The organism is Methylobacterium sp. yr668, assembly GCF_900116245.1.
Taxonomy (GTDB): Bacteria; Pseudomonadota; Alphaproteobacteria; order Rhizobiales; family Beijerinckiaceae; genus Methylobacterium.
On the sequence record NZ_FOZY01000025.1, the window covers coordinates 1 to 55,600 of the forward strand.

Annotated in this window: 54 protein-coding genes, 1 tRNA gene, 1 pseudogene and 1 riboswitch (1 of these 57 cut by a window edge); of the genes and pseudogenes, 33 read left to right on the plus strand and 23 right to left on the minus strand. The window is 72.3% G+C overall.

Annotated elements, in window-relative coordinates; genetic code table 11:
* Window positions 1-558: PAS domain-containing protein (locus BM419_RS23810; RefSeq protein ID WP_139257099.1), on the minus strand; the 558-nt coding region annotated here is incomplete at its 3' end.
* 260 nt (window positions 559-818) lie between these two features.
* On the opposite strand from BM419_RS23810, the gene BM419_RS23815 reads away from it, so the two are divergent.
* Complete coding sequence (locus BM419_RS23815) at window positions 819-1,238, plus strand: RNA polymerase subunit sigma-70 (RefSeq protein ID WP_244540840.1); 420 nt, start codon at window positions 819-821, stop codon at window positions 1,236-1,238.
* Between the two features lie 383 nt (window positions 1,239-1,621).
* Complete coding sequence (locus BM419_RS23820) at window positions 1,622-2,005, plus strand: hypothetical protein (protein WP_020096299.1); 384 nt, start codon at window positions 1,622-1,624, stop codon at window positions 2,003-2,005.
* Window positions 2,006-2,058: 53 nt separating this feature from the next.
* Here BM419_RS23820 and BM419_RS23825 read toward each other — a convergent pair whose 3' ends face one another.
* Together BM419_RS23825 and BM419_RS23830 are read right to left on the minus strand one after the other, a co-directional pair.
* A complete protein-coding gene (locus tag BM419_RS23825; protein WP_091927853.1) occupies window positions 2,059-3,387 on the minus strand; it encodes an alpha-amylase family glycosyl hydrolase in 1,329 nt (442 codons plus the stop codon).
* A 270-nt stretch (window positions 3,388-3,657) separates the two neighbouring features.
* Window positions 3,658-3,733: transfer RNA gene (locus BM419_RS23830), tRNA-Ala, on the minus strand.
* A 123-nt stretch (window positions 3,734-3,856) separates the two neighbouring features.
* On the opposite strand from BM419_RS23830, the gene BM419_RS23835 reads away from it, so the two are divergent.
* Complete coding sequence (locus tag BM419_RS23835) at window positions 3,857-4,159, plus strand: YggT family protein (protein ID WP_020091350.1); 303 nt, start codon at window positions 3,857-3,859, stop codon at window positions 4,157-4,159.
* Between the two features lie 12 nt (window positions 4,160-4,171).
* Window positions 4,172-5,215: a MaoC family dehydratase gene (locus tag BM419_RS23840; protein ID WP_091927854.1), complete on the plus strand. Its 1,044-nt coding sequence runs from the start codon at window positions 4,172-4,174 to the stop codon at window positions 5,213-5,215.
* 50 nt (window positions 5,216-5,265) lie between these two features.
* On the opposite strand, the gene BM419_RS23845 is transcribed toward BM419_RS23840, so the two are convergent.
* The 3 genes from BM419_RS23845 to BM419_RS23855 form a co-directional block, all read right to left on the minus strand.
* Window positions 5,266-5,898, minus strand: coding sequence for an outer membrane protein (locus BM419_RS23845; RefSeq protein ID WP_091927855.1), 633 nt, complete (start codon window positions 5,896-5,898; stop codon window positions 5,266-5,268).
* 93 nt (window positions 5,899-5,991) lie between these two features.
* Complete coding sequence (locus tag BM419_RS23850; RefSeq protein WP_012321386.1) at window positions 5,992-6,540, minus strand: formaldehyde-activating enzyme; 549 nt, start codon at window positions 6,538-6,540, stop codon at window positions 5,992-5,994.
* Between the two features lie 168 nt (window positions 6,541-6,708).
* Window positions 6,709-7,272 (minus strand): L,D-transpeptidase, encoded by a 564-nt coding sequence (locus tag BM419_RS23855; protein ID WP_020091347.1) that lies wholly within the window; start codon window positions 7,270-7,272, stop codon window positions 6,709-6,711.
* A gap of 270 nt (window positions 7,273-7,542) precedes the next feature.
* Between BM419_RS23855 and BM419_RS23860 the strand changes: the two genes are divergently transcribed.
* The 9 genes from BM419_RS23860 to crcB all read left to right on the plus strand — a co-directional run bounded on the left by BM419_RS23860 (window position 7,543) and on the right by crcB (window position 19,437).
* Entirely contained in the window at window positions 7,543-7,971 is a 429-nt protein-coding gene (locus tag BM419_RS23860; protein ID WP_056524471.1) for a hypothetical protein, read from the plus strand.
* A 156-nt stretch (window positions 7,972-8,127) separates the two neighbouring features.
* Window positions 8,128-9,408, plus strand: coding sequence for an efflux RND transporter periplasmic adaptor subunit (locus tag BM419_RS23865; protein WP_026604651.1), 1,281 nt, complete (start codon window positions 8,128-8,130; stop codon window positions 9,406-9,408).
* 18 nt (window positions 9,409-9,426) lie between these two features.
* A complete protein-coding gene (locus BM419_RS23870) occupies window positions 9,427-12,585 on the plus strand; it encodes a multidrug efflux RND transporter permease subunit (RefSeq protein ID WP_091927856.1) in 3,159 nt (1,052 codons plus the stop codon).
* A gap of 351 nt (window positions 12,586-12,936) precedes the next feature.
* Window positions 12,937-14,553 (plus strand): ABC transporter substrate-binding protein, encoded by a 1,617-nt coding sequence (locus BM419_RS23875; RefSeq protein WP_042672016.1) that lies wholly within the window; start codon window positions 12,937-12,939, stop codon window positions 14,551-14,553.
* A 10-nt stretch (window positions 14,554-14,563) separates the two neighbouring features.
* The gene (locus BM419_RS23880) at window positions 14,564-15,544 is read left to right on the plus strand and encodes an ABC transporter permease (protein WP_020091342.1); all 981 of its coding nucleotides are present in this window, start codon (window positions 14,564-14,566) and stop codon (window positions 15,542-15,544) included.
* A gap of 175 nt (window positions 15,545-15,719) precedes the next feature.
* Window positions 15,720-16,691, plus strand: a complete 972-nt coding sequence (locus tag BM419_RS23885; RefSeq protein ID WP_091927857.1) for an ABC transporter permease — start codon at window positions 15,720-15,722, stop codon at window positions 16,689-16,691.
* Between the two features lie 139 nt (window positions 16,692-16,830).
* Window positions 16,831-17,811, plus strand: a complete 981-nt coding sequence (locus BM419_RS23890; RefSeq protein WP_056524459.1) for an ABC transporter ATP-binding protein — start codon at window positions 16,831-16,833, stop codon at window positions 17,809-17,811.
* The gene (locus tag BM419_RS23895) at window positions 17,808-18,788 is read left to right on the plus strand and encodes an ABC transporter ATP-binding protein (protein ID WP_056524456.1); all 981 of its coding nucleotides are present in this window, start codon (window positions 17,808-17,810) and stop codon (window positions 18,786-18,788) included. The genes BM419_RS23890 and BM419_RS23895 overlap by 4 nt, the downstream gene beginning before the upstream one ends.
* Window positions 18,789-18,864: 76 nt before the next feature.
* Window positions 18,865-18,926: riboswitch (Fluoride riboswitch) on the plus strand.
* 79 nt (window positions 18,927-19,005) lie between these two features.
* Window positions 19,006-19,437, plus strand: coding sequence for a fluoride efflux transporter CrcB (crcB, locus tag BM419_RS23900; protein ID WP_091927858.1), 432 nt, complete (start codon window positions 19,006-19,008; stop codon window positions 19,435-19,437).
* A gap of 37 nt (window positions 19,438-19,474) precedes the next feature.
* On the opposite strand, the gene BM419_RS23905 is transcribed toward crcB, so the two are convergent.
* A complete protein-coding gene (locus BM419_RS23905; protein ID WP_020091337.1) occupies window positions 19,475-19,918 on the minus strand; it encodes an MEKHLA domain-containing protein in 444 nt (147 codons plus the stop codon).
* A gap of 6 nt (window positions 19,919-19,924) precedes the next feature.
* Window positions 19,925-21,085, minus strand: coding sequence for an SMP-30/gluconolactonase/LRE family protein (locus BM419_RS23910; protein ID WP_091927859.1), 1,161 nt, complete (start codon window positions 21,083-21,085; stop codon window positions 19,925-19,927).
* 308 nt (window positions 21,086-21,393) lie between these two features.
* Between BM419_RS23910 and BM419_RS23915 the strand changes: the two genes are divergently transcribed.
* Entirely contained in the window at window positions 21,394-22,122 is a 729-nt protein-coding gene (locus BM419_RS23915; RefSeq protein ID WP_091927860.1) for a ParA family protein, read from the plus strand.
* Between the two features lie 19 nt (window positions 22,123-22,141).
* Here BM419_RS23915 and BM419_RS23920 read toward each other — a convergent pair whose 3' ends face one another.
* A complete protein-coding gene (locus BM419_RS23920) occupies window positions 22,142-23,527 on the minus strand; it encodes a M20/M25/M40 family metallo-hydrolase (RefSeq protein ID WP_042672005.1) in 1,386 nt (461 codons plus the stop codon).
* Window positions 23,528-23,800: 273 nt separating this feature from the next.
* Between BM419_RS23920 and BM419_RS23925 the strand changes: the two genes are divergently transcribed.
* The 5 genes from BM419_RS23925 to BM419_RS32560 all read left to right on the plus strand — a co-directional run bounded on the left by BM419_RS23925 (window position 23,801) and on the right by BM419_RS32560 (window position 28,460).
* Window positions 23,801-24,325, plus strand: coding sequence for a (2Fe-2S)-binding protein (locus tag BM419_RS23925; protein WP_026604649.1), 525 nt, complete (start codon window positions 23,801-23,803; stop codon window positions 24,323-24,325).
* Window positions 24,322-25,329, plus strand: coding sequence for an FAD binding domain-containing protein (locus tag BM419_RS23930; RefSeq protein ID WP_091927861.1), 1,008 nt, complete (start codon window positions 24,322-24,324; stop codon window positions 25,327-25,329). The genes BM419_RS23925 and BM419_RS23930 overlap by 4 nt, the downstream gene beginning before the upstream one ends.
* An 8-nt stretch (window positions 25,330-25,337) precedes the next feature.
* The gene (locus tag BM419_RS23935) at window positions 25,338-27,590 is read left to right on the plus strand and encodes a xanthine dehydrogenase family protein molybdopterin-binding subunit (protein WP_091927862.1); all 2,253 of its coding nucleotides are present in this window, start codon (window positions 25,338-25,340) and stop codon (window positions 27,588-27,590) included.
* A 204-nt stretch (window positions 27,591-27,794) separates the two neighbouring features.
* Window positions 27,795-28,229 carry an EamA family transporter gene (locus BM419_RS23940; RefSeq protein WP_091927863.1) on the plus strand — a complete coding sequence of 145 codons (435 nt, stop codon included), beginning with the start codon at window positions 27,795-27,797 and terminating at the stop codon, window positions 28,227-28,229.
* Window positions 28,230-28,304: 75 nt separating this feature from the next.
* Entirely contained in the window at window positions 28,305-28,460 is a 156-nt protein-coding gene (locus BM419_RS32560; protein WP_175556359.1) for a hypothetical protein, read from the plus strand.
* Window positions 28,461-28,485: 25 nt separating this feature from the next.
* Here BM419_RS32560 and BM419_RS23945 read toward each other — a convergent pair whose 3' ends face one another.
* From BM419_RS23945 to BM419_RS23955, 3 genes are all read right to left on the minus strand, one after another.
* The gene (locus tag BM419_RS23945; protein ID WP_091676440.1) at window positions 28,486-29,166 is read right to left on the minus strand and encodes a glutathione S-transferase family protein; all 681 of its coding nucleotides are present in this window, start codon (window positions 29,164-29,166) and stop codon (window positions 28,486-28,488) included.
* 73 nt (window positions 29,167-29,239) lie between these two features.
* On the minus strand, window positions 29,240-30,724 hold the full coding sequence (locus BM419_RS23950; protein ID WP_091927864.1) for a M48 family metalloprotease: 1,485 nt from the start codon (window positions 30,722-30,724) through the stop codon (window positions 29,240-29,242).
* A gap of 5 nt (window positions 30,725-30,729) precedes the next feature.
* Window positions 30,730-31,422 carry a thermonuclease family protein gene (locus BM419_RS23955; RefSeq protein ID WP_244540841.1) on the minus strand — a complete coding sequence of 231 codons (693 nt, stop codon included), beginning with the start codon at window positions 31,420-31,422 and terminating at the stop codon, window positions 30,730-30,732.
* 766 nt (window positions 31,423-32,188) lie between these two features.
* Between BM419_RS23955 and BM419_RS23960 the strand changes: the two genes are divergently transcribed.
* From BM419_RS23960 to BM419_RS23975, 4 genes are all read left to right on the plus strand, one after another.
* Window positions 32,189-32,596: a helix-turn-helix domain-containing protein gene (locus BM419_RS23960; RefSeq protein WP_012321411.1), complete on the plus strand. Its 408-nt coding sequence runs from the start codon at window positions 32,189-32,191 to the stop codon at window positions 32,594-32,596.
* A 177-nt stretch (window positions 32,597-32,773) separates the two neighbouring features.
* The gene (metK, locus tag BM419_RS23965) at window positions 32,774-33,952 is read left to right on the plus strand and encodes a methionine adenosyltransferase (protein ID WP_020091324.1); all 1,179 of its coding nucleotides are present in this window, start codon (window positions 32,774-32,776) and stop codon (window positions 33,950-33,952) included.
* Between the two features lie 314 nt (window positions 33,953-34,266).
* Window positions 34,267-35,004, plus strand: a complete 738-nt coding sequence (locus tag BM419_RS23970) for a tRNA (guanine(46)-N(7))-methyltransferase TrmB (protein ID WP_020091323.1) — start codon at window positions 34,267-34,269, stop codon at window positions 35,002-35,004.
* A gap of 172 nt (window positions 35,005-35,176) precedes the next feature.
* Window positions 35,177-36,892, plus strand: coding sequence for a sensor histidine kinase (locus tag BM419_RS23975; RefSeq protein ID WP_091927866.1), 1,716 nt, complete (start codon window positions 35,177-35,179; stop codon window positions 36,890-36,892).
* Window positions 36,893-36,917: 25 nt separating this feature from the next.
* On the opposite strand, the gene BM419_RS23980 is transcribed toward BM419_RS23975, so the two are convergent.
* Window positions 36,918-37,772: a hypothetical protein gene (locus BM419_RS23980; RefSeq protein ID WP_091927867.1), complete on the minus strand. Its 855-nt coding sequence runs from the start codon at window positions 37,770-37,772 to the stop codon at window positions 36,918-36,920.
* Between the two features lie 299 nt (window positions 37,773-38,071).
* On the opposite strand from BM419_RS23980, the gene BM419_RS23985 reads away from it, so the two are divergent.
* The 4 genes from BM419_RS23985 to BM419_RS24000 all read left to right on the plus strand — a co-directional run bounded on the left by BM419_RS23985 (window position 38,072) and on the right by BM419_RS24000 (window position 41,762).
* Window positions 38,072-38,671, plus strand: coding sequence for a superoxide dismutase (locus BM419_RS23985; RefSeq protein WP_020091320.1), 600 nt, complete (start codon window positions 38,072-38,074; stop codon window positions 38,669-38,671).
* Between the two features lie 200 nt (window positions 38,672-38,871).
* A complete protein-coding gene (murJ, locus tag BM419_RS23990; RefSeq protein ID WP_091927868.1) occupies window positions 38,872-40,398 on the plus strand; it encodes a murein biosynthesis integral membrane protein MurJ in 1,527 nt (508 codons plus the stop codon).
* A gap of 71 nt (window positions 40,399-40,469) precedes the next feature.
* Complete coding sequence (locus tag BM419_RS23995; RefSeq protein ID WP_020091318.1) at window positions 40,470-41,147, plus strand: haloacid dehalogenase type II; 678 nt, start codon at window positions 40,470-40,472, stop codon at window positions 41,145-41,147.
* Window positions 41,148-41,414: 267 nt separating this feature from the next.
* Window positions 41,415-41,762, plus strand: coding sequence for a hypothetical protein (locus BM419_RS24000; protein ID WP_091676443.1), 348 nt, complete (start codon window positions 41,415-41,417; stop codon window positions 41,760-41,762).
* A gap of 54 nt (window positions 41,763-41,816) precedes the next feature.
* On the opposite strand, the gene BM419_RS24005 is transcribed toward BM419_RS24000, so the two are convergent.
* From BM419_RS24005 to BM419_RS24015, 3 genes are all read right to left on the minus strand, one after another.
* Window positions 41,817-43,574: a carbamoyltransferase family protein gene (locus tag BM419_RS24005; RefSeq protein WP_091927869.1), complete on the minus strand. Its 1,758-nt coding sequence runs from the start codon at window positions 43,572-43,574 to the stop codon at window positions 41,817-41,819.
* A gap of 177 nt (window positions 43,575-43,751) precedes the next feature.
* The gene (gene nhaA, locus BM419_RS24010; RefSeq protein ID WP_091927870.1) at window positions 43,752-44,954 is read right to left on the minus strand and encodes a Na+/H+ antiporter NhaA; all 1,203 of its coding nucleotides are present in this window, start codon (window positions 44,952-44,954) and stop codon (window positions 43,752-43,754) included.
* 54 nt (window positions 44,955-45,008) lie between these two features.
* Complete coding sequence (locus BM419_RS24015) at window positions 45,009-45,650, minus strand: thiol:disulfide interchange protein TlpA (protein WP_091927871.1); 642 nt, start codon at window positions 45,648-45,650, stop codon at window positions 45,009-45,011.
* A gap of 42 nt (window positions 45,651-45,692) precedes the next feature.
* On the opposite strand from BM419_RS24015, the gene argH reads away from it, so the two are divergent.
* The 3 genes from argH to BM419_RS24030 all read left to right on the plus strand — a co-directional run bounded on the left by argH (window position 45,693) and on the right by BM419_RS24030 (window position 48,444).
* The gene (gene argH / locus BM419_RS24020; RefSeq protein ID WP_091927872.1) at window positions 45,693-47,072 is read left to right on the plus strand and encodes an argininosuccinate lyase; all 1,380 of its coding nucleotides are present in this window, start codon (window positions 45,693-45,695) and stop codon (window positions 47,070-47,072) included.
* A 253-nt stretch (window positions 47,073-47,325) separates the two neighbouring features.
* Window positions 47,326-47,607 carry a hypothetical protein gene (locus BM419_RS24025; protein WP_042673334.1) on the plus strand — a complete coding sequence of 94 codons (282 nt, stop codon included), beginning with the start codon at window positions 47,326-47,328 and terminating at the stop codon, window positions 47,605-47,607.
* Window positions 47,608-47,715: 108 nt separating this feature from the next.
* On the plus strand, window positions 47,716-48,444 hold the full coding sequence (locus BM419_RS24030) for a hypothetical protein (RefSeq protein WP_020091311.1): 729 nt from the start codon (window positions 47,716-47,718) through the stop codon (window positions 48,442-48,444).
* An 8-nt stretch (window positions 48,445-48,452) separates the two neighbouring features.
* Here BM419_RS24030 and BM419_RS24035 read toward each other — a convergent pair whose 3' ends face one another.
* Window positions 48,453-48,740 carry a hypothetical protein gene (locus BM419_RS24035; RefSeq protein WP_091675555.1) on the minus strand — a complete coding sequence of 96 codons (288 nt, stop codon included), beginning with the start codon at window positions 48,738-48,740 and terminating at the stop codon, window positions 48,453-48,455.
* A gap of 407 nt (window positions 48,741-49,147) precedes the next feature.
* Window positions 49,148-49,825 (minus strand): HAD family hydrolase, encoded by a 678-nt coding sequence (locus tag BM419_RS24040; RefSeq protein WP_020091309.1) that lies wholly within the window; start codon window positions 49,823-49,825, stop codon window positions 49,148-49,150.
* 187 nt (window positions 49,826-50,012) lie between these two features.
* Between BM419_RS24040 and BM419_RS24045 the strand changes: the two genes are divergently transcribed.
* Window positions 50,013-50,333 (plus strand): hypothetical protein, encoded by a 321-nt coding sequence (locus BM419_RS24045; RefSeq protein WP_020091308.1) that lies wholly within the window; start codon window positions 50,013-50,015, stop codon window positions 50,331-50,333.
* Between the two features lie 41 nt (window positions 50,334-50,374).
* Here BM419_RS24045 and BM419_RS24050 read toward each other — a convergent pair.
* The 3 genes and pseudogenes from BM419_RS24050 to BM419_RS24055 all read right to left on the minus strand — a co-directional run.
* Window positions 50,375-50,857, minus strand: a pseudogene (locus BM419_RS24050) (PAS domain-containing protein); the annotation flags it as partial.
* Window positions 50,858-51,166: 309 nt separating this feature from the next.
* A complete protein-coding gene (locus BM419_RS32565; protein WP_175556360.1) occupies window positions 51,167-51,334 on the minus strand; it encodes a hypothetical protein in 168 nt (55 codons plus the stop codon).
* Between the two features lie 9 nt (window positions 51,335-51,343).
* A complete protein-coding gene (locus BM419_RS24055; protein WP_091927873.1) occupies window positions 51,344-52,870 on the minus strand; it encodes an FAD-dependent monooxygenase in 1,527 nt (508 codons plus the stop codon).
* Window positions 52,871-52,925: 55 nt separating this feature from the next.
* Between BM419_RS24055 and BM419_RS24060 the strand changes: the two genes are divergently transcribed.
* On the plus strand, window positions 52,926-53,579 hold the full coding sequence (locus BM419_RS24060; protein ID WP_091927874.1) for a TetR/AcrR family transcriptional regulator: 654 nt from the start codon (window positions 52,926-52,928) through the stop codon (window positions 53,577-53,579).
* 26 nt (window positions 53,580-53,605) lie between these two features.
* Here the strand turns inward: BM419_RS24060 and mepA are convergent, their stop codons facing one another.
* Window positions 53,606-54,526: a penicillin-insensitive murein endopeptidase gene (gene mepA, locus BM419_RS24065; RefSeq protein WP_091927875.1), complete on the minus strand. Its 921-nt coding sequence runs from the start codon at window positions 54,524-54,526 to the stop codon at window positions 53,606-53,608.
* Between the two features lie 120 nt (window positions 54,527-54,646).
* Between mepA and BM419_RS24070 the strand changes: the two genes are divergently transcribed.
* Complete coding sequence (locus BM419_RS24070; RefSeq protein ID WP_244540842.1) at window positions 54,647-55,069, plus strand: PRC-barrel domain-containing protein; 423 nt, start codon at window positions 54,647-54,649, stop codon at window positions 55,067-55,069.
* Between the two features lie 25 nt (window positions 55,070-55,094).
* Here the strand turns inward: BM419_RS24070 and BM419_RS24075 are convergent, their stop codons facing one another.
* Window positions 55,095-55,600: the 3' portion of a ParB-like protein gene (locus tag BM419_RS24075; RefSeq protein ID WP_020091301.1), read on the minus strand. The gene runs 121 nt beyond the window's last position; the window shows 506 of its 627 coding nt (coding positions 122-627); the start codon falls outside the window, past its right edge; its stop codon occupies window positions 55,095-55,097.

Consider the following 55,600-nt stretch of genomic DNA (forward strand, 5'->3'; position numbering starts at 1 on the left):
GACGTCGACCTCGTAGACGCTGCGGCCGATGACGGCGTCGCGGGTGTGGCCGGTCATCTCCAGGAAGCCGAGATTGACCCTGACGTGGCGCAGGTCGGACAGCCGCGTGATCACGGCCGGGGCCGGGTTGGCGTTGAAGGTGCGCTCGAACCGCTCCTCGGCCTCGAACTGGTCGGAGACGTCCTTCAGGATCAGCGCGAGGCAGCTCGGGTTGCCGTCGCGGTCCGTGGCCACGAGGCTGCGCAGCGAGTGCACGAAGTCCATGTCGGGCTTGTCGGCCCGCCGCACCTCGACCACCACGTCGTGGAAGCGCTCGCCAGCGATCACGCGCTCGATCGGGTACTGGTTGGGCGTGATGTGGTTGCGGTAGCGGAGGCAGAAGCGGTCGCGATAGGCGTCGACGGTGGAGCCGAGCTCGTCGAGGCTCTCGGCACCGTGCATCGCCAGGGCGGCCGCGTTGGCGTAGGCGATGGTCTGGTCGGGCTCGACCAGGATCACGCCCTCGCTCAGGCCGGCGATGATCTGCCGGAGTTCATGCCTGTCGACGCCCGCCGTCACAGCTTCCGTACCCCTTCACGCGGTCACTGCCCTGTCGGCAGCGGGGCACAAACGGGTTGCGCACAAGCCGGTTCCCTCATCTAAGTTATTTTCCTGGTATACGCGCACCATTGACGCGGGCGTTTTGAGCCAAAGATAAATGCTCGTAACGCCGAGACGCCGTTCCCGCGCGCTCTCGGCCCCCCTTCCCAGAAGACGTGGCCATGCCGACCGTGCAGGATATTGACCCACTAGTGCGGGGGCCCGCGGAACACGGGGACGTGATCTCCGCACCGGGTGCGACATCATGTGCGGGTCGGCGCGAGAATTTTCCAGAAGTTGCAGAACTTGAGGAAACTTCGCGTCTAAGACGCCTGCTCGACCGCCTGTCAGAGGCCGCGGACGCCGCGGAGGCCGAGGGGCAGGTCCCGGTCGGCTTCGGGGCGGCGCTGGTCGACGCCGTGCCGGACCTGCGCCGCCGCGCGCTGACGCTGACCCGCGACGCCATCGCGGGCGATGTCCAGGGGGACGACCTCGTCCGGCTCACCCTCCTGAAGGCCTGGGAGCGCCGGGCGGCGTTCCGGCCCGGAACCGGGATGCCCGCATGGCTCGACACGTTCCTGCGCAGCCGCCCCGCGGGCGGCCGCGCCGGGCCGACCGGCCTGTCGCGGAACGGCGTGTCTGCCGGGATGGCCCGCTGAGACATGTCGGCGCGTGGCATCCCGCGGAGCCGGTGAGAAACACGGCGTACTGGTAAAAATATCTCATTCCCACGAATGTGTTAGGCCCCATATCGCGGTCGTGGAACGCGCCGTGCGCCGTCGGGCGCCGCCGGGTTCCGCGCCCCTTTTCCGAGGTTGTGCCGGGCGGATGGCCCTCTTGTCCGGCACGGCCGCGAGGCCGGGCGCTCGCGCCGCTCCGGGCGCGCGTCCGGCCCGTTGCCCTTTCACCCCGTGCTCCGGCTCCCGACGCTCCGTCGGGCGACCGCACCGACTGACGGTCCGCGCGCGCGCCGTGCCGCGCGACGGATCCGCCCGGCACGGAGGAATCCCATCCGAGATTCGAGACCATCACTGAGGAGACGATGACCCGACTTCGCGCCGCACGGCTCGCGCCCGCCCTGATCCTGACCGCCTGCACGACCGTCTGCGCCGCGACGGGAGCCTCCGCGGCCAACCGGTTCGACGGGTCATGGTCGGTCATCGCCACCGCGGAGAGCGGGAGCTGCACGGGGCCCTACAGCTATCCCATCGTCATCCGGGACGGGACCGTGGACGACGTCGGCGGCAACGGCGTCGACGCCTCCGGCCGGGCCGGGCCGGACGGCCGGATCACCGGCACGATCCGCAAGGGGCTGGCCAGCGTCTCGGTCACGGGCCGCCTGCGCGGGTCCGCCGGGACCGGCCGCTGGACGCTGTCCGGGCTCGGTGCGTGCGCGGGGCGTTGGACGGCCCGCCGCACCGGCTAGGGAGAGCGGGCGGTCGGCCCCTTTCCGGCCCCTTTCCGGCCGAGGCGCGGCGGTCACACGGTCAGGACGGCCCAGCCGTGGGCCGGAATGGTCACGCGGGCGCCGGTGCTGCCGGCCTCGGCGAGATCGCCGGTGCCGGCCTCGATCGCCCGGGCTTCCGGCACCGGCAGCGTCGCGTCCGCGTCGGCGAGGTTCAGGGCCGTCAGCACCCGCGCGCTCCCGTCGCCCAGCGCGAGCACGATCTGCGCGTTGGCGAGGTGCAGCGCCCGCGCCCGCGCGCGGTGGAGCCCGGCGTGGCGCCGCCGGAGGGCGATCAGGTCCCGGTGCAGCCGGTAGATCGGCCAGCCGTAGGGAGCGAGATCCGCGGGCGTCGGCGGGAAGGCTGGCCGGATGGCGTCGTCGCCGCCGACCCGCTCCTCCTTCACGCCGCGGAAGGCCTGCTCGTCGCCGGCGTAGATCGAGGGCGTCCCGCCGCAGGTCAGCAGGATCGCCATCGCGTGCGGCAGGTGCCGCTCGTCGGTGAGCCGGCTCGCGATGCGCGTCACGTCGTGGTTGCCCACGAAGGTCAGGGGCGCGAACCTGTCGAGAAGGCCGTTGTGCCGGTCCAGGGCGTGGGCCAGCTCGAACAGGTTGCGATCGTTGAGGGCGCTCCAGATCGCCTTCCAGAGCTCGTACTGGGTCACCGAATCCATGCCGGTGTCCTGCACGATGCGGGCGTAGTCGCCGTGGATCACCTCGCCGACGATGTAGGCCTCCGGATGCGCGAGGCGGACCTGCCGCAGCACGCGCGCCCAGAAGCGCGGCGGCACCGCGTAGGCCGCGTCCAGCCGCCAGCCGTCGGCGCCCCGGGCGAGCCAGTGGCCCATGACGGCGGCGACATGGTCGGCGATTCGCGGGTCGTCGTGGTTGAGCGTGACGAGCTGCCGGTGCCCCTCGAAGCAGGCGTAGTCCGGCTCGATGCCCGGGCCGGAGCCCCGCGGCCAGGACAGCCGGAACCAGCCGGCCCGCTCGGATTCGGGCCCGTGCCGCAGGACGTCCTGGAAGGCCGGGTGCGCCCGCCCGACATGGTTGAACACGCCGTCGAGCAGGACGCGGAGGCCGCGGGCCCGGGCCGCCGCGACCAGGGCGTCGAAATCGGCCTCGTCGCCGAGGCGCGGGTCGATGCGGAAATGGTCGACCGTGTCGTAGCCGTGCGTGGAGGCCGCGAAGATCGGCCCGAGCGCCAGCCCGGACGCGCCGAGCTCGACCGCGTAGTCGAGCCAGCCGTGCAGGTGGGCGAGGCGGTGCGTGACCGGTGCGGCCGGATCGGCTTCGTCGGGGGCTCCGACGAAGCCGAGGGGAAAGACCTGCCACCAGACTGCCTGTTCGATCCAGGACGCCACGCGACCTCCTCCGTCTCCGATCGGGACCGAACCCTGCCGCGCCGCGATGGTTGCAGGCTCGCCGCCGGCCCGGACGCGGCCTCGGCTCGCGGCGGGGGATCTCCGGGCAGCCCGGACCGAGACCTGGAGCCAGGCGCGGTCACGGGTCGGGATGTGGGATCGGGCAGGTGGCGCGGGGCGGGAAGAGATCTCCGCGGACCGGCGCTAAGTCCCGGCCGCGCCAGCGCTATCGCTGCGGAACCGGGACGCTGTCTTGTCACCAGGAAAGCCTGGTGGAGCTGAGGGGATTCGAACCCCTGACCTCCGCAGTGCGATTGCGGCGCTCTCCCATCTGAGCTACAGCCCCGTCGAGGCGCCGGCCTTGTAGGCGCGGGCGGCTCAGCCTGTCAATTCCCTGTTTCAACGTCGCCCGCCGCGCGCCGCTCCGGCGCTGGGGTGCGGGCGGCCCGAAGGATACGCGCGGACCCGCATGAACGCCCTGATCTGGCTCTTCGACACGGTCGTCCAGCTTTTCATCTACGTCCTCATCGCAAGCGCGGTTCTCAGCTGGCTCGTCGCGTTCAACGTGGTGAACGTGCGCAACCCGATCGTCGCGCAGATCGGCGAGGTGCTCTACCGGCTGACCGAGCCGGTGCTGCGGCCGATCCGCAACCTGCTGCCCAATCTCGGGGGTGTCGACATCTCGCCGATCATCCTCATCTTGCTGCTGCTGTTCATCAGCCGTCTGCTGCATGAATACGCCGTGCCCGCAGCTTACGTTTACACGCAGTAGGGTCGAACGCCCGTGAAGACGAATCCCGGCCGCTTCTTCGAGGATTTCCGCCTCGGCGAGACCATCCGCCACGCCACCCCGCGCACCGTGACGGTGGGCGACGTGGCGCTGTACACGGGCCTCTACGGGCCGCGCTTCGCCGTGCAGTCGTCGGACGCCTTCGCCCGGGCCATCGGCTACCCGAAGAGCCCACTCGACGACCTGCTCGCCTTCCACATGGTGTTCGGCAAGACCGTCCCGGACGTCTCCCTCAACGCGCTGGCCAATCTCGGCTACGCCGAGGGCGGGTTCCGGCGGCCGGTCTACCCGGGCGAGACGCTCTCCACCGTGTCGGCGGTGATCGGCCTCAAGGAGAGCTCGAACCGGCAGACCGGCGTGGTCTACGTCCGCTCGGTGGGCTCCGACGAGCGCGGCGAGACCGTGCTGAGCTATTGCCGCTGGGTGCTCGTGCGCAAGCGCGACCCCGAGGCGGCGATCGCCGAGGAGCACGTGCCGAGCCTCGCCAAGGTGGTCGACCCGCAGGACCTCGCGGGCGCGCTGCCGAAGCTCTCGGCCGCCGCCTACGACACCGACCTCGCCGGCAGCCCGCACCGCTTCGCGGATTACGCGGTGGGTGAGAAGATCGACCACGTCGACGGCATGACCGTCGAGGAGGCCGAGCACCAGATCGCCACGCGCCTGTTCCAGAACACCGCCAAGGTGCATTTCGACGGGCTGGCCGCCAAGGACACCCGCTTCGGCCGGCGCCTGATCTACGGCGGCCACGTGATCTCGCTGGCGCGGGCGCTGAGCTTCAACGGGCTCGGCAACGCCTTCGCCCTCGCGGGCATCAACGCCGGCCGCCACGTGGCGCCGCTCTTCGCCGGCGACACGGTCTATGCCTGGAGCGAGGTGCTGGCGACCGCCGATGTCGGCCGCGACGATGTCGGGCTCCTGCGCCTGCGCACGGTCGCCACCAAGAACCAGCCCTGCGGCGCCTTCCCGGACCGCGCCGGCGACGGCTACGACCCGGCGGTGATCCTCGACCTCGACTACTGGGCGTTCGTGCCGAAATAGGCGGCCGCGCCCCGGACGGCACCGCTCGGCGAGGCCGGCGGGGGCGCGCCTCAGCGGATCCCGCCGCCGACCACGCCCGCCTCGACCGCGAGCGACAGGCGGTCCGTGACCGCCCACTCGACGCCCACGCCGGCCACCGGCCGGACCGCGATGTCCTGGCGCGCGAACGGCAGCGACCCCGGGGTCGGCCCGACGCGCAGCGTCTGGTGCAGGGCCAGGGCGCCGGTCTTGGCGTAGACCAGCACGTCCGGCGCGACGAGGGTGCCGACCTTCACCTCCAGGGATCCGGCGAAGTCGTTGGAATAGGCGAGCCGCCCGTAGCCCGGCGTGAGGTTGCCGCCGAGGCCGGCGAGATAGTCGAACCCGCCGCTGATGCCGTAGAGAATCGGGCCCTCCTGCCACATCCGGCCGCCCTCGAACCCGAGGGTCGGTCCCGAATAGCTGCCGAGATGACGGGACGTGCTGACCGCGTAGCCGGTCGACAGGCGGGCGTAGGAGCCGGTCCAGCGGCCGTACGCGTCCTCGGGCATCTGCGGCCACGCGAAGGAGGGCAGCGGCGCGAAGCCGATGGACGGCCAGAACAGCGCCTGGGCGGCGGCGGGACCGGCCGGGAGCCAGCAGGCCCCGAGCACGAGGCCGGCCGCGAGGCGGCGGAACGGACGGGAATCGGCGCGTCTGCTCATGCCGCCATCCTACCCGAAGGCACCGGATCGCGACAGGCTTGGCCGTGGTCGCCCGCGGGATCGTGCGCGCCCCGCCCGCCGCTGACCGGGCGCTCAGATTTTTCCGTCGAGGCCCATCTGGTAGTACTTGTGGGTGATCTTGTCCTGGTTCTCGAGGAGCCAGTCGATCGAGGGCTCGTTGGTCATGGCCTTGCGGATGGCCTCGGTCATGCCCCGGCGCTGGATGTCGAACAGCGCCTTGTGGTCGACGTGCTGGGCCTCGATGACGCCCGGGCTGAGCCAGACCGAGCAGATGATGCCGAGGTCGTTGGCCTTGTGTTTGGGGATGTAGCCGGCGCGCACGGCGTCCAGCACGCCGTTGGCGATGGCGAACTGGACGGTGCCCATCAGGATCGAGGTGTACTTGCTCTCGGTGACGCTGACCTTGGACACGCACAGGGTGACCGGGCGGACCATGATGTCGGTGTTGAGCAGGGCGAAGACGCGGCTGTGGCCGACGACCTGATCGCCGGTCAGCGTGGCCAGGGCGGTGCCGACCGGCCCGTCGAGCTCGCCGATGATGACCTCGGGCTCGGAGGCGGTGTTGGGCGGCCCGCCCGCGACCAGGGCCTCGCCGGCCCGCAGGATGATGCGCTCGTTCATGCTGTACCTCGTGGCGGTCGGGCGATCCGGCTCTGCCCGACGGCGCGGCTCCTAACACCGGCCCGCCGCGCCTGTCGACGCGGGCGGGCGCACGCCACCGGCTGCGGCTCCGCGGCGCGGGAGGAGGGGGCGGCCGGAGGGAGGCGGCCGTCGCGGCCGCCCGCCCGGTCAGTCGCGCACGATGACCTTGGTGCCGACGCGGACCCGGTCGTAGAGGTCGGTCACGTCCTTGTTGGTCATGCGGATGCAGCCGGACGAGACCGCCGCGCCCATCGTCTCGGGCTCGTTCGAGCCGTGGATGCGGTAGAGCGACGAGCCGAGATAGAGGGCGCGGGCGCCCAGCGGGTTGTCCTGGCCGCCGGCCATGTACCGCGGCAGGTCGGGGCGGCGGGCCAGCATCTGCTGCGGCGGGCGCCAGTCCGGCCATTCCTTCTTCATGGTGACGGTCTTGGTGCCGGACCACGAGAAGCCCTGCCGCCCGACGCCCACGCCGTAGCGGACCGCCGCGCCGCCGCCGAGCACGTAGTAGAGTCGGCGCTGGCGGGTCGAGACCACGATGGTGCCGGGCTTCTCCTTGCCGGTCCACGCCACCGTCTCGCGCGGGATCGCCTGGCTGCGGAAGATGTTGAGGAAGTCCGCGATCGGACCTCTGTCCAGCGGGTTGGCGGCCGCCGCCGGGGCGCTCCCGAGCAGCAGGCCCGCGAGCCCGAGTAGCGCGATCCGTCTCGCCATGGTCTTCCGTCCTCCGTTCGTCGCGGCGCGGGGACTCGCGGGTCTTCGCGTGTCTTCGCGGATCTCGGCGGGTCTTCGCAGATCTCGGCCGGGCCCGCGCGGAACCCCTGCGCGCATGGGACGAGCCGGCCCGGACTTCACGGCAAGGTTGAGGCCGGCCCGCCGGTATGGCCACTTCCGGGCGCAGCTGTGTGCTGCGCGCAACACTGGGCGGGTGGCGCGACGCCGTGGGTGATTGCGCGCGGCGACAGCCGTGCTTATCTCAGACTCGTGATCCGATCCGCCGCTCTCCTGACCCGCCGCGCCGCGGGCCTGCCGGACCGCCTCGCCCGAGGCCTCGCCGCGCTGGCGCTGCTCGTGCTCGCGACGGCCGCGCTGGTGGCCGCACCCGCGCGGGCCGAGGCCGCGCGCCCGGAGGGCCCGGCCTGCGCCATCGCGAGCCCGCGCCTGACGATCCTGTCCGGCACGCCGGACGCGCAGCCCGAGGCCAAGCGGTCCGAGGCCAAGCGTTCGGTCTTCGGCCGCACCGATCTCTGCGCCGCCGACAGCGAGATCCTCACCGAACTGGGGCTGCCGCGCCCGCCGGTCGACGCGCCGCGCCCCCGTCACACTGTCACCGCATCGTTCGACTACAGGTCCGACAGCGTACCGGCCTCCGCGCCGGACGGTTCGCCGCACCGGCCTCCACGCCGGGCCTGACGCGCGCGCCGGTCTCGCGGCCGGCATGATGGCGCGCCCGTCCTGATCTTCGCCCGACCGGCCTCGTGACCGGTCCCGGGATCTGACTCGACGATGCGCGGGCCCACGCTCCGCGCCAGCCTCAGCAGACGCATGCTTTCAGGAGCGTCGGTAATCGTGACCCGCACTTTGTCCGCCAGAATCCCGTCGTCGTTCCGCGCCTCGGCCCGCGCGACCGCCCTCCTGCCCGCGGCCCTGCTCCTGCTGGGTGTCGCCGCCTGCAACCCGAAGCAGGTCGCCGCGCCGGCCCCGCCGGTGCCGGAGGTCGGGTTCGTCAAGGTGGAGCCCCAGGCGATCCCCTACCTGCGCGACCTGCCGGGCCGCGTCGCGCCGATGCGCATCGCCGAGGTCCGCTCCCGGGTCTCCGGGCTCGTGGTCAAGCGGCTCTTCGAGCAGGGCAGCCAGGTCAAGGAGGGCGACATCCTCTACAAGATCGACCCGGCGCCCTACGAGGTTGAGCTCGCCAGCGCCGAGGCGGCCCTCGCCCGCCAGGAGGCTGCCCTGGTGCTCGCCCGCCAGCAGGCCGACCGGCTCGAGCAGCTGCTCTCCCGCGCCACCGCGAGCCAGGCGCAGTACGACGCCGCCTTCGCGGCCAAGAAGCAGGCGGAGGCCGAGGTGGCCGGCGCCAAGGCGACCCGCGACCGCGCGCAGCTCAACCTCGGCTGGACCGACGTGCGCGCGCCGATCACCGGCCGCATCGGCCGGGCGCTGCTCACCGAGGGCACGCTGATCGAGCCGGGCTCCACGGGCGCGCTCGCCACGATCCAGCAGCTCGACCCGATCTACGTCGACATCACCCAGTCGGTCGGCGAGCTGAACCGCCTGCGCCGGGACCTCGCGAGCGGCGAGCTGGCGCGGCTGGAGGACAACACCGCCAACGTCCACCTGATCATGGATGACGGCTCCCTCTACCCGCTGGCGGGCCGGCTGCTGTTCTCGGACGTCACCGCCGACCCGAGCACCGGCCAGGTGACGCTGCGGGTGCAGTTCCCGAACCCGCACGACGAGCTGTTCCCCGGCATGTACGTGCGGGCGCGGATCAAGCAGGGCATCGATTCCGACGCGATCGCGGTGCCGCAGCAGGCGATCCAGCGCACCGACGACGGCCGCGCCGAGGTCTGGATCGTGCGCGCCGACGAGACCGTGATGCGCCAGCCCGTCGAGGTCGGGCCGGTGGTCGGGCAGAACTGGCTGATCCGCTCGGGCCTCAAGGCCGGCGAGCGCGTCATCATCGACGGCTTCCAGAAGATCACCGTCGGCGCCAAGGTGAAGCCCCTCGACCAGACCCCGGTCCACGGCGAGACCGGACCGAAGCACGACACCGACGAGGCGCCCGACGTGCCGGGCGACAAGGCGGAGGTCACCCCGCGGGCCGCCGCCGTCCAGCAGCGCCACTGAGTCCGGGAGAGCCCGATCATGGCACGCTTCTTCATCGACCGCCCGGTCTTCGCCTGGGTGGTGGCGCTGTTCATCTGCCTCGGCGGCGCGCTCGCCATCCCGAACCTGCCGGTGGCGCAGTACCCGGTGATCGCCCCGCCCTCCATCGCCCTGTCCACGGCCTATCCGGGCGCCTCCGTGGAGAGCCTCTACATCGGCACCACCCGGCTCATCGAGGATGAGCTGAACGGCGCCGCCAACATCATGAGCTTCGAGTCGACCACCGACTCGTTCGGCTCGGTCAACATCACCGCCACCTTCCAGCCCGGCACCGACCCGTCGCTCGCCTCGGTCGAGGTGCAGAACCGGCTGAAGCGCGTGGAGGCGCGCCTCCCGGCCGAGGTGCGCCAGCAGGGCATCCTCGTGGAGGAGGCCTCGGCCGCGACCCTCAACATCATCACCCTGGTCTCCAAGGACGGGTCGATGGACGAGGTCGGCCTCGGCGACTTCCTGATCCGCAACGTCATCAACGAGATCCGCCGCATCCCCGGCGTCGGCCGCGCGACGCTTTACTCGACGGAGCGGTCGCTGCGCGTCTGGGTCGATCCCGACAAGCTGCGCGGCCTCTCGCTCAGCGCCTCGGACGTCACCGACGCGATCCGCAACCAGAACGTCCAGGTCGCCTCCGGCTCGGTCGGCGCGCAGCCGAGCCCGACCCGGCAGGCGCTCACCGTGCCGATCATCGTGAAGGGCCAGCTCGGCACGATCGAGGAGTTCGGCGCCATCGTGCTGCGGGCCAATCCCGACGGCTCGAACGTGCGCCTGCGCGACGTCGCCCGGATCGAGCTCGGCGGCGACGCCTACCAGTTCTCCACGCGCCTCAACGGCGGCCCCGCCGCCGGCATCTCGGTGACGCTCGCCCCGGACGGCAACGCGCTCGAGACCGCCAAGGCGATCCGCGCCAAGATGGTGGAGCTGTCCCAGTTCTTCCCGCCGGACCTGAAGTGGGACATCCCCTACGACATCACCCCGGCGGTGGAGGCCTCCATCGAGAAGGTGCTGCACACGCTGGTCGAGGCGGTGGTGCTGGTCTTCCTCGTGATGTTCCTGTTCCTGCAGAACATCCGCTACACCCTGATCCCCACCATCGTGGTGCCGATCGCCCTCATGGGCACGGTCACGGTGATGTGGATCTCGGGCTTCTCGGTGAACGTGCTCACCATGTTCGGCATGGTGCTGGCCATCGGCATCCTGGTCGACGACGCCATCGTGGTGGTGGAGAACGTCGAGCGGATCATGAACGAGGAGGGGCTGCCCCCCAAGGAGGCCACCAAGAAGGCCATGGGGCAGATCACCGGCGCGATCATCGGCATCACCCTGGTGCTGATCGCCGTGTTCATCCCGATGGCGTTCTTCCCCGGCTCGGTGGGCATCATCTACCGGCAGTTCTCGATCGCGATGGTGACCTCCATCGCCTTCTCGGCGCTGCTCGCCCTGTCGCTGACGCCGGCGCTCTGCGCGACCTTCCTGAAGCCGATCGAGAAGGGGCACGGCCACGCCAAGGGCGGCGTGTTCGGGATGTTCAACCGCTTCGTCGATCGTGAGACCGCCCGCTACGGCCGCGGCACCGCGGCGTTCATCCGGAAGTCCGGCCGGGTGATGCTGGTCTACGTCGCGCTGGTGGCGGGCACGGCCTACGCCTTCGTCAACCTGCCGGAGGGCTTCCTGCCGGTCGAGGACCAGGGCTTCTTCACGGTCGACATCCAGACGCCCCCGGGTGCCTCCTACAACCGCACCCAGGAGGCGGTGCGCAGGGTCGAGGAGCACCTGCTGGCGCAGCCCGGCGTCGCCACCGTGACGATGCTCAACGGCTTCTCGTTCTCGGGGCAGGCCCCGAGCACCAGCCAGGCCTTCGTCACCCTCAAGCCGTGGAGCCAGCGCGACGCCAAGAACTCGGCCGCCGCGCTCGTGGCCGGCACCAACGCGGCCCTCGCCACGTACCGCGACGCCACGGTGGACGCGCAGGAGCCGCCGCCGGTCGACAACCTCGGCAACGCGGCGGGCTTCTCGTTCCGCCTGCAGGACCGGGCCAACCGCGGCTACGCGGCCCTGCTGTCGGCCCAGGAACAGCTCCTGAAGCTGGCCTCGCAGAGCCCGGTTCTCCAGAAGGTGAAGATCGAGGGCCTGCCGCCGACCCCGCAGGCGGAGCTGGTGATCGACCGCGAGAAGGCGGCCGCGCTCGGCGTGAAGTTCGAGGACATCAACAACACGATCCAGCTCAACCTCGGCTCGGTCTACCCGAACGACTTCCCCAACCGGGGCAAGATGCAGCGGGTCTACGTGCAGGCCGAGCAGCTCCAGCGCATGAACGCGTCGGACATCCTCAACTACGCGGTGAAGAACGCCACCAACACGATGGTGCCGATGTCGTCCTTCGCGGAGCTGAAATGGAGCATGGGGCCGAGCCAGATCGTCGGCTTCAACGGCTACCAGTCGGCGCGCTTCACCGGCGAGCCGAACCCCGGCTACACGTCGGGCGACGCCATCGCCGAGATGGAGCGGCTGATGCTGCAGCTGCCGAAGGGCTTCGGCTACGCCTGGACGGGTCAGTCCTACCAGGAGAAGCAGGCGGGCAGCCAGGCGAGCCTGCTGCTCGCCCTGTCGGTGCTGATCGTGTTCCTGTGCCTCGCCGCGCTCTACGAGAGCTGGGCGATCCCGGTCTCGGTGATGCTGGTCATCCCGCTCGGCGTCATCGGCGCGGTGGCGGCCGTGTACCTGCGCGGCATGCCCAACGACGTGTACTTCAAGATCGGGCTGATCACGATCATCGGCCTCTCGGCCAAGAACGCGATCCTGATCGTGGAGTTCGCCAAGGACCTCTGGAAGCCCGGCACCTCGGTGGTGCGGGCCGCGGTCGAGGCGGCGACGCTCCGGTTCCGGCCGATCGTGATGACCTCGCTCGCCTTCATCTTCGGCGTGGTGCCGCTGGCCATCGCCACCGGCGCCGCCTCGAAGAGCCAGCAGGCGATCGGCACCGGCGTGATGGGCGGCATGATCACCGCGACCGTGCTGGCGGTGTTCTTCGTGCCGGTCTTCTTCGTCGTCGTCATGCGCCTGTTCCGGCGCAAGGCGGTGGCGGAGGGCGAGGCGGCGGAGGCCGAGGCGCGGCACGAGCCCGCGCGGGTGGCGGCCGAGTAGGCCGGCGCCGGCCGCGCGTTGCGGCGTCCGGTCGACGTCTTCGCTGGATGCCGCCCGCTCCGTCATCACGAGCGGAGCGACGTGACCCAGGGCAGCGCGCCGTCGCGCGGCGCCGCCCTGGATGGCTTCGGTGCGCTCGCCAAGACGGGGCGCGTCGAAGCCGCGATTCTGTAACGGGGATGAAGCGGGGAAAACGCGCTTCGGAACGCGCTTCGGAAGACACGAGATGTCGCGCCCCCGCGACAGGCTCGGCCCTCGTCTTGTATACAGATGGTCCGATGCTTGCTGACGCCGCGGTGGACACCGCCGGGGCAGCCGGCCGGTGGCGCATTCACGGTCTCGGAGATCCGCTTGTCCCGCTCAGCCCTGAAGACCCTCGCCCGCGGCGTGGCCGCGAGCACGGTCGCGACGTTCGCGTTCGCCGCGCTGCCCGCGCAGGCCGCCAACGTCTTCCGCTTCGCCTTCCAGGGTGACCTGAAATCCCTCGACCCGTACTCCCTCAAGGAGAGCTTCACGGAAGGGATGCAGCAGGCGGCCTACGAGTCCCTCGTCACCCTCGACAAGAACCTGAAATTCGCCCCCGGCCTCGCGGAATCCTGGGAGACGCCCGAGCCGACCCGCTGGCGCTTCCACCTGCGCAAGAACGTGAAGTTCCACGACGGCACGCCCTTCACCGCCGACGACGTGATCTTCTCCGCCCAGCGCGTCCGCGCCCCGGGCTCGAACTTCACCACCAACGTGCCCGCCGACGCCGAGTTCGTGAAGGTCGACGACTTCACCGTCGACATGGTGCTGAAGAAGCCGAACCCGATCGCCATCGCCCAGTTCCCGACCTGGGTGATCATGTCGAAGGCGTGGTCCGAGAAGAACGGCGTCGTGCAGCCGACGCCGCCCAGCGCCACCAGCCCGAGCTACGCCACGCTGCACGAGAACGGGACCGGCCCGTTCGTGATCACCGAGCACCAGCCCGGCGTGAAGACCGTCTTCAAGAAATTCGACGGCTACTGGGGCAAGGTCGAGTCGAACCTCGACGAGGCGGTGCTGACCACCATCGCCAACCCGGCGACCCGCGTCGCCGCGCTCCTCTCCGGCGAGGTCGACTGGATCGACCCGGTGCCGCTGCAGGACCAGCAGCGCGTCAACGCCAGCGGCACCGCCACCGTGATGGCGGGACCTGAGCTGCGCACGATCTTCCTCGGCATGGACCAGGACCGGGACGAGCTGAAGGATTCGAGCGTCAAGGGCAAGAACCCGTTCAAGGACATCAAGGTGCGCGAGGCCTTCTACCTCGCCATCGACGAGGACACGATCGCCAAGCGCGTGATGCGCGGGCAGGCGGTGCCCTCCGCGCTGATGATTGCCCCGGCCCTCTACGACCGCGGCGCCGAGTTCAAGCGCCCGGCCACCGACCTCAAGAAGGCCAAGGAGCTGATGGCCCAGGCCGGCTACCCGGACGGGTTCTCGCTGACCATGGACTGCCCGAACGACCGCTACGTCAACGACGAGGCGATCTGCCAGGCGGTGGTCTCGATGCTTGCCCGCATCAACGTCAAGGTGAACCTGAACGCCCAGCCGAAGGCCAAGTACTTCGCCAAGGTGCTGGCGCCGGCCTACGACACCTCGTTCTACCTGCTGGGCTGGACCCCGTCCTCGCTGGACAGCCACAACATCCTCTACGAGATCGTCGGCTGCCGGAAGCCCGGCGACAAGTCGGGCCGGGGCAGCTGGAACCTCGCCGGCTACTGCGACCCGAAGATCGACGCGATCGCCGACAAGGTCGAATCCGAGACCGACAAGACCAAGCGCGACGCCCTGATCAAGGAGGGCTTCGACGTCCTCAACGCCGACTGGGGCTACATCCCGCTGCACCAGCAGGCGCTGGCCTGGGGCGTCTCCAAGAAGGTCCACCTGACGCAGCGCGCCGACAACCTGCTGCTGCTCTACTGGGTGTCGAAGGACCCGCAGTAGGGGCCGGGGCGTGCTCGCCTTCCTGCTGCGCCGGGTGATCCAGGCGGCCGCGGTCCTCGCGGTCGTCGGGCTCATCGCCTTCGCGATGTTCCGGTTCGCGGGCGACCCCGTGAACCAGATCGTCGGGCCCGACACCACCGTGGCCGAGCGGGCCCAGATCCGGACGGATCTCGGCCTCGACGACCCGGTCCTGGTCCAGTTCGTCCGCTACGCCGGCAACGTGGTGCGGGGCCAGTTCGGCATCTCGTACCAGTTCCGGCAGCCGGTCTCGCAGCTGCTCGCTGAGCGCATGCCGGCGACGCTGGAGCTCGCCTTCTGCGCCACGATCTTCGCCCTGGTGGTGGGAATCCTGATGGGCGTGTACTGCGCGCTGCGCCGCGAGTCCTGGCTCGCCGGGCTGTTCCAGGCGGTCTCGCTGATCGGGATCAGCCTGCCGACCTTCCTGATCGGCATCCTGCTGATCTACCTGTTCTCGGTGACGCTGGGCTGGCTGCCCTCCTACGGGCGCGGCGACACGGTGCGGCTCGGCTGGTGGACCACCGGCTTCCTGACCGCCTCCGGGCTCAAGGCGCTGATCCTGCCCTCGGTGACGCTCGGCCTGTTCCAGATGACGCTGATCATGCGGCTGGTCCGCGCCGAGATGCTGGAGGTGCTGCGCACCGACTACGTCCGCTTCGCCCGGGCGCGGGGGCTCACCACCCGGGCCGTCCACCTGCGCCACGCGCTCAAGAACACCCTGGTGCCGGTGATCACCATCGCGGGGCTGCAGCTCGGCTCGGTCATCGCCTTCTCGATCATCACCGAGACGGTGTTCCAGTGGCCCGGCATGGGCCTGCTGTTCGTCCAGGCCGTGCAGAACGTCGATATCCCGATCATGTCCGCGTACCTACTGCTCGTCGCCCTGATCTTCGTGACCATCAACCTCGTGGTCGACATCCTCTACACGGTGGTGGACCCGCGCCTGCGGCTGCCCGCCGGGCGGACGGCGTGAGGTCGGACATGACGGACTCCTCCGCCTGGCCGCCCCTTCATCGCGAGCGCGGCGAAGCGACCCAGGGCAGCGCGCGTCCGGTCGGCGTGGCGCTGCTGCATTGCTTCGCTCCGCTCGCAAAGACGGTGGCTGCCTCCCTGAGCTTCCCGATTGGACATGGCGTGAGGGGCGGCCGATGAGCGGATACGACCTCGACGCGGGCGACGCCCCGCCTGTCCCGCTGCCGGAGGCGAAGCCCTCGCGGCTCGCGCGCTGGCGCGACTCCGACCTGCTGGCGAACTTCCTGCGATCGAAGGTGGCGGTGGCGGCGCTGATCGCCACGCTGCTGATGGTCGGTCTCGCCTTCGCGTCGCCGTGGATCGCCCCGCAGAACCCCTACGATCCGGCCCAGCTCGACCTGATCAACTCCAACCTGCCGCCGATCTGGCAGGCGGACGGTCAGGCGCCGTTCTATCTCGGCACCGATGACCAGGGCCGGGACGTGCTCTCGGCGGTGCTGTACGGCCTGCGCCTGTCGCTGATCGTCGGCGTGCTCGGGGTGGTGACCTCCGGGATCCTCGGCATCGCGCTCGGCCTGATCGCCGGCTACGCGGGGGGCTTCCTCGACACGCTGATCATGCGGGTCGCCGACGTGCAGCTCACCTTCCCGGCGATCCTGATCGCCCTGGTGGTGGACGGCGTTGCCAAGGCGAGCTTCGGCAGCGCCCTCGACGTCGGGCCCTTGATCGGGCTGATCGTGGTCTCGATCGGCCTGTCCTTCTGGGTGCAGTACGCCCGGACCGTGCGCTCCTCCGTGATGGTCGAGAAGGGCAAGGATTACGTCCAGGCGGCGCGGCTGATCGGCCTGTCGCCCCCGGTGATCATGGTCCGCCACGTCCTGCCGAACGTCACCGGCCCGGTCTTCGTGATCGCGACCATCAACCTCGCGCTCGCGATCATCACCGAGGCGACGCTGTCGTTCCTCGGCACCGGCCTGCCCGAGACCATGCCGTCGCTCGGCACGCTGATCCGCACCGGCAACCGGTTCCTGTTCTCCGGCGAGTGGTGGATCGTCGCCTTCCCGGGGCTGGCGCTCGCCGGGCTCGTCATCGCCATCAACCTCCTGGGGGATTGGCTGCGCGACGCGCTCAATCCGAAGCTGCAATGATCGGGCATCGTCATCGCGAGCGCAGCGAAGCGACCCAGGGCAGCGCGACATTGGTGACCATAGCGCCGCTGGATTGCTTCGCTCCGCTCGCAAGGACGGGAGTGGCCGTCCGACGGCCCGACGCCGGAACGGCCAAGGCATGACCGACACCATCCTCTCCGTGCGCGACCTGACGGTCGCCTTCGACACCCGCCGCGGGCCGCTCACCGCCATCGACCGGGTCTCGTTCGATATCGGCCGCGGCGAGATCCTGGGCGTGGTCGGCGAGTCCGGGGCCGGCAAGTCGGTGACCGGCTCGGCGGTGATCGGGCTGATCGACCGCCCCGGCCGGATCGCCGGCGGCGAGATCCGCCTGCGGGGCGAGCGCATCGACAACCTCTCCCCCGAGGCGATGCGGCGGGTGCGCGGCAAGCGCATCGGCATGATCTTCCAGGATCCGCTGACCTCGCTCGACCCGCTGTTCCGGGTCGGCGACCAGATCGTCGAGACCCTGCGCACCCACACCGACCTGTCGGCCAAGGCGGCCCGGACCCGCGCCATCGATCTGCTGGCCGAGGTCGGCATCCCGGCGCCGGAGCGGCGCATCGACGGCTACCCGCACGAGTTCTCCGGCGGCATGCGCCAGCGGGTGGTGATCGCGCTGGCGCTCGCGGCCGAGCCGGAGCTGATCATCGCGGACGAGCCGACCACGGCGCTCGACGTCTCGGTCCAGGCCCAGATCATCACGCTGCTGAAGCGCCTGTGCCGCGAGCACGGCACCGCGGTGATGCTGGTCACCCACGACATGGGCGTCATCGCCGAGGCCGCCGACCGGGTGGCGGTGATGTATGCCGGGCGGGTGGCCGAGATCGGCCCGGTCGCCTCGGTGATCGCCAAGCCCCACCACCCCTACGCGGTCGGCCTGATGGGGGCGATCCCGACCCTCTCGCAGGAGGCCGACCGGCTCAGCCAGATCCCGGGCTCGATGCCGCGGCTCACCGCCATCCCGAAGGGCTGCGCCTTCAACCCGCGCTGCCCGAAGGTCTTCGCCCGCTGCCGGGTCGAGCGGCCCGAGCCGATCCCGGTCGACGCGAGCCGGGTGGCCTGTCACCTGTACGATGCAGCGGAGCGCGCAGCGTGAGCGCCTACGTCGAAGTCACCGACCTGCGCCGCCAGTTCGACGTCTCGAAGCCCTGGCTCAACCGGGTGATCGAGCGCGAGCCGCGGAAATTCCTCACGGCGGTCGACCGCGTCGGCTTCGAGATCCGGAAGGGCGAGACCTTCGCGATCGTCGGAGAATCCGGCTCCGGCAAGTCGACCGTGGCCCGGATGGTGGTCGGCCTGCTGCCGCCCACGGCCGGCGAGGTGCGGATCACCGGCGTCTCGATGACCGACCCGCGCCAGGCCGCGGCGCGGCGGCGCCTGCGCGCCCGGATCCAGATGATCTTCCAGGACCCCTACGCGTCCATGAACCCGCGCTGGCGGGTGGGGAAGATCATCGCCGAGCCGATCCGGGCCTTCGACCTGATCCAGGGGGAGGGGGCGATCCGCGCCCGGGTCGGCGAGCTTCTCGGCCTCGTCGGCCTCCACGCGGATGATTCCAAAAAATACCCGCACGAATTCTCAGGCGGGCAGCGCCAGCGGGTGGCGATCGCCCGGGCGCTGGCGAGCCAGGCCGAGTTCCTGGTGGGCGACGAGCCGACCTCGGCGCTCGACGTCTCGGTGCAGGCGCAGATCCTCAACCTGATGCGCGACCTGCAGGACCGGCTGGGGCTGACCTACCTGTTCATCTCCCACAACCTCGCCGTGGTCCGCCACATGGCGACCCGCGTGGGCGTGATGTATCTCGGCCGCCTCGTGGAGGTCGCGTCCGCCAGGGACCTGTTCGCGACGCCGCGCCACCCCTACACGCGGATGCTCCTCGACGCCGTGCCCGACCTCGCCCATGTCGGCCGCGCCCGGGTGCCGGTCTCCGGCGAGATCCCGAACCCGATCGACCCGCCGCCCGGCTGCACCTTCAACCCGCGCTGCCCGCTCGCCAACGACCGCTGCCGGACCGAGGTGCCGGCGCTCCTCGACGGCGTCGCCTGCCACGCCGTGCAGGAGGGGCGGGCCTGACAAGCGGGCCTGACAATCGGACCCGGGGGCTGCCCCAGGCGGCCGTTGCACTCGGCCCGCGCAGGCGCTATGGGCCGTCCCCGATGGGGATGGAGTTCCCCGAAACCGCCCGTCAGGGCTGATGACTCCTACCGCGAAACCGGCGGTGGGAGTGCGTCTTGCAAGCACCCGCCGCGACGGCGGGTTTCTCATGCCCGCCCGACGTACTGGAGCGCGCATGTCCTTCACCACCTGCATCCTGGTCATGATCGGCGGTGCCCTCGGCACCCTGGCCCGCTACGTCGTCTCGGTGCTGGCGCTGCCCATCAGCCGCGACCTGCCCTGGGGCACGATCCTCATCAACGTGACGGGCTCTTTCATCATCGGCCTGTTCGGCACGCTGACCCTGGCGCATGGGCGCTTCCCGGTCTCCGAGAACGTCCGCCTGTTCGTGATGATCGGGCTGTGCGGCGGCTACACGACCTTCTCGTCGTTCAGCCTCCAGACCCTCGACCTCATGCGGAACGGCGCGGTGGTCCGGGCCATGGTCAACGTGTTCGCCTCGGTGGTGCTCTGCGTCCTCGCGGTCGCGCTGGGCCACCTCGTGGCGGCCCATTGGAACGGCGGCGCCGTGCAGATCGCCCAGGTCAGCATCGAGGAGGACGGCTGACCGGGCGGCGGCCGCGCGCATCGGCGCGGCCCGGCCCTCACGCGTCGCGCCACTGGGCGAAGGTCGCGGCCTGCCCCACCGTCGCGCCGTCGCGGTCGAGCTGCCAGACCACCGCCTCGTCGATCCAGAAGCGCCGGCCGTCCTTGGCGATCCGCAGGCCGCGATAGCCGCGGCTGAAGCCGTCCCGGGTGACCGCGTCGAGGAGCCGCTGCCGCTCGGCCCGCTCGGGAGCCTCGGCCGAGAGCCGCGAGGGCAGGCCGACGAGCTCGTCCCACGCGTAGCCGAAGCAGGCCTGCGCGGTCCGGTTGGCGTAGACGAAGCGCGGATCCGCGCCCCCGTCATGGGCGAGCACCGCGAACGGGGCCGCCGCGTAGAGCCAGTCCGCGTCCGCATCCGCCGGCACCAGAGGCTCGCCGAGGCGCCGCGCGTAGCTGCCGGTGAGCAGGGCGAAGAAGTCCGGGTCGTGCGAGAGGTCCGTCATGATCCGCTACAGGACTGGGTCGGCGTCGATGCGCATGCGCAGGATCGCGTAGGGCGGCTGCTGCAGGTCTCGGCCGCGGTTGAATTCCGGCCGCCGGTTGACCTGGGCCGCCGAGATATAGAGCCACCGGTCCGGGGTGATCCAGAACGTGTCGGCCCAGACCAGCCGGTCGTCGGCGGCCAGCACCTCGACGGTGCCGTCCGGCAGGCGCCGGCCGACCGCGTTGTGCTCCTGCAGGCTGAGATAGACCCGGTCCTGGGAATCGGTGGTCAGCCCCCCGGTCATGCCCTTCTCGCCGAGATCCTCGACGGCGGCGGCCACGGCCGCGTCCGCGACGCCCGGATCGCGCAGGGCCGCGGTCTCGACCGCGTAGAGCCGCCGGCTCATCAGCGGCGCGTAGTAGAGGCGGCGGCCATCCGGACTGATCGCGATGCCGTTGGCGCCGCCCTTCGGGCTCTTCTCGGGCGCGTCGCCCTTCCGCTCCATCACGGGGCGGCGCTCCACGAACTTGACCAGGCCCTCCTCGGACCGCGTGCTGACGTGGTCCGCGAGGCGCCGCACCACCCGCCCGCTGTCGAGGTCGACCGCCAGGATCGCGCCCGCGCCGGACTGGCCCTGGTCGGTGACGTAGGCCAGAGCCCGCCCGTCGCGCACGTCGACCCGCAGGTCGTTCAGGGAGGAATCCGGGCCGATGCCCGCGTCGAGGGGGATCGTCCGGCGGACGCTGTTCCGGCCGATATCGATCGCCAGGATCTTCGCGCCGCCCGGCACCGGACGCCCCTTGCCCGCGGGCAGGCCGGCATCGAGGATCCAGAGGGTGTCGTCGCGGTCGAAGACGCCGTTGGGGACGTGGAATAGCGACGCCTGCGGCGCCCCCGGATCCGGGCGGTTGGTCGCCGCGTCCGGGTAGGGCTTCACCGACCCGTCGGGCAGCACCTCGCCGAGGGTGATCGGCTCCGCGCCGGTGAAGCGCGGCATCATCACGAAGATCCGGCCGCCCCGGGCGATGGCGAGCCCCGTGGGGGTCGAGGGCGCGTCCGCGGCGATGGCGAGCTCCAGCGTCCCCACGGGCCGGCTCGTCGGGGGCGACGGCGTCGCGGCGCGCGCCGCGGGGGTGGCGAGGGCCAGGAGACCGGTTCCGAGCAGGCGGCGGCGGTCGAGGCGCATGGGAATCCTGTCGCGGAGCTTGTCGGGGCGAGGGTCTTGGCGCGCCGCTCAACCTGTGGGGATGCCGGCCCAACGCGCGGGCCCGGCGCACGATCCCGCGATGCGGTAGCGCGGCGGCCTCGCGGCGGAATTCCGGGACCGGTCCGCGGTCCCGGTGATCGGGAGCCGCCTCGGGGCGGTCCACAGGTGCCGGGGCGCGACGCTGACTCCGGCCCACGCCGTCACGCTAAGCACGGTCGTGCCGGGCGTTCGATTCGGCGCCGCACGGGCCGCGGCCCGGCTGGCAGATGTGGAGAGGTGGGACACGCATGGATCCCGAAGGATCCGAACCGGCGCCGGAGACCGCGCCCCGGCCCGCCGCCGGGCCGCTGCGGGTCCTCGCCCTGGCGGTGCAGAAGGGCGGGACGGGCAAGACCACCCTGGCGGCCTCCCTGGCGGTCGCCGCCACGGAAGCGGGCGAGCAGGTGACCGCCCTCGATCTCGACCCGCAGAGCTCGCTGGCCGGCTGGGGGGCCCTGCGCAAGGCCGACGGCAGGAGCGACCGCGCGCGCGACGCCGTCGCGGTCGACCGGGTCCAGCCCTGGGAGATGGGCCAGCTCTCGGAGATCCTCGGCATCCTCGCCGAGCAGGGCACCACCCTCGCCGTCCTCGACACCGCCGGCAGCGCGTCCGGCCTCGCCCCGGCCCTGAAGGACGCCGATTTCGTCCTGATGCCGGTCCGCCCCTCCCGGCTCGACATCGTGGCCGCCCGGCCGACGCTCCAGGCGCTGGTCGGCCTCGGCCTGCGGGAGCGGCTGGCCCTGGTGCTGAACCAGTGCCCGCCGCCGCCCTCGCCGCGCACCAGCGCCTACGCGGCGCAACTGCGCGCCCTGGGCGTGCTGGCCGAGCCCGGGATCATCCACCGAGTCGACCACCAGGACGCCCTGGCGACCGGGCTCGGCGTCACGGAATTCGCCCCCGGCAGCCAGGCCGCCGAGGAGGTCCGGGCGCTCTGGGCCTGGGTCGACGGGAAGATGCGGGCGGCGCCCGCCCGCTGAGATCGGCCTTCCGCCGGGATCAGCCCTGGCCGAGGGCCGCGAGGATCCGCGCCCAGGAGCGCGTGCCCTTGTGGAAGCTCGTCAGGTCGTACTTCTCGTTCGGCGAGTGGATCCGGTCGTCGTCGAGGCCGAAGCCGATCAGCAGGGTGTCGCGCCCCAGGATCCGCTTGAAGTCGCCGACGATCGGGATCGAGCCGCCCGCGCCCACGGTCACCGCCGGCACGCCCCACTCGTCCTGCAGCGCCGCCTTGGCGGCGCCGAGCTGCGGCATGTCGAAGGGCAGGCTGATCGCCCGCGAGCCCTTGTAGGTGATGACCTCGACCTGGCAGTCGGCCGGCACCCGCGCGCGCACGAAGGCCTCGAAGCTCTCGGCGAGCCGCTTCGGGTCCTGGTCGTCCACGAGGCGGAACGAGACCTTGGCGGAGGCGGTGGAGGCGATCACCGTCTTGGTGCCCTCGCCCGTATAGCCGCCGATGATGCCGTTGGCGTCGCAGGAGGGGCGGGACTGCACCAGCTCGATCGGCATCCGCCCGCGCTCGCCCGCGGGCTCCTTGAGGCCGATCGGCCCGAGCAGTGTCTCCGGCGTCAGGCCGAGGCCGCGCCACTGCTCCAGCACCTCCGGCGGGCGCTCGTGAACGCCCTCGTAGAAGCCCGGGATCGTCACCCGCCCGTCCGCGTCGTGCAGGTCGGCGATGATCTTCGACAGAACGTGGATCGGGTTGCGCGCCGCGCCGCCGAAGAAGCCGGAATGCAGGTCGCGGTCGGCGCAGGTGACCTTCACCTCGAAATAGGCGAGCCCGCGCAGCGACGACGTGATGGCCGGGGTCTTCCGGTCCCACATGCCGGTGTCGCAGACCAACACCACGTCGCAGCCGAGTCTCTCGCGGTTGGCCGCGACCCATTCGGGCAGGCCTTGTGATCCACTCTCCTCGGCGCCCTCGATCAGGATCGTGACGCCGCAAGGCAACTCGCCGTGCATGGCGATATAGGCCCGGCATGCCTCCACGAAGGTCATCACCTGACCCTTGTCGTCGGAGGCGCCGCGCCCGACGATCGTCTTGCCGCCCTGGCCGTCGTCAGCGATGTGCGGCTCGAAGGGCGGCGTCTTCCACAGGTCGAGGGGATCGACCGGCTGCACGTCGTAATGGCCGTAGAACAGGACGTGCGGCGCTCCCGGCTTCGGCCGGTGGGCCAGGACCACCGGGTGGAGCGAGGTCTCCTCCACCGAGGTCTCGAAGCCCAGCGCGGTCAGGTCCTGGGCGAGCCAGGCGGCGGCCTCGCGGCAATGCCCGGCATAGGCGGGATCGGTGGAGATCGACGGGATCCGCAGGAAGGCGAACAGCCGCTCCAGGGCGTTCTCCAGGTCCGTGTCGATGTCGTTGAGGATCGCGTCGAGTGCGGCCATCGGTGGCTCCGGGGTGCGGCGTGGACTCTGCGGGAAGGAGGGTTAGCCGAGGCGGGGTGGGGCCGGCAATGTCGGACGGTGCGGCGGCCGATATGCGCGCCGCAGGCGCGCCACCCTCGCTCACGGGTTGAGACGGCGCGCTCCGGAACAGGCGCAGATTGGAATGGTTATCGACCGGAAGCCCAGGCCGCGGCCCGCGCGTCGCTGCCGGTCGCTGCCCCGGACCGATCCGCTCCCGCCCGGCCCCGGCCGGCCCAGACCGTGGACGACATCATGCGCCTCGAGACCCAGCCGCCGGTGTCGGCGGACACGCCGATCGGCATCACGCTGACGATCAACGGGCAGCGGCGCGAACTGCAGGTCGCGCCGTGGACCACGCTCCTCGACCTCCTGCGCGAGCGGCTCGACCTCACCGGCACCAAGAAGGGCTGCGACCACGGCCAGTGCGGAGCCTGCACGGTGCTGGTGAACGGCACCCGGGTGAATTCCTGCCTGACGCTGGCGGTGATGAAGGACGGGGCCGAGATCACCACGGTCGAGGGGCTGGCCGCCCTCGGCGACCGGGCGGGCAGCAACGCCCTCCACCCGATCCAGGAGGCGTTCATCGAGCACGACGCCTTCCAGTGCGGCTACTGCACGCCGGGCCAGCTCTGCTCGTCAGTCGGCCTGATGAACGAGGGCCACGCCCACACCCGGGACGAGATCCGCGAGGCGATGAGCGGCAATATCTGCCGCTGCGGCGCCTACACCAACATCGTCGACGCCATCGAGGACGTCATGCAGGGAGGCGCCCGATGAACCGCTTCGACTACGTCCGCGCCGGCACGGTGGCGGAGGCGGTGCAGGCCTTCGGGGCCGGGGCCCGCTTCATCGCCGGCGGCACCAACCTGATCGACCTGATGAAGTACGAGGTCGAGAAGCCGGGCCGGCTGATCGACATCACCCGCCTGCCCCTCGACCGGATCGAGGACAGCGGGGACGGCCTGCGGATCGGGGCGCTCGTGACCAACGCCAAGGCGGCCTACGACGATCGGGTCGCGGCTCGGTACCCGCTCCTGCGCAACGCCATCCTGGCCGGCGCCTCGGCGCAGCTGCGCAACGCCGCCTCCACGGGCGGCAACCTGCTCCAGCGGACCCGCTGCTACTATTTCTACGACGTGGCCACGCCCTGCAACAAGCGTGCGCCCGGCTCCGGCTGCCCGGCGATCGGCGGGATGAACCGCATCCACGCGATCTTCGGGACGAGCGCGCACTGCATCGCCACCCACCCCTCCGACATGTGCATCGCGCTGGCCGCCCTGGAGGCCACCGTGCGGGTGAGCGGGCCGCAGGGCGACCGGTCGATCCCGTTCTCCGAGTTCCACCGCCTGCCGGGGGATTCGCCCGAGCGGGACACGAACCTCGCCCCCGGCGAGATCATCGTGTCGGTCGACCTGCCGGAGAGCCGCTTCCCGCAGCACTACACCTACCTGAAGCTGCGCGACCGCCTGTCCTACGCCTTCGCGCTGGTCTCGGTGGCGGCGGCCCTGGAACTCGACGGCGACCGGGTGAAGACCGCGCGGCTGGCGCTCGGCGGCGTCGCCCACAAGCCCTGGCGCAACCGCGAGGCCGAGGCCCTGCTGGAGGGCCGGCCCGCGACCCGCGAGAGCTTCCAGGCGGCGGCCGACCTGATCGTCGCGGAGGCCAAGCCCCAGTCGGAGAACGGCTTCAAGATCGATCTCGCCCGGCGCGCCATCGTGCGCGGCCTCGAGCAGGCCGCCGCCGGCACGCCCCAGTCGCTCAGCGACAAGCGCATCCAGTAGGGCCCGCCATGACCCAGACCTTCAGCTCCACCGGCCGCGACACCTTCGTCGGCAGCCCGCGCAGCCGCATCGACGGGCCCGCCAAGGTCACCGGGCTCGCCAAGTACGCGGGCGAGTTCGCCGCGCCCGACCTCGCCTACGGCGTTGTCGTGTCGAGCTCGATCGCCAAGGGCCGGATCACCGCCATCGACTCCGCCGAGGCCGAGGCGGTACCGGGCGTCCTCAAGGTCCTCACCCACGAGAACCGGCCGCGAACCGCGTGGCGGGACAAGAACTTCCAGGACCAGGTGGCGCCCCCCGGCTCGCCGTTCCGCGCCCTCTACGACGACCTGATCGTGTTCAGCGGCCAGCCGGTCGCCCTGGTGGTGGCGGAGGATTTCGAGACCGCGCGCTACGCCGCGTCCCTCGTCCGCGTGAGCTACGCGATGGAGGAGCCCGGGACCGACCTGGAGGCCCTGCGCGGCACCGCCTACGACCCGCCCTACAAGCGCACGGGCATCAAGCCGCCGCCGGAGCCCTGGGGCGACGCCGACAAGGCGTTCGGCAGCGCGCCGGTCCGCGTGCAGGGCGCCTACAGCCTCGCCGACGAGCACCACAACCCGATGGAGCCGCACGCCTCCACGGTGGTGGTCGAGCAGGACGGCACCTACACGGTCTACGACAAGATCCAGGGCGTCTCGAACAGCCACCAGTATCTCACCAACGTCTTCGGCCTGAAGCCCGATCAGGTCCGGGTGCTCAACCCCTATCTCGGCGGCGGCTTCGGCTCGGGCCTGCGCCCGCAGTACCAGCTGTTCCTGGCGATGCTGGCCGCCCAGGAGCTGAAGCGCTCCGTGCGCGTGACCCTGACCCGCGACCAGCTGTGGAGCTTCACCTACCGGTCGGAGGCGCTGCAGACGATCGCGCTCGGCGCCGAGGCCGACGGGAGGCTGACGGCCCTGCGCCACGACGCCGTCCAGGGCACCTCGCAGTACGAGGATTACCAGGAGGTCGTCGTCAACTGGTCGGGCGTCCTCTACCGGTGCGACAACGTCGCCCTCGGCTACCGCCTGGTGAAGCTCGACACGCCGACGCCCGGCGACATGCGCGCCCCCGGCGCGGTGACCGGCGTCTTCGCCATCGAGACCGCGATGGACGAACTCGCCTACGCGACCGGGCTCGACCCGATCGAGCTGCGGCTGAAGAACTACGCCGAGTCCGACGCCACCGCCGAGGGCAAGCCTTTCGGCTCGAAGGAGCTGAAGAGCTGCTTCCGGCAGGGCGCCGAGCGGTTCGGCTGGGCGAAGCGCAGCCCTGAGCCCCGCTCCATGCGCGAGGGCCGGGAGCTGGTCGGCTGGGGCGTGGCCACCGGCATCTGGGAATCGATGATGATGCAGTCGAGCGCCATCGCGACCCTGACGCCGGACGGCCGCCTGACGGTCGGCAACTCCACCGGCGATATCGGCACCGGCACCTACACGATCCTGACGCAGATCGCGGCCGACACGCTGGGCCTGCCGATGGACGCGGTCACCACCAAGCTCGGCGACACCCGCCTGCCGGAGGCCCCGGTCGCCGGCGGCTCGTGGACGGCCGCCTCCTCGGGCACCGCCGTGATGAAGGCCTGCCGCAACGTCGGCGCGCAGGTGTTCAAGCTCGCCCGCGCCATGGAGAACTCGCCGCTGGCCAACGTCGACTTCGACCGCGCCGTGTTCGCGGACGGCCGCATCGCGGTCGCGGGCGATCCGGGCCGCAGCGTGTCGCTCGTCGAGGTGCTGCAGGCGGCGGGCGTCGACAAGGTCGAGGCGATCGAGGAGGCCGGGCCCGACAAGGACTTCAATCAGAAATACGAGGCCTACACCCACTCGGCGATCTTCGCCGAGGTGAAGGTCGACGAGGAGCTGGGTCAGGTCCGGGTCACCCGCATCGTCTCGGCGATCGCGGCCGGCAAGGTGCTGAACCCGAAGACGGCGCGCAGCCAGATCCTCGGCGGCGTGGTGATGGGGATCGGCTCGGCGCTCGAGGAGGAGTCGATGCTCGACCACCGCATCGGCCGGTTCATGAACCACAACCTCGGCGAGTACCATGTGCCGGTCCACGCCGACATCTACGACATCGACGTGATCTTCGTGGAGGAGGAGGACAAGGCGAACCCGCTGGGCGTGAAGGGGCTCGGCGAGATCGGCATCGTCGGCACCGCGGCCGCCATCGCCAACGCGGTCTTCCACGCCACCGGCAGGCGGGTGCGCGACCTGCCGATCACCGTCGACAAGCTCCTGTGAACAGCGGATGTTTCACGGGAAACATTGACGGTTCGGCAAGGAGTCGTGCGGGTCACGCTGGGCCGCGCCGTCAGCGCGAGCGCAGCGAAGCGACCCAGGGCGGCGCGACATCGTCGAGCGTGGCGCTGTCTGAATTGCTTCGCTGCGCTCGCAAGGACGAGGATGCGTCCGAGCCCTGCGAATAGGGACGGCGTGGGAATTTCTGTGAGCCCCCTGCTGGAATCCTGGCGCTTCTGGGCGCTCGCCGCCGGCTTCGCGGCGCTGACCGCGATCCTCGCCAAGGTCGGGGTCGCGGGCGTGCCGTCGGACGTCGCGACCTTCGTGCGCACCGCGGTGATCCTGGTCTTCGCCGGCGCGATCGTGGTCGCCTCCGGGCAGGCCGGCGGCCTCGCGCAGATCTCCGGTCGGAGCCTCGTCTTCCTCGTCCTGTCGGGGCTCGCCACCGGGGCGTCGTGGCTCTGCTACTTCCGCGCGCTGTCGCTGGGCGACGCTGCCCGGGTCGCGCCGATCGACAAGCTCAGCGTCGTGCTGGTGGCGATCCTCGGCGCCACCCTGCTCGGCGAGACCCTCAGCCTCGCCGCCTGGGCCGGCGTCGCGCTGATCGCGGCGGGCGCGGCCCTCGTCGCCTCCGGACTGTGAGATCGTGCGCGCTGGCGCACCGATCCCTTAACGCGATGCGCGCATCCTGCGGTTGCCTCGCGAAAGGGGACCGTCATGGAATGGGTTTATCGCGGCTTCGAGACCTCGATGCTCGGTCTCGCTCTCTGTCTCGGACTCGGCGCCTGCCTCACGCTCGGCATCGCGCGCGTGCCGGCCGGAACGCTCTCCGTCACCCTGCCGATGCTCACGGTGACCGCCCCCGCGCCCTGAGGCGCGGGACCGGTCCGGCGGGGCGTCAGGCGGCGCCCTTCACGGCGCGGAACATGAAGCCCCGCGCCTCGGCGTCCATCTCCGCCTTGAAGGCGTGGCGGCCCTTCAGCGCCTCGGCGGCCTGGGCGGCCGGCCGCGCGTTGAGCGCGTCGAGGTGGCGCTTGACGTTGGGCAGGTCCCCGAAGGCACCTTCGCCGAGGACGAAGGGCACCATCCGGGCCCAGCCCCAGACCGCCATGTCGACGATCGTGTAGGTGTCGCCCAGCACGTAGGTGCGGTCGGCGAGGCGCTGGTCGAGGATGCCCCAGTGCCGGCGCGCCTCGAAGGCGTAGCGCTCGGTGGCGTAGGCGCCCCCGTCCTGCGCGAAGTGGCGGAAATGCACGCACTGGCCGGAGAACGGCCCGATGCCGGTCGCCACGAACATCAGCCAGGACAGCATCTCGCCGCGGACCGGCTCGCCCTCCGGCAGGAACCGGCCGGTCTTGCCCGCCAGGTACATCAGGATCGCGTTCGAATCGAACACGGTGACGTCGCCGTCGACGATCGCCGGCACCTTCCCGTTCGGATTGACGGCCGTGTAGGCCGGATCGAACTGCTCGCCCCTGCGGGTGTCGACCGGCACCGGCTCGTAGGGCAGCCCCATCTCCTCGAGGCAGAGGGCGACCTTCATGGGGTTGGGGCTGAGATTGTAGAAGAATCGAATCACGGCGCTCTCCCTGAACGACCCGGGCAGGATGTCCGGGCCCCGCGCCCGCACAAGGCGCGGCCGCGCAGGGCGGCTATTCCGCGACGATCTTGTAGCCGCGTCCCGGCACCAGCGCGGCGCCCCGCTCCAGCCCGTTGAGGACGAGGAACCGGTCGAGCGCCCGGTCGGGCACCGCCATGCGGCGGGCAAGGTCCTCGGCGCTGGTCGAGGTCGCCTGGACCACCTGCAGCCGCAGAGGGCGCAGGACCGCCTCGTCGGGCGACACGGCGACCAGGGTCGCGGTCCAGCGGCGGAAGGCCGGGTCGGGATCGGTGGCGCCCTTGGCGGCCATGATCATCCGGTAGGTCGAGTCGCCGATCCGGATGGCCGCGAGGCGGAAGGTCCACTCCTTCCCCCGCGACAGCGCGAAGGCCGCGGGGTGGCCCGCGACGTCCCGGGTCTCGAAGCCGGCCGGGTCGAGGGCGTCGTTCCAGCTCGCCTTGAGCACCGCCTCGAGGGGCTGGCCGTCCTTGGCCTCGATCTGGTCGAACAGCAGGCGCCGGGCGCCGTCCGGGGTGGTCCCGAGCACCGCCGAGCGGGTGTTCTCCAGGGTGAAGCCCTCCGGCACCTCGAAGGCGATGCCGAGGCCGGGATGGATGAAGCGGTGCCCGCGCACCGCGCCGTCGCGCGGGTTGTCGCCGTAGGCGAGTCCGTCCACCGCCGCGAGGTAGGCGGCGCGGTCGTCGGTGCCGATGCCCGGCGCGCCGATGCGGCGGGCCGCGCGGGTGACCTGGGTGATGCGCTCGGCCGTGCCCGGATGGGTCGCCAGCATGTCGGGCGCGGCGGCGCTGCCGGCCTTCAGCCCCGTGGAGCGGTTGAGCGCGGCGAGGAAGCGCCCGGCCGCGAACGGGTCGTAGCCGGCCTTGGCCAGGGTGCGCACGCCGGTGGCGTCCGCCTCCAGCTCCTGCTCGCGGGAGAACCGGGCGAGGGCGAAGCGCGACTGGCTCTGCAGCTGCGCGCCGGTATCGGGGTCGTTCAGCACGTCGGCCACGACGCGGCTGACGAGCGCCGAGCGCAGCTCGAGCTCGCTGCGGGCCGTGGCGTGGTTGAGGGTCACGTGGGCCATCTCGTGCGCCAGCACGGCGGCCACCTCGGAGGTGTCGCTCGCCAGGGCCACGAGGCCGCGGGTGACGTAGAGCCGCCCGTTCGGCAGCGCGAAGGCGTTGACCACCGGCGAGTCGAGGAGCGTCACCGTGTAGGCCTGGTCGGGCCGGTCGCTGGCCTTCACGAGGCGGTCAGTCACCTCGGTCAGCATCCGCGTGACGTTGGGGGCCCGGGCCTCGCCCCCGAAGGAGGCCACGAGCTTGAGGTGGTCGGCATCGGCGGCGCGCTCGCGGCCGGTGGTGCGCGGCGCCTCCGCGGGCACCCGCACCACGGCCGGCCGCACGGTCGCCTCGGTCTGATCGGCCACGCAGGCGCCGAGCAGCAGGGCGAGGCCGCCCAACGCCGCCGCGCCGAGGGTGCGCCGCCCCGCCGCGCGGGTCCGCCCCGCGCCGATGTGCCCCGTGATCCCGCCCATCGCGATCAGCGCCGCAATCCCCGTTCCCCCTCCGGATCGGCCTCCGGCCGGTCCGTCTCCTCGAGCGTCTCGAGCCCGTCGAGGGCGACCTCCAGGGTCGGGCCGCGCCGGACCTCCAGGAGGCCGCGCACACGCACGCGCCGGCCCTCGAGCGAGGCCGCACTCAAACCACGGGCGTGCATCATTCGCCAAGTGCGTTTCGATACCGTCACCGTGAGGCCGTCCGTGCCGCAGGCCGCGAAATCGAGATAGGTGCGCGCGCCGCGCTCGCCGACATGGCGGATTCGGCCCTCCGCCACGACGAAATGTCCGACCTTCTCCCGGAGCGCCGGGCCGTCCCCCGCCGCAGGGCGCTCCGCGCTCCAGAGGCCGAGCCCGCGCGCGCGGGCGGCCGCCTCCACGAGGCGCAGGCCGGGCCGGCACAGCGAATCGGCCTCGTTCGCGTCCGCGTATGCCAGCCCGGCCCCGATGAGGCCGCCCGCCAGATCCGCGCCCGCCAGATCCGCACTCTCCGCGATGTCGCCCTCCGCGACCAGGAGGTCGGCCCGCGCGCGGTCCCACCGGTCGGGCTGCCCGCGGGGAACCACCGTGACCCGGGCGCCCCGCCGGGTCTCGAGCCAAGCCCGCGCGGCGGACGCGGCCTCCGGCGTGTCCGGCCAGCGCAGCGAGTCCAGCACCGCCCGGAGGCCCGAGACCATACGGATCTCCCCGCGGGGCCCGATTTCCGCCACCACCTCGTCGCGCGCCGGCCCGGTCGCGCACGCCGACGACCCGGCGCGCGACGCGGCGCGTGCCGGACAGGGCGGCGCCGCGGCGAGCGCCGCCGCCAACAAGGTCGCCATCGAGGTCGCCAGCGGGCGTCCCCGCACGACCGCCGCGCCCCCGCGCATCGGTTCCCCCCGCGATCGCGGGCTCCGGCACCGCGCCGCCCCACCGGTCGCGGTTGGCCTCGGCCGGCGAGAATGCTATGGAGCGCCGGTCGTCTCCGTAGCTCAGCTGGACAGAGCACAGGTTTCCTAGAAGGTTCAATTGGGCGTCGCGCCGGGAAACCGCGCGACGGATCCGCTCAAAGTCGGGGAAAGCTTCCGGCATCGACGCGCCGCCGTCCGATGCTCTGCCGATCCCGAGCCAAGCCCGCGCGGCGCCCCGGCGTTCTGCGGGAAGGTGTAGAGACTAGACGGGCGGCACCTACCGGTTGGATGCAGTCCAGCCCACGGTGAAGGGATAGTCCAGGCCACGAACGCGGACCTTCGGGGCGCGGCGGCGAAAGCCGAAGTGGTATGAAACCTGGGGTCGCAGGTTCGAGCCCTGCCGGGGACACCAAGTTGTCTATTCTTGCAGATCTCCCGGCCGCAGAGCCGTGAGCAAATCGTCCACCACGTCGAACGCCTGCCGGTGACAAGTACCGAGGGGCGCGCTAAGCTTTGCCGCCAGGATTCATGGCAGGGGGTGGACGAGCACTTCATGGCGGGCCAGAAGACCGATCAGCGCGACGTCTATGTCGGGCAACGCATCGCCGAGCAGCGCCGCAAGGCATCGCTCACACAGCGCCGCGTCGCGCAGAGCTTCGGTATGTCTGCAGCTCAGCTCCAGAAGTACGAGAAGGGAACCAACCGGATCAGCGCCGTCCATCTCGACATCTTCTCGCGCATGACCGGCGTGCCGATGGATTACTTCTTCAAAGGGATGCCCCGGAACGATGACTTCATCGCGCCGGGCTTCAGCGAGCGCGAGCAGTCGACTCTGTCGGAAGCCGGGCTGAAGGGGCTGGCGGAAGTCGTCGGCCGCCACATCACCGAGAACTTCTCCGAGGAGGCGCGCCGCGACGTGGCCGACGCCATCCGGGCCCTCGAGAGCAAGCTCGGCGGCTGAGGGCAGGGGCGGGCCCCGGGGCGTCGCGCGATCGTTTTTCCGGTCGCTTCGTCCGGTATAGCGGATCCGTTCGTTCCTCCATCTTGACCGGCCCCCGGCCGGGTGCGAGAACCCCGGCCCCATGAAGGGTCAAACGCCGCGATCGCGACGGCGTACCTCTGCAGCCGAGGCCGTCCGATGCCGCGTTCCAACTACCTGTTCACCAGCGAGTCCGTGTCCGAGGGACACCCCGACAAGGTCTGCGACAGGATCTCGGACACCGTGGTCGACGCCTACCTCGCGGCGATGCCGGAGGCGCGGCTCGGCGTCGAGACACTCGCCACGACCAACCGCATCGTCATCGCCGGCGAGGTGCGCGGACCCGATTCGGTGACCTTCAAGGACCTCGAGGCTCTGACCCGCGAGGCCGTGAAGGACATCGGCTACGAGCAGTCCGGCTTCCACTGGAAGAACAACGACGTCGCGATCCACCTGCACGCCCAGTCGGCCGACATCGCCCAGGGCGTGGACGCGGCCGGCAACAAGGACGAGGGCGCGGGCGACCAGGGCATCATGTTCGGCTACGCCGCCGACGAGACGCCCGAGCTGATGCCGGCGCCGATCTTCTACGCCCACAAGATCCTCAAGGACCTCGCCGACGCCCGCAAGGCGAAGCAGGGCGACGCCGCCAAGCTCGGCCCCGACGCCAAGAGCCAGGTCACGGTCCGCTACGAGAACGGCCGCCCGGTCGAGGTGACCCAGATCGTGCTGTCGACCCAGCACCTCGACGAGTCCCTCGATTCCGCGGACGTCCGCGCCATCGTCGAGCCCTACATCCTGAAGGCGCTGCCGCAGGGCTGGGTCAACGAGGGCACGGTCTGGCACGTGAACCCGACCGGCAAGTTCGTGATCGGCGGCCCGGACGGCGACGCCGGCCTCACCGGCCGCAAGATCATCGTCGACACCTACGGCGGCGCGGCCCCGCACGGCGGCGGCGCGTTCTCCGGCAAGGACCCGACGAAGGTCGACCGCTCGGCGGCCTACGCGGCGCGCTACCTCGCCAAGAACGTGGTGGCCGCGGGCCTCGCCAGCCGCGCCACGATCCAGCTCGCCTACGCCATCGGCGTGTCGAAGCCGCTCTCGATCTACGTGGACCTGCACGGCACCGGCACGGTCGACGAGGCCAAGCTCGAGGCCGTGCTGATGGACGCCATGGACCTGTCGCCCCGCGGCATCCGCACGGCGCTCAGCCTGAACAAGCCGATCTACGCGCGCACCTCGGCCTACGGCCATTTCGGCCGCGCCCCCGAGGCCGACGGCGGCTTCTCGTGGGAGCGCACCGACCTCGCCGGCAAGCTGAAGTCGGCGCTGGCCTGAGGGCGGCTTCCGCTCGGCCCCGGGCCGACGCGCGGGCCGGAGATCGGCGGCGCGCCGGGGTGACGTGAACGCGGTGCGGGCGGTGCTTTGAGCGCCGCCCGGTCCCGGATGCTCCGCGGTCCCGCGGCCCGCGAGCCCGATCGGGCGCTGGCGGCGCGGTGCGTTCGGCGCCGGGCGACCGCGCGGGTGCCGCGCCACCCGATCGTGCCGCGTCGCGGCGTGCCGGGCGTGCTGTCCCGGACGGCATCCCACCGACGCGCCCCGTCTCCGGTCGTGACCCGGGACGCGTCCCATCTCCGAGGTAGACTGAGCCGGTGGACACCGACGCCCCTGGACGCTCCGACCACCCGGTCGAGGAGCCGGAGCGCGCCTTCTTCGGGCGCCGCAAGGGCAAGCGCCTGCGCGGGCAGCAGGAGCGCCGGCTCGCCGAGCTGCTGCCGAGCCTGCGGGTCGACCTGCCGCCGGGCGACGCGATCCTCGATCCGCGCGCGCTGTTCCCCGCCATGCCGGCGCCGCCGGAGGCGCTGTGGCTGGAGATCGGCTTCGGCGGCGGCGAGCACCTCGCCGCCCAGGCGGCCGCGCATCCGGCCGTCGGCATCATCGGCGCCGAGCCCTTCGTCAACGGCGTGGTCAAGCTGCTGGCGGCGATCGAGGCGCGTGCGCTGCGCAACGTCCGCATCCGCGACGAGGACGTGACCGCCCTGCTGGCGCGCCTGCCGGATGCCTGCCTCGACCGGGTCTACCTGCTCTATCCCGATCCCTGGCCCAAGCGGCGGCAGCGCAAGCGCCGGTTCGTCTCCGACGCGTCGCTCGCCGAGATCGGCCGGGTCCTGAAGGACGGCGGCCTGTTCCGCTTCGCCAGCGACATCGACGACTATGCCGGCTGGACGCTCGTCCGGGCCGCGCGGTGCCCGGTCCTCGCCTGGACGGCGCGGGACGCGCGGGACTGGACGCGGCCGTTCCCGGGCTGGCCCGGCACGCGCTACGAGGCCAAGGCGCTGGCAGCGGGCCGCCGGCCCACCTATCTGGAATTCGCCCGCCGCCCCCGCTGAGAGCCCCCGCGGTCGGGTCGCGCGGGTGCCCGGTCGCCGCAGGCGGAGCGGAACGCCTTGCCACAGTCACGCTCGGGCGCCATCCTCAGGGCCCGCCGCGATCCGGGATCGTGGCGGGAGGGGGCTCATCTCCGGCGGGAGCGCGCCACGGCGCGTTCGAGGATTCTTCCGAGTGAATGAGAGGGTGGGTCAGGACCCGGCGGCGGAGGACCCGTTGCGCGCCGGCTTCGACGAGGCCGCGATCGGCCTCGCCGTGCTGTCGGCGGACGAGGCGAGGATCGTCGCCGCCAACCGGGCCCTGCACGATCTCGCCGGCTGGCCGCCCGGCACCCTGCCCGGGCGCGCGGCCGCCGAACTCCTGGGCGAGGGGCCGGAGGGGCTCCGGGACGGTCTCCAGGTCTGGCGCCGGGCGGACGGCACGCCCCTCGACGTGCGGGTCCGGCGCGCGGGCCGGACCCTGGCGGTCGAGACGGTCGACGTGGACGCGGCGGCCCATTCCGAGGCGAACCGCGAGGCCCTCGCGGCCGCCGGGCTCGGGGAATGGCGCTGGGACCGCGCGACCGGCCTCCTCACCCTGTCGCGCCGCGCCGCCCGCATCCTCGGGCGCCCGCCGGGCCGCTCCGTCTCGTGGGAGGAGCTGAAGACCGGCCTGTCGCCGGCGGAGCTCGCGCGCCTGAGCGCGCTGATCGCCGAGGCGGACGGGACCGACGAGCCCTACCAGTTCGACACGGCCACGACGGTGGCCGGGCGGACCGTGATCCTGCGGGTGCGGGGGCAGGCCGTGCCGGGCCCCGACGGCGCGCCGATCGGCATGGTCGGCGTCCTCCAGGACATCACAACGCGGGTCGAGGCCCGGGACGAGATCCTGTCCCGCGACCAGCGCCTGCGGGTCGCCACCACGGTCGCCCGGCTCGGCATCTTCGAGTGGCACATGCTCGAGGACCAGGCGATCTGGGAGAACGAGCACATGTACGAGATCTTCGGGCACGCGCCCGAGGACGGGACGATCGGCAAGACCGAGTTTCTCAACGACATCCTCCACCCGGACGACCGCCCCGCGGTCCGCCGGGCGATCTCCCAGGCGCTGCGGGAGGACGGGGACCTGCACATCAGCGGCCGGATCCGGCGCAAGTCCGACGGCGTGTGGCGCACGATCGACATGGCCGGCCGGTTCGAGCGCGACGCCCCCGGCCGCCTGCCGCGCCGCCTGATCGGCGTCGTCGCGGACGTGACCGACCGCCGGGTCGCGGAGGAGCGCCAGAGCCTGCTGATCCGCGAGCTGCACCACCGGGTCAAGAACACGCTGGCGACCGTCCAGGCCATCGTGGGCTCCACCGCGCGGACGGCGTCCAGCATCGAGAGCTTCTACGAGGCCTTCGTCGGGCGGATCAAATCCCTGGCGCACACGCACTCGGTGCTCACCGAGGACACGTGGCAGACGGCGTCGATCGCCAATCTCCTGCGCAACGAGCTGAAGCCCTACGCGGAGGTGGCGCCGGACGGCGCCGCCGAGGGGCGCATCAGCCTCGACGGGCCGGCGATCGACCTGCCCTCCGAGATCGCGGTGCCGATCGGCATGGCGATCCACGAGCTCACCACCAACGCGGCGAAGTACGGGGCCCTGTCGAACCGCACCGGCCGGGTGGCGGTGGAATGGTCCCTGGAGCCCGGCGGCCCGGCCGGGATCCTGCGGTTCTCCTGGCGCGAGACCGGCGGGCCGCCGGTCGCGCCGCCGAGCCGCCAGGGCTTCGGCTCGCGCCTGCTGCAGCGGGTCCTGATCACCCAGGTCCAGGCCGAGGTGACCACCGACTACGCCCCCGGGGGCTTCTCCCTGACCATGCGGGCCCCGATCCCGCCGCGCAACGACAGCCTCAACCCGCTGGTGTGACGCCGCGGCCGTCCCCGGGGCGGGTTCACGCCGCGCCGCGGGTTCCGGACTCGCCGCCGCCGTCCACGAAGGCCTTCAGCTCGTCGAGGGACGCGAAGGTGAAGCGGCCCTGCGGCGTCTCCGCCTCGATCGAGCCGTCCTCGAACATCACGTAGGTGTTGCCGCCGGAGGCGTAGCGCCCCACCACGGTGCGCGGGGTGGCCGGCGGGTCCGGCTCGGGCTCGGCGGGCGTGTCGAGGCTCGGGCGCAGGGCCGGTGGCTCCTCCGCGGCTGCCTTCTCGGGCTCTTCCCGCAGCGGCGGCTCGGGGGCGGCGAACAGGTCGTCCTCGGGCGCGATCGCGCGCTCGGTCGGCGCGTCCGGCTCGGGGCGGCGGTCCGCCTCCGGGACGAGGACGGGCGGGACCGCGTGCGCCGGCTCGGCCGGAACCGGCTTCGGCGCTTCGACCGCGCCGGGTTCCGAGAAGGGGGCGCGGGCCTCGTCGGCCCGGAGCTCCAGGCTCGGCTCGATCCGGGGCCGCTCGGGATCGAAGGACGGCTCGACCACCGACGGCACGATGAAGGCGGGCGCCGCCGGCAGGACCGGCGGCAGCCGGGTCCGGCCCTCGTCGACGGGGGCCGGTGCCGATGCCAGTGCCGGCGCCGCGGCGGGGGCCGGCCGCGCGCCGGCCGCCGGGGCGCGCCCGAGCGCGCGCTCCACCCGCCGGAACCCGAGCGCCACGACGCCGAGGCCGAGCAGCACCGCGCCCGACGAGGCCGCGACCGATCCCGCGATCACCATCGCGAGCCCGCTCTCCAGACGCACGTACGGGAAGCCCTGGATCACGGCGGCGCAGCCCCCGATGATCATGGCGGCGGCGAGCGCGAACAGCGCAGCGATCATGGTACTCTCTGACACGGGCCGGCTGACGGCCGGCGCTCAAGGCGTGCCGCACAGTAAGGCCTAGCCGTCATATTGCAAAACTCGGGACCGAGATGCCGGGGAAACCGGAATAGTCCGGATCTGCGCCGGCTATCTCCGGGTCGGCCGAGCCGCCGCGTGCCGGCGATCTGCGGAACTTCCCGCGCCGCCGTGGCGGAACGGCGTTGCCGTCCCGCGGCCACCGACTTACCTAGCGGGCTCTCGACTCGGGAGCCCCCGCCGGGGACGAGGCCGCCCCCTGCTAAGCGGAGATAGACGCGATGACCTTCACCCTGCCGGAACTGCCCTACGCCTACGACGCGCTGGGGCCGTACATGTCGAAGGAGACCCTCGAGTTCCACCACGACAAGCACCACAAGGCCTACGTCGACACGGGCAACAAGCTGCTTGAGGGCACGGATCTCCAGGGCAAGAGCGTCGAGGAGATCGTCAAGGCCGCCTACAACACGAATCAGCCGCTCTTCAACAACGCCGGCCAGCACTACAACCACATCCACTTCTGGCAGTGGATGAAGCCGAACGGCGGCGGCGCGATCCCGGGCGCGCTGGCCAAGAAGATCGACGAGGATCTCGGCGGCGCCGAGAAGTTCAAGGCGGACTTCATCCAGGCGGGCGTCGGCCAGTTCGGCTCGGGCTGGGCGTGGCTCGCCGTCAAGGACGGCAAGCTCGCGATCATGAAGACCCCGAACGGCGAGAACCCGCTGGTCCACGGCGCCAAGCCGATCCTCGGCGTCGACGTGTGGGAGCACTCCTACTACATCGACTACCGCAACCGCCGTCCCGACTACCTGAAGGCGTTCATCGAGAACCTCGTGAACTGGGAGCACGTGGAGAAGATGTACGCCGAGGCGACCCGCTGAGGCGTATCGCCGGTGCCGCGGATCCTGTGTCCGCGGCACCCTTGAGGTGGCGCACGAAACCGGCTCTTGATGCGCGCGACGCCGGCTGACCCGGTGCAGATGGGGCCGGCCATTTCCTCTCGATCGACACGCGCGACGCTTCGACCGTGCTCCCGCCCGCCCCCGTTGCGGGGGGAGGTGGTGGGCGAGCGCCCCAACCCATGATCCGCTCGATCCTGTCGGTCGGCGGCTGGACCCTGGTCTCCCGCGTCACCGGCTTCGCCCGCGACGTGGTCATGGCCGCCGTGATGGGCGCCGGGCCGCTGGCGGACGCCTTCGTGGTCGCCTTCCGGCTCCCGAACCATTTCCGCGCGATCTTCGGCGAGGGCGCGTTCAACACCGCCTTCGTGCCGGCCTATGCCGGGCTCGCGGAGGCCGGCGAGCCCGGGGCGGCGCACCGCTTCGCCGACCGCGTCTTCACCCTGATGCTGATCGTGCAGCTCGTGCTGCTCAACCTCGCCCTGCCGGCCATGCCCTGGGTGGTCCACGCCCTGGCGCCGGGCTTCGCCGAGGACGGCGAGCGCTTCCAGCTCGCCGTGGCGCTGACCCGCATCACCTTCCCGTACCTGCTGTTCATGACGCTGGTGACGCTGCTGTCGGGCATCCTGAACGCCCACCGGCACTTCGCCGTGGCGGCGGGCGCCCCGGTCCTGCTCAACCTCGCCATGCTGGCGGCCCTGGGGTTGAGCTTCCTGTTCCCGAACGCGGCCTACGCCGCCGCCTGGGGCGTCGCGGTCTCGGGCGTGCTCCAGTTCGGGCTGCTGTGGTGGGGCTGCCGCCGCGTCCGCGTGATGCCGGACCTCGCGGTGCCGCGCCTCGATCCCGCGCTCAAGCGCTTCTTCGTCGTGCTCGGGCCGGCGGTGATCGGCTCGGCCGGCTTCCAGATCGCGGCCTTCGCCGACACGATCATCGCGAGCTGGCTGCCCACCGGGGCGGTCTCGGCGCTCTACTACGCCGACCGGCTCTACCAGCTGCCCTTCGGCGTCATCGCCATCGCGGCCGGCACCGTGCTGCTGCCCGAGATGAGCCGCCGGATCGCGGCCGGCGACGTCGCCGGCGCCCACGCGGCCCAGAACCGGGCCGCGGGCTTCTCCCTGGCCCTCTCGGCGCCGTTCACCGTGGCGTTCCTGACCATCCCGGGCCTGATCATGGCGGCCCTGTTCCAGCGCGGCGCCTTCAGCGCCGAGGACGCGGCGCGGGCGGCCTCGGTGCTGGCGGCCTACGGCCTCGCGCTGCCGGCCGTCGTGCTGGTGCGCAGCGCCGTGGCGAGCTTCTACGCGCGCCAGGACACGAAGACGCCGCTCTGGGCCTCCCTGACCGCGATCGGCGTCAACGTCGCCCTGAAGCTGTGGCTCACCGGCCCCTACGGCGTCACCGGCCTCGCGCTCGCCACCGCGGTCGCCCAGTGGGTGAACCTGCTGCTGCTGCTCGTCCTGGCCAAGCGCCGGGACTGGACGGCGCCGGGGCGCACGCTCGGGCTCACCGTCGCGGGGGTGGCGATGGCCTGCCTCGGGCTCGCGGCGGTCGCCGTCTACGGCCAGGGGCTCGTCCAGGCGCTGGTGCCGGCCCTGCCGCACGGGCGCGACCTCGTCGTCCTGGCGGTGCTGGGGCTCGTCGGGGCCCTGGTCTACGGCGGCCTGCTGGCGGGCCTGCTGCACCTGTTCGGCCTGCGCCTGCGCCGGGCCTGAGTGACCCGGCCGGGCTCGCCGCCGCGCGGGTCCGGCCCCAGATCGGGCGAGAGCACCCAGTGAGGACCGCCATGACCGACGCACCGAATCCCCTCGCGGGCGTGAAGGCCGCGGTGTTCGACGCCTACGGAACGCTGTTCGACGTGAACGCCGCGGTCCAGCGCTACGCCGAGGCGGTGGGGCCGGACGCCGCCCACCTCTCCGAGGTCTGGCGCAACAAGCAGCTCGAGTACAGCTGGACCCTGTCGCTCATGGGCCAGTACGCCGCCTTCTGGGACCTCACCGTGCGGGCCCTCGACTACGCCCTGGCGGTCCACCCGAACGTCGATCCCGGCCTGCGCGAGCGGCTCCTCGACGCCTACCGGGACCTCGAGGCCTACCCGGAGGTCCCGGGCGTGCTGGCGGCCCTGCGCAAGCGCGGCATCCGCACCGCCGTCCTCACCAACGGCAACGCCGCCATGGTCGACCGGGCGGTCGCCTCCGCGGGGCTGGCCGACCACCTCGACGCGGTCCTCTCGGTGGACGACGCGCAGGTGTTCAAGACCCATCCCGACGCCTACCGGATCGCCCTGACCCGGCTGGCGGTGGGGCAGGGCGACGTGCTGTTCTGCTCGTCGAACCGCTGGGACGTGGCGGGGGCGGGGGCCTTCGGGTTCCGGACCGCCTGGGTCAACCGCAGGGGCCTGCCCGACGAGTACGCGGATCTGGCGCCCACGACGGTGGTGGGATCTCTCGACGGGCTGCTCTGAGGGAATCTGCGGCAGCCGCGTCCGGCGCGGGAAGTGCCCATTCCGTCCTTGCGAGCGCAGCGAAGCAATCCAGGGACACGGCTACTTCCGGGCAAAGCGCGCTGCCCTGGAGTTGCTTCGCTGCGCTCGCGAGGACGGCAGCGCCTCGCCTCAGGCCGGAGCGGCCGCGGGCCGCCTTATCCGGCACACAATTCAATTGGCCCACTTCGCGGATTCTTAATCCTCCCGGTGTTGGATCATCCTCAACACGAACGGGAGATGTTTCGCGTGTCCTTGAACGGTTCCTTCACGACGATCCGCGCTGGGGCCGCAGCCCTCGCGGTCACCCTGGTGCTCGGGGCGGTCGCCCCGGCCACCGCCCGCGACCAGACCGGCGCCATCGTCGGCGGCCTCGCGGCCGGCGTCGTCGGCGGCATGGTCGGCAGCGCCCTCGTCAACGGCGCGAACCAGCCGCCCCCGCCGCCGCCGGAGTACCGCCCGCGCCGGGTCGTGGTCGAGGAGCCCGAGACCATCGTGGTGCGCGAGCGCCGCGGCCCGATCTGCCACTACGAGCGCCGCAAGGAGTGGCTCGGCGACGGCGAGTTCACCTACCGCCGCGTCGAGGTCTGCGAGTAAATCGCGTCCGCGGTTATCGGACCGGCGCCGCGTCCCCCGGGGGCGCGGCGCGTCTCATTTCACGACCAGCCAGTCCTCGACCACGAGGGCGTCGAGGCCGGTGGTATAGAACATCAGGATCGCGTCCTCCGCGCCGTGGAGGATCGGCTTGCCCATCACGTTGAAGCTCGTGTTGAGCAGGATCGGCACGCCGGTGATCGCCGCGAAGGCGCCGATCAGGGCCGCGTAGGCCGGGTTGCGCGCCGCCGTGACGCTCTGGAGCCGGCCGGTGCCGTCTTCGTGCACCACCGCCGGCACCCGGGCGCGGACCGCCTCGCGCCAGACCAGGGTCCGCTCCATGTAGGGGCTGTCGGCGTAATCCTCGAACCAGTCCGGCCCAGCCTCCGCCAGGATCGACGGCGCGAACGGCCGGAACGCCTCCCGGTACTTCACCTTGGCGTTGAGCGCGTCCTTGGCGCCTTCCGGCCGCGGATCGGCCAGGATCGACCGGTTGCCGAGCGCCCGGGGCCCGAACTCCGCCCGGCCCTGCACCCAGCCGACGAGGCCGCCCTCGGCCAGGATCCGCGCCGCCGCGCGGGTCGCCTCCGCGTGGCCGACGCGCCGGGCCCGGGGCTCCTGCTCGGCGAGCCGCTCCATCGGCGCCGTGGAGACCCGCGAGCCGAGATAGGGCGTGAGCGGCCGGGCGGCGGGCGGCGGACCGGCCCAGTCCGGATGGTCCTCCGCGTAGGCGAGCCACGCCGCGCCGACCGCGTTGCCGTCGTCCGCCGGGGCCGAGGGCACGTGCAGCCGGGTGAAGCCGGACCGGCCGAGCACCCGGCCATTGTAGGAGGAGTTCAGCCCGCAGCCGCCCGCGATCACGAGGTTCTCGGACGGCGCCAGGGCCTCGGCCTCGGCCACCAGCGCGTCCATCAGCGTCGCGAACAGGTCCTGGCCGCAGCGGGCGAGGTCGGGCCAGCCGTTCTCCAGGGCATCGGCGGGGCGGCGGGCGCGGATCTCCGCGGCGACCGCCCGGATCGTCTCCGCGTCGGCGTAGCGCAGGCGGTGGCCCTCGACCGTGCAGAGCCGGCCGAGCAGGGCGGCGAGGTCCGGGTCGGGCCGGCCGTAGGGGGCGAGCCCCATGATCTTCCACTCCTCGCCCTTCACCTGATCGAAGCCGGCGAGGTCGGTGATCAGCCCGTACAGGAAGCCCAGCGAGCCGCGCCCGCGGTGGCGGCGCAGCTCCGTGATCCGGCCGCCCTCCAGGCGGTAGATCGCCGCCGCACCGGTCTCGCCCATGCCGTCGACCACCAGGGCGGTGGCCGTCTCGAACGGGCTGCCCCAGAGGCCGTAGGCGGCGTGGCACAGGTGGTGCGGGTAGCGCCGCTGCCCGGCGATCGTCGCCCGGGGCGCCGCGCCGGTGATCCGCGCCTCCTGGTTCAGGGCCAGCAGGGTGCCGTGGCCGGCCCGCTCCTGGGCGCCGTGGAGGTCGGCGATGAACACCCGCTCGGCCTGCTCGGGCACGAAGGAGCGGTTGAGCGCCGTGGTGTGGGTGGCGAGCGCCATCAGGTCGAAGGCCCCGGCGCCGGCCTGGCCGCGCAGGAAGTCGGTGAATTGCGGGCCCCAGGTCGAGGCGACGACGAGTTCCGAGCCCGGCGGGACGTGCGCCTTCAGCAGTGCGGCCATCTGCGACGGGGCGTCCGGCTCGCAGTTCGGCGCGCGCTTGTACTGCAGGGCGCGCTCCGCCGCCTCGGCGAAGAGCAGGGTGCCGTCGGGCCCGACCAGGGCGAGGGCCGGGTCGTGGAAGGTGGTGGCGAGGCCGAGATAGAAGCGCATGCCCACGGGGGGTAGCGCATTTTCGCGCCGGACGGAGCCCGGCACGTGGAAGAGGTGCCGTCCTTGCGCCGCCGTCATTGCGAGCGGAGCGAAGCAATCTAGACGGCGCCACGCTTCCCGATGTTCCGCTGCACTGGGTTGCTTCGCTGCGCTCGCAATGACGAAGCGCGCCGCCCGCTAGTGCGGGGCGACGCGGCGCTTCGCGACGAGGAGGATCGCCGTGCCGGCGAGTCCCGACAGGGCCGAGCCCGCGAGCACGCCGAGCTTCACGGCGGTCTCGTGCTGCGGGTCCGGGAAGGCGAGGCCGCCGATGAACAGGCTCATGGTGAAGCCGATGCCGCACAGGACCGCGACCCCGTAGACCTGCCCCCAGCCGGCCCCGGCCGGGCGCTTGGCCCATCCCAGCGCCACGGCCAGCCGCAGGCTCGCGAACACGCCGGCCTGCTTGCCGAGGAACAGGCCCGCCGCGATGCCGAGCGTCACCGGCTGGAGCAGGGCCTCGGGGGTGAGGCCGGAGAGGTCCACGCCGGCATTGGCGAAGCCGAAGACCGGGACCACCCCGTAGGTGATCCAGGGGGCGAGGGCGTGCTCCAGCCGGTGCAGGGGCGAGTGCGCGTCCTCCGGCCGGCCCGGGCTGACCCGGATCGGGATCGTGAGCGCGAGCAGCACGCCCGCGATCGTCGCGTGGATCCCGGAGCGCAGCACGAGGACCCACAGCACCACGCCGAGGAGCCCGTAGGCCGGGAGCCACCCGATCCCCGCCCGGTTGAGGCCGTAGAGGGCGGCCAGCACCGCGGCGGCGAGCGTCAGCATGGTGAGGTCGAGGCCGGAGCTGTAGAACAGCGCGATCACCACCACGGCGCCGAGGTCGTCGACGATGGCGACCGCGCTGAGGAAGATCTTGAGGGAGACCGGCACCCGCGACCCGAGGAGCGCGAGGACGCCCAGCGCGAAGGCGATGTCGGTGGCGGCCGGGATCGCCCAGCCCCGCAGGGTGCCGGCGCCGAGATTGGCGAGCGCGTAGAATGCGGCCGGCACCGCCATGCCGCCGAGCGCGGCGAATCCCGGCAGGACCCGGTCGGGCCAGGTCCGCAACTGCCCGTCGAGGGCCTCGCGCTTGATCTCCAGGCCGACCAGCAGGAAGAACCCGGCCATCAGGCCGTCGTTGATCCAGTGCTGCACGCTCATCGGGCCGAGTTCGGCGTGGAGGGCGTGCGCGTAGGTGTCCGCGAGCGGCCCGTTGGCGACGACCAGCGCCAGGGCCGCCGCCGCCATCAGGATCAGCCCGCCCGCCGCCTCGCCGGCGAGCAGCGTGCGGATGATCGAGAGGGGGCGGGGCCTCCGCCTCGGAGGGGCGCGGTCAGGGGCGGGCGAGGTCATCGCGACACGCCTTGCCGCGCATCGGAGACGCGCGCAACCGCGCGGCCGCGACCGTTACGACGTCCGCCCCAGGGCCGCGCGGATCAGCGCCAGCCCGTCCGGGCTCGACCACGCGGCCGGCCCCTTCATCACCCCGATCGTGCAGCCCTGCGCGTCGACCAGCATCGTGGTCGGCAGGCCGGGCGACTGCGTGTCGCGCTGGAGGATCGGCAGCACGCGGCCGCCGGGATCGGCGTAGAAGGCGAGGTCGTGGATGCCCGCCTGCTTCAGCCATTCCGACGGCTTCTCGAGGTTGCGCGTGTCGACGTTGATCGCGACGACCTGGAAATCGGGGCCGCCGAGCTGCGCCTGGAGCCGGTCGAGGGCCGGCATCTCGGCCTTGCAGGGCGCGCACCACGTCGCCCAGAGATTCACGAGGAGCAGCCGGCCCCTGAGGTCGGCGAGGCCGGTCTCGGCGCCGTCCGGCCCCTTGAACCGGATGTCCGGCGCGGGCCGGGCCTGCTGCGGGGCCTGCATGGCGGCGACCTCGCCCTTCGCGGCCGCATCGACCCGGGCGAGCGCCGGCTTGGCGGCGGCGCAGGGCTGAAGGGCGCCGCCCGTGTTGCCGGGCAGGAGACCGCTCCCGTATAGGGCGAGGCCGAGGACGGCGAGCGCGGCGACGCCCGCGCCGGCCAGGATGGGCGTGCGGCCGGGCATCAGGCTCGGGCCTCGGGACGGTCAGGGCGCGGAAGGATCGACATGAGCAACCGGATGTGGGGCGGCCGCTTCGCGAGCGGCCCGGCGGAGATCATGGAGGAGATCAACGCCTCCATCGGATTCGACAAGCGCCTCGCGCCCCAGGATATCCGCGGCTCGCTGGCGCATGTGGCGATGCTGGGCCAAGCCGGCATCCTGCCGGCGGAGGATGTGGCCGCGATCGAGGCCGGGCTCAAGTCCGTGCGCGACGAGATCGAGGGCGGCACCTTCGCGTTCAAGCGCGAGCTCGAGGACATCCACATGTCGGTGGAGAGCCGGCTGACCGAGATCGTCGGCCCGGCCGCCGGCCGCCTGCACACGGCGCGCTCGCGCAACGACCAGGTCGCCACCGACATGAAGCTCTGGGTGCGCGACACCCTCGATTCCCTCGACCAGCAGGCCGCCGACCTGCAGCGCGCCCTCAGCCAGGCGGCGCTGAAGCACGCCGGCACCGTGATGCCGGGCTTCACCCATCTCCAGTCGGCCCAGCCGGTGACCTTCGGCCACCACTGCCTCGCCTACGTCGAGATGCTGGCCCGCGACCGGGGCCGATTCCGCGACGCCCGGGCGCGGCTCAACGAGTGCCCGCTCGGCGCCGCGGCGCTCGCCGGCACCTCCTTCCCGATCGACCGGCACGCCACGGCGGCGGCCCTCGGCTTCGACCGGCCGACCGCCAACTCCCTCGATTCGGTCGCCGACCGCGACTTCGCCCTGGAGGCGCTGGCGGCGGCCTCGATCTGCGCCGTGCACCTGTCGCGCTTCGCCGAGGAGCTGGTGGTCTGGACCTCGGCCCAGTTCAACTTCGTGCGGCTGTCGGACGGGTTCACCACCGGCTCGTCGATCATGCCGCAGAAGCGCAACCCCGACGCCGCCGAGCTGGTGCGCGCGAAGAGCGGCCGGATCATCGGCGCGCTGACCGGCCTGCTCATCGTCATGAAGGGCCTGCCGCTCGCCTACTCGAAGGACATGCAGGAGGACAAGGAGGGCACGTTCGACGCCCTCCAGGCCCTGTCCCTGTGCCTCGCCGCCATGACCGGCATGGTGAAGGACCTGGAGCCCAACGCCGAAGTGCTCGGCCGCGCCGCCGGCTCCGGCTACGCCACCGCCACCGACCTCGCCGACTGGCTGGTGCGCGAGCTCGGGCTGCCGTTCCGTCAGGCGCACCACGTCACCGGCCGCCTCGTCGGCGCGGCCTCCGCCAAGGGCGTCGGGCTCGAAGAGCTGTCGCTACCCGAGATGCAGGAGGCGGAGCCGCGGATCACCGAGGCGGTCTACGCGGTGCTGGGCGTCGAGAACTCGGTGGCGAGCCGCACCAGCTACGGCGGCACCGCGCCCGACAACGTCCGGCGCCAGGCGCAGGCCTGGATCGAGCGGCTGGGCTGAGCCGCCGCGGCCGACGGCGACCGGCGCCGGCTGGCGCCTCGCGCCGCTAGCCCCTGAGGGTTGCCGGGGGCCTGCGGCCCGCCGCTCCGACCGTGGGGTGGCCCCCCGGTCGCCTCGGATCGGGTAACGGGCCCCCGCTCATCCACAGGACCGTTCAAAATTGTGCATTGCAACCCTCGGCCCACCCGCGCGTTCACCGTCTGGCTAAGTCCGCTCAGCTACAAGCTTCGCCGTCTGGATCGGAGTTCGCAGGATGCCTGTCGAGAGTTGGCTGAACACGGAGGAGGTGCCGGATTTCGCGGCGCACGCCACGGCGATGATCGACGCCGCCCTGACCGGTTCCGGCCTGACGCGCGAGTCCTACTGGGCCGCCGTGCGCAAGGGCTACAACACCCCCTACAACGATCCGCCCCGCAAGGCCGCTCCGCCGGTCCGGCCGAACGCGATCGCGGTGCCCGCCGGCCCGGCGGTCGAGGCGCTGCCGGTCCCGGCCGGCGTCATCGCGGCCCGGGCGACGGAAGCCCGCGCCGTCTGATTGTCGACGGATCCCGCCTCGCCATCTTGCCGACGTTTTACGCAAGCTTCACTAATCCCGAACCCCGGTCCGGCTCCTGACGGAGCCGCCCGTCGTCAGGAAGTGAAGATGGTCCGCGTCCCCCGCTCGCTCCCGGTCGGAGCTCTCGCCCTGCTCGCCTCCGGGCTGGTTACCGGCCTCGTCGGAGGTGTGCTCGGCGGGACTTGCCTGGTCGCGACGGCGGCCCACGCCCAGGACGCGGCGGCGGCCCCGGACGCCGGCGGTGGCGACGCGGCCCCGTCGCGGCGCGGGCGGCGGCACGGCCGCGAGCGGAGCAAGCGCGCCGAGAAGAAGACCGCGACCCCGCCGGGGATGCAGCAGGCCACCCCGGTGGCGATCTTCGGCGACTGGAACGTGTTCGTGAACGGCGACGGCCGCAACAAGCTCTGCTACGCGATCGCGCAGCCGCAGACGCGCTCGCCCAAGACCCTGAAGCGCGACACCGCCTACCTGTTCGTGAGCGTGCGCAAGGGCGAGAACATCCAGAACGAGGTGGCGGTGATGCTGGGCTTCCCGTCGAAGCCCGCGGCCTCCCAGGTCAAGCCCGGCTCCGCGGCCGCGCCGACCGACCCGAGCCTCAACCTCGGCGCCAGCCGCTACGGCCTCGTGGTCAAGGACGGCAATGCGTGGCTGCAGAACCCCGCCGAGGAGGCGCGGGTCGTCTCCGAGATGAGCGCCCGCAACCCGAAGATCATCATCAAGGCCACGTCGCTGCGCGGGAACCCGACGAGCGACGAGTACGCGCTCGGCGGATTCGCGGAGGCCATGAAGCGCACCCGGGACGAGTGCAGCAAGTAGCGGGCGGGTCAGGCCCGCCGCAGCGCGGGCCGGTGCGCACGGTCGGGGGGCCGGGTCCGGGCGCTCATGCGCGCGCGGGCCGCGCGGGCGGCCTGCTCGGCCGTGCGGAATACGGCGCCGTCGAGCCCGTCGAAATCGCGCGCGGACGAGAAGAACCGGACGCCGCGCCCCTCGGGGACGGCGATCCCGGCGGTGACCTCACCGATCTCGATCACCCGGGCGGGTTCGCTGGGGCCGAGGGCCGGGTCCGCGAGGTCGGGGCGGTCTTCGGGTTTGTACTCTGCGAGGCTGTGCATCGGATCGGGAACTCCCTGGGCCGGCCGGTCGCCGTGCCGGATCGCGTTGGCTGCTGCGGAGGATCGACGGGGCTCAGCGTCGACAGCGCCGGCGGGCGGCGGGGCAGCAGGGGGCGATCGGGAGCGGGTATCGAAGGGACGATGTGCGAGTGACCATCGGACGTCCTCCAGACTGAAGGACCGCGCGGCGCGGGGCCGGCGCAGTGCTTTAGCGTTTGATCACGCGGCGCAAGCTACGCTTCTCAAAGGACCGCGGCCTGTCCTGTCGCGCACCCGAAGTGCGCGGCCGGGCCGGCACCCCTGAAGATGGGCGCGGCACGGCGCACCGTCAACGGAACGGACTTCCGATTTCGAGGGCCGGCCTGGCAGGAAGCCGGTCCCGGGCGCGCGTCCGGGAGGCGGATCGTTCAGGCCGCGGCGATCACCGCGGCGAGGTCGGAGAAGTCCGAGAAGATCCGGGCCGCGCCGGCCTCCGCGAGCCCGGCGCCCGCCGGGTCGTGACCCCAGTGGCCGCCGCCCGTGAAGCCCGCGACCCGCATGCCGGCGCTCCGGGCCGCCGTGACCCCGGGAACGCTGTCCTCGATCACGAGGCAGGCCGCCGGAGCGACGCCCATCCGCTCGGCGGCGAACAGGAACAGGTCGGGGAAGGGCTTGCCCCGCGCCACCTGCGCCGAGGAGAAGACGCGGTCGCCGAACAGGGGGAGCAGCCCGGTCAGCGTCAGGGAGTGGCGCAGCCGCACCGGATCGCTGCTCGACGCGACGCAGACCGGCAGGCCCACGGCGGCGACCGCCTCGGCGACGCCGCGCATCGCCCGCAACTCTGCGTCGAACAGCGCCAGGGTCTCGGCCTTCACCGCCTCGACGAAGCCGTCCGGGGCGGTGACGCCGTAGTCGCGGGCGATATGCGCCATGATCGAGGGCATCGCGGTGCCGGTGAAGCGCGCCCGCACGGTGGCGAAGTCGATGTCCACGCCGATCCGGTTGAGCCCGGCCGTCAGGCAGGCGAGGCTCAGGGGCTCGCTGTCCACGAGGACGCCGTCGCAATCGAAGATCACGAGGCCGAGATTCGTCGCGCGCGCGTCCAAGGTCGACCGTTCCCGCACGGCCCGCCGCCGCCGGGCGACCCTGTGGCACGGGCCCGAGGGCCCCGCAACCGCGCGGATCGACGCTCGCCCCGGGCGCTTGCACCTTGCGGCGCGGCCCCATACTCCCGGGGCGGGCGCGCCGATCCGGCACCCACGGCCCGTAAGGCAAGGCTCAGAAGGCCCCGCGATGTTCCGCTTCCTGGCCCGCGTCCTGGGCTTCCTGCTGATGGCCGGCGGCTTCGTCGCGCTGGTCTACGACGGCGCCCGCTCCATCGCCAACAACGGGCTGCGGGTGACGCCGCTCTCCGACGTGATCGCCACCCTGTTCAAGGACAAGGCCAGCGCCCTCCAGGGCAGCGTGGAGGGGGCGGCGCCCTGGCTCTGGCACATCCTGGGCCTGCCGCTCACCCTGGCGCCGGCCTCCCTGATCGGCCTCGGCCTCGGCGCGGTCCTGCTCTGGCTCGGCCAGCCGGGCCGCGAGCCGATCGGGTTCCTGACGAAGCCCTGATCCGACGAAGCCCTGATCCTCCGGGCGGGCTAGCGGGCCGCGAGCTTGGCCTCGGCCTCGGCCAGGGCGGCCTTCAGCCGCTCGATCTCGGCGGTCAGCGCGTAGTGCTCGCTGACGTCGAGCTGCGAGGCGAAGAAGTAGACCACCCGTCCCGCCTCGTCCCGCACCGGGCCGACGTAGAGGGCGTTCTGGAAGGTCGAGCCGTCCCTGCGGTAGTTGAGGAGGTCGACCCGGATATCCTCCTCCCGCCGGACGGCCGCGCGGAGGCGGTCGACGGCCGCCGCCTCGGTGTCGGGCCCCTGCAGGAAGCGGCAATTGCGGCCGACCACCTCCATCCGGGTGTAGCCGGTGAGTTTCAGGAAGGCGTCGTTCACGAAGACGATCGGGTTATCGTGCTGGGCCGGATCGGTGATGATCATCGGCATCCGGGTCGCCCGCACGGCGGCCGCGAAGGGATCGCCCCGGTGCGCCTCCGCCTTGAGGTCGTCCGGCACGTGGCTCGTGGCGGTCCCGCCCGTCTCCATCCGGATCAGCCCCTCACAGCGTCGCGCAGGGCGGCCGTCCGACCCGCGTCGTCGGGGCACCAAGCCGGAATTTGCCCGCGCGGTCCAGTCTCTCGCGGCGCGGTTCGCGGAGGGCGGGCGCCGAACGTCGTCCGGCGGTCCCTGCCTTCCCGTATCGGGCGGCGCCCGAGACCGGGAGGCGGGCCGCTGGCGCACCGCTTCGCGGGGGCCTGCCACCAGCAGGCCCCGGCCAAGAAGCTGGCCAAGAACCGGGCCAAGAACTCGGCCGGCTGTTGCGACCCGGTGGGAACCGGCGGCGCCGCCCGAGCCTCACGGGCTCCGGCCGTCGGGCCGCGTCTGCGGGCCCGGCGCCGGGGCGCCAGCGGCGCCGCCCCGCAGGGGCGGCGTGCTGTTCGGGCTGCGCAGCACGATCAGGACGCTGCCGAGGACCGAGAGGGCGAGGGCGGTCGCGAGGAGGATGAAGAGCCAGCGGGGCATCCGGGGCGGTTAGCACATCGGAGCCGGCGCGCCGAGCGGCCCGGCCGGTGACGGACCGAACCAGCGGCCCACCGCCTCCCGCAGGCCGTCGAGGGCGGTTGCCGCGCCCGTCCAGGCGACGCAGCCGTCGGGGCGGACCAGCGTCGAGGGCCCGTCCGGGACCGCCACGCAGGTCACCCGGCCCGTCGCCGCGGCGACCATCCGGGAGGCCGCGCCGTCGGCGCTGCCGTCGACGAGGAGGCCCCGGCCGTCCTGCATCGCACCGTAGAGCGTCGCGCCGCCGGCGCCGAGCGGCCCGTCGCCGGCCATCCGGCCGACCGCGTCCTCGGGCGAGCCGAGATCGTACCGGGAGTTCAGGCCGCGCATCAGGCCGCCGAGGATCCGGCTGACCTCGTCGCTCTCCAGGAGCCGCGCCATCAGGTCGCGCAGCGCGCCCGATTGCGGATCGGGCCGCAGGATCGCCGCCTGGGCGCGGGTGTTGGCCGTGACGGCCTCGGCCACCGGGCGCCGCTCGGCCGTGTAGGTGTCGAGCAGGGTCTCGGGCATCTCCCCGCGCAGCACGGCGGCGAGCTTCCAGCCGAGATTGGCGGCGTCGCCCAGGCCGAGGCTCAGGCCCTGGCCGCCGAAGGGCGCGTGGACATGCGCCGCGTCGCCGGCGAGCAGCACGCGGCCCCGGCGGTAGGTGTCGACGAGGCGCGTGTTGTCGGCCCACCGGTTCGCGACCGCGACCCGGGCGACGCGGACGTCCGTGCCGCTGACCCGGCGCAGCGCGGTCTCGATCTCGTCGCGCGTGACGGGCGCCTGCCGGTCGGCCGGCGGGCCGCTGAAATCCAGCATGAACAGGCGGCGCGGGAACGGCCCGTGGCCGTAGACGCCCCCCGGCCCGCGGTGCCAGCCGACCGGCAGCGCGCCGGCGGGATCGTCGAGATCGGCGATCGCCTGGTACATGGTGAGCGTCGGCGGCGTGCCGGGGAAGGCGAAGCCGGCCATCTTGCGGACCGCGCTGCGGCCGCCGTCGCAGCCGACGAGATAGGCGCAGCGGACGCGCGCGTCGCCCGTCGGCGCGGTCCAGGCCACCTCGACCCTGTCGGCCGCCTCCGTGAAGCCCGTGAGCGTGCAGCCGCGGCGCAGGTCGATCCCGAGCGCCGCGGCGCGGTCGAGCAGCATGGCTTCGAGGCTCTGCTGATCGACCGCGCGCATGCGCCGGTCCGGCTCCGCCTGCGGGCCGCGGCGGATGAACAGGAAGCCGAAATGGCCGCTGAACTGCGCCCCACGCGGGCCGCCGCCGACCTGACCCGGCAGGCGGTCCATCGCCGCGAGGCTCCGCGCCTCGGCGGCCTCGATCGCCGCGCCCATCCCCCGCCGCTGCAGCGCCTCGACGCCCAGGGGGCCGAGCCCCAGCGCCTTGATGGTGGTGCTCGGCTCGGTGAGGCGCTCCAGCACCCGGACGCGCGCGCCCCCGAGGGTCAGCTCGATGGCTGTGAAGAGCCCGACCGGACCGGCTCCAACCACGACGACGTCGACAGGCTCATCCATGGACTTAATCGATTTCTATACTCAGTCCATGAATGGATGCGGTATGAGGCGGCGCATGTCAACGCCTCCCGACCGCCGGTCCCGCAAGCGCCTCGCCACCCGGCAGGCCATCTCCAACGCCGCCACGCGGCTGTTCCTGGAGCGCGGCTTCGACGCCGTGACGGTGGATGAGATCGCGGCGGCTGCCGATGTCGGCCGGATGACCGTGTTCAACCATTTCCCCCGCAAGGAGGACATGTTCTACGACCGCGATGAGGAGGGGCGCGCACTCCTGCGCGAGACCCTGCGGCAGCGCGATCCCCGGGTCGCGCCGGTCGAGACGCTCCGCCAGCTGGCGCACCGGCTGGTGACGGGCCGGAACCCGGTCGTGGAATTCTCGGCGCGCAGCGGCGCCTTCGTCGCGACGGCGGCCGGGAGCGAGACGCTCAAGGCCCGGGCCCGGGCGATCCGGGACGAACTCGCGGGCGTGGTGCGGGTCGCGCTCGCCGAATCCGTCGGGCGCGGGCCGGACGATCCCGACGCCGACCTGGCGGCCGGCCTGCTGCTGGCGACCTGGAGCGTGGCCTTCCTCCGGGCGCACCGGACCTTCCGGGCGACGCGGCGGACGGAGGCGGCGAATGCCGCCTTCCTGGCGGTCATCGACCGGGGGACGGCCGGCCTCGCGGCGGCGCTGGCCGGCACGCCCTACGCGGAGGCGGCCGCGCCCTGAGCGGCGACCATCCCCGGGGGCCCGGCCTACGGTGCCTTCAGCACCGCCCGGCAGGCGGCGGGCAGCGCCGCCATGGTCATGGCGGGCTTGGCCTTCGGCGGCGTCTTCGGGGGCTTCGGGTGGAGCACCGCGTCCGAGAACCAGTAGCTGAGGTCCTCGCAGCCGTCGCCCGGCGGCGGCGCGCCCTGGGGCTGGCAATCCTCCTGGCCGGCCGGGCAGGAAAGCCGGATATGGTAGTGGTAATTGTGCCCGTACATCGGGCGGACCTTGGACATCCAGCGGCTGCCCGCGGCGTCGCGGCAGAGGGCCTTCTTGATCGCCGCGTTGACGAAGATGCGCTCCACCTCCGGCTGCTCGGCGGTGATCTTGATCAGCTGCAGGTGCGTGGGCGTCCAGACCTGGGGATCGATGTCGAGGCGGTCGCGGCGGACCATGTCGGTGGCCGAGGTCTCCTCGCGCTCCGCCCGGCTCATGCGGTGGTCGGGCATCGGCGTCAGCCAGACGTCGGCGTCGATGCCGATCTGGTGCGAGGCGTGGCCGGTGATCATCGGGCCGCCGCGGGGCTGGGCCATGTCGCCCACGAGGAGGCCGGGCCAGCCGACCCGGGCGGCCTTCTGCGACAGCCGCTCGATGAAGTCGACGAGGTAGGGCGTGCCCCACATCCGGTTGCGGGACGGGCGCATGACCTGCCAGTTCGGCCCGTCGAGCGGCAGCGCCTCGCCGCCGGCGAAGCAGCCCTTGGCGTAGAAGCCGTAGATGTGGGCCGGACCGGAGGACGCCTTGGTGACCCGCCCGAACAGGGCCTTGGCGGGCGTCGAGGGCGCGTCCGGATGCTCCAGGGGCGGCAGCGGCTTCGGATTGACGCTGCCGCGATCCTGGGCCTGCGCGGCGGCGGGCAGGAGCAGGGCGGCGAGCGCGAGGCTCTGGGCGAAACGCGGCATCGGCATGCGGGGGCTGTTCGTCCGGCTGGAGAGGGCGGGCGCGGGCGCCCGCCGGAACGTGGCCCAGGGGCGGGGCGTTTTTCGGGCAGACGGCGCGCGTCGCGCGGAAACGGTCGGGAGGCGGCGATGACGGCCACGGGAACGGGAACGGGAACGGACACCGGTCAGCCCGGCACGGCGAACCCGGCCGGCCGGGAGCCCCGCCGCCTGATCGCCAGCGATCGGGTCATCGGGACGGATGTCCGCCGGCCCGACGGGACACGGGTCGGACGGATCGAGCGGCTGATGCTCGACAAGGTCTCGGGCCGGGTCGCCTACGCGGTGATGAGCTTCGGCGGGTTCCTGGGCCTTGGCGAGGACTTCTACACGCTGCCCTGGTCGGTGCTGCGGTTCGAGCCGCAGCAGGACGCCTACGTGGTCGACATCACCGAGGCGCAGCTGCGCGCCGCCCCGGCCCGCACCCCCGAGGGCACCGATCCGGCCGCGGACGGCGCCTGGGAGGAGCAGATCCACCGCTACTACGACGCGGCGCCCTATTGGGGCATCTAGGCGGCGCCGCGACCGTCTGCGGGTCTCAGCGGACGTGGCGGGTCACCGGCCCGCACCAGCCGGGCAGGTAGTCGGCGTCCTTGGACTTGGCCAGCGACATCGCCCGCTCCAGGGCCGAGGAGAAGTCGTTCTCGATCCGCTTCTCCTTGATGTTCCGCCGCAGGAAGTCGGCCCAGAGAAACTCGCTGAACGGCGTCGTGTCCTTCGCGAAGCCGCCGGCCCGGCGCAACTCGCCGGCGAGGCTGCGATAGGGGTCGTCCACCAGGGCGTCGACGGATTTCGGGATGTCGTCGAAGTGCTGGCGCACGCCGTCGGCGTCGTAGGGATGGGTCCAGGATTTGTGGTCGCAGACCGTCCAGAACGCGTCCTTGTCGAGGTAGTGCAGGTCGGCCACCACGGTGACGAGCACGTTCTCGACGCCCTCCTCGTGCAGGGCGCGGGAGAGGTGGTGGTGATCGATGATGTAGTGGCGCTTCTTCGGCCCGAGCAGCGTCGGGATCATGTGGGCGCCGAGGAATTCCTTCTTCTTCT

Excerpts from the sequence above, each read along its gene's own strand:
- BM419_RS24045 (WP_020091308.1), top strand. The coding sequence starts at position 50,013 with ATGTTCCGCTTCCTGGCCCGCGTCCTGGGCTTCCTGCTGATGGCCGGC.
- BM419_RS24070 (WP_244540842.1), top strand. The coding sequence starts at position 54,647 with ATGACGGCCACGGGAACGGGAACGGGAACGGACACCGGTCAGCCCGGC.
- BM419_RS23925 (WP_026604649.1), top strand. The coding sequence starts at position 23,801 with ATGCGCCTCGAGACCCAGCCGCCGGTGTCGGCGGACACGCCGATCGGC.
- BM419_RS24055 (WP_091927873.1), bottom strand. The coding sequence starts at position 52,870 with ATGGATGAGCCTGTCGACGTCGTCGTGGTTGGAGCCGGTCCGGTCGGG.
- BM419_RS32565 (WP_175556360.1), bottom strand. The coding sequence starts at position 51,334 with ATGCCCCGCTGGCTCTTCATCCTCCTCGCGACCGCCCTCGCCCTCTCG.
- BM419_RS23885 (WP_091927857.1), top strand. The coding sequence starts at position 15,720 with ATGAGCGGATACGACCTCGACGCGGGCGACGCCCCGCCTGTCCCGCTG.
- crcB (WP_091927858.1), top strand. The coding sequence starts at position 19,006 with ATGTCCTTCACCACCTGCATCCTGGTCATGATCGGCGGTGCCCTCGGC.
- BM419_RS24005 (WP_091927869.1), bottom strand. The coding sequence starts at position 43,574 with ATGCGCTTCTATCTCGGCCTCGCCACCACCTTCCACGACCCGGCCCTC.
- BM419_RS24030 (WP_020091311.1), top strand. The coding sequence starts at position 47,716 with ATGGTCCGCGTCCCCCGCTCGCTCCCGGTCGGAGCTCTCGCCCTGCTC.
- BM419_RS23835 (WP_020091350.1), top strand. The coding sequence starts at position 3,857 with ATGAACGCCCTGATCTGGCTCTTCGACACGGTCGTCCAGCTTTTCATC.
- BM419_RS23960 (WP_012321411.1), top strand. The coding sequence starts at position 32,189 with ATGGCGGGCCAGAAGACCGATCAGCGCGACGTCTATGTCGGGCAACGC.
- BM419_RS23955 (WP_244540841.1), bottom strand. The coding sequence starts at position 31,422 with ATGGTCTCGGGCCTCCGGGCGGTGCTGGACTCGCTGCGCTGGCCGGAC.
- BM419_RS24035 (WP_091675555.1), bottom strand. The coding sequence starts at position 48,740 with ATGCACAGCCTCGCAGAGTACAAACCCGAAGACCGCCCCGACCTCGCG.
- BM419_RS23855 (WP_020091347.1), bottom strand. The coding sequence starts at position 7,272 with ATGGCGAGACGGATCGCGCTACTCGGGCTCGCGGGCCTGCTGCTCGGG.
- BM419_RS23930 (WP_091927861.1), top strand. The coding sequence starts at position 24,322 with ATGAACCGCTTCGACTACGTCCGCGCCGGCACGGTGGCGGAGGCGGTG.
- BM419_RS24025 (WP_042673334.1), top strand. The coding sequence starts at position 47,326 with ATGCCTGTCGAGAGTTGGCTGAACACGGAGGAGGTGCCGGATTTCGCG.
- BM419_RS23845 (WP_091927855.1), bottom strand. The coding sequence starts at position 5,898 with ATGAGCAGACGCGCCGATTCCCGTCCGTTCCGCCGCCTCGCGGCCGGC.
- argH (WP_091927872.1), top strand. The coding sequence starts at position 45,693 with ATGAGCAACCGGATGTGGGGCGGCCGCTTCGCGAGCGGCCCGGCGGAG.
- BM419_RS23980 (WP_091927867.1), bottom strand. The coding sequence starts at position 37,772 with ATGATCGCTGCGCTGTTCGCGCTCGCCGCCGCCATGATCATCGGGGGC.
- BM419_RS23910 (WP_091927859.1), bottom strand. The coding sequence starts at position 21,085 with ATGCGCCTCGACCGCCGCCGCCTGCTCGGAACCGGTCTCCTGGCCCTC.
- BM419_RS23820 (WP_020096299.1), top strand. The coding sequence starts at position 1,622 with ATGACCCGACTTCGCGCCGCACGGCTCGCGCCCGCCCTGATCCTGACC.
- nhaA (WP_091927870.1), bottom strand. The coding sequence starts at position 44,954 with ATGACCTCGCCCGCCCCTGACCGCGCCCCTCCGAGGCGGAGGCCCCGC.
- BM419_RS23935 (WP_091927862.1), top strand. The coding sequence starts at position 25,338 with ATGACCCAGACCTTCAGCTCCACCGGCCGCGACACCTTCGTCGGCAGC.
- BM419_RS23950 (WP_091927864.1), bottom strand. The coding sequence starts at position 30,724 with ATGGGCGGGATCACGGGGCACATCGGCGCGGGGCGGACCCGCGCGGCG.
- mepA (WP_091927875.1), bottom strand. The coding sequence starts at position 54,526 with ATGCCGATGCCGCGTTTCGCCCAGAGCCTCGCGCTCGCCGCCCTGCTC.
- BM419_RS23915 (WP_091927860.1), top strand. The coding sequence starts at position 21,394 with ATGGATCCCGAAGGATCCGAACCGGCGCCGGAGACCGCGCCCCGGCCC.
- BM419_RS23890 (WP_056524459.1), top strand. The coding sequence starts at position 16,831 with ATGACCGACACCATCCTCTCCGTGCGCGACCTGACGGTCGCCTTCGAC.
- metK (WP_020091324.1), top strand. The coding sequence starts at position 32,774 with ATGCCGCGTTCCAACTACCTGTTCACCAGCGAGTCCGTGTCCGAGGGA.
- BM419_RS23905 (WP_020091337.1), bottom strand. The coding sequence starts at position 19,918 with ATGACGGACCTCTCGCACGACCCGGACTTCTTCGCCCTGCTCACCGGC.
- BM419_RS23870 (WP_091927856.1), top strand. The coding sequence starts at position 9,427 with ATGGCACGCTTCTTCATCGACCGCCCGGTCTTCGCCTGGGTGGTGGCG.
- BM419_RS32560 (WP_175556359.1), top strand. The coding sequence starts at position 28,305 with ATGGAATGGGTTTATCGCGGCTTCGAGACCTCGATGCTCGGTCTCGCT.
- BM419_RS23920 (WP_042672005.1), bottom strand. The coding sequence starts at position 23,527 with ATGGCCGCACTCGACGCGATCCTCAACGACATCGACACGGACCTGGAG.
- BM419_RS23985 (WP_020091320.1), top strand. The coding sequence starts at position 38,072 with ATGACCTTCACCCTGCCGGAACTGCCCTACGCCTACGACGCGCTGGGG.
- BM419_RS23850 (WP_012321386.1), bottom strand. The coding sequence starts at position 6,540 with ATGAACGAGCGCATCATCCTGCGGGCCGGCGAGGCCCTGGTCGCGGGC.
- BM419_RS23995 (WP_020091318.1), top strand. The coding sequence starts at position 40,470 with ATGACCGACGCACCGAATCCCCTCGCGGGCGTGAAGGCCGCGGTGTTC.
- BM419_RS24060 (WP_091927874.1), top strand. The coding sequence starts at position 52,926 with ATGTCAACGCCTCCCGACCGCCGGTCCCGCAAGCGCCTCGCCACCCGG.
- murJ (WP_091927868.1), top strand. The coding sequence starts at position 38,872 with ATGATCCGCTCGATCCTGTCGGTCGGCGGCTGGACCCTGGTCTCCCGC.
- BM419_RS24015 (WP_091927871.1), bottom strand. The coding sequence starts at position 45,650 with ATGCCCGGCCGCACGCCCATCCTGGCCGGCGCGGGCGTCGCCGCGCTC.